52 protein-coding genes and 1 pseudogene (1 of these 53 running past the window's edge) are annotated in these 56672 nt (G+C 56.2%); 24 read left to right on the top strand and 29 right to left on the bottom strand.

What is annotated here, in order from left to right; all coding sequences use genetic code 11:
- Positions 1-870: the 5' portion of a patatin family protein gene (locus Q0796_RS14145; protein ID WP_298444324.1), read on the bottom strand. The gene continues 33 nt to the left of window position 1, outside the view; 870 of the gene's 903 nt are visible here — the first part of the coding sequence; the start codon lies at positions 868-870; its stop codon lies off the left edge, out of view.
- A gap of 236 nt (positions 871-1106) precedes the next feature.
- Between Q0796_RS14145 and Q0796_RS14140 the strand changes: the two genes are divergently transcribed.
- On the top strand, positions 1107-3476 hold the full coding sequence (locus Q0796_RS14140) for a YgiQ family radical SAM protein (protein ID WP_298444322.1): 2370 nt from the start codon (positions 1107-1109) through the stop codon (positions 3474-3476).
- Between the two features lie 94 nt (positions 3477-3570).
- Here the strand turns inward: Q0796_RS14140 and Q0796_RS14135 are convergent, their stop codons facing one another.
- Both Q0796_RS14135 and phaC read right to left on the bottom strand, forming a co-directional pair.
- Positions 3571-3966, bottom strand: a complete 396-nt coding sequence (locus Q0796_RS14135) for a MaoC family dehydratase (RefSeq protein ID WP_298444321.1) — start codon at positions 3964-3966, stop codon at positions 3571-3573.
- Entirely contained in the window at positions 3963-5732 is a 1770-nt protein-coding gene (gene phaC / locus Q0796_RS14130; protein WP_298444319.1) for a class I poly(R)-hydroxyalkanoic acid synthase, read from the bottom strand. Before phaC ends, Q0796_RS14135 begins: the two co-directional genes overlap by 4 nt.
- A 396-nt stretch (positions 5733-6128) precedes the next feature.
- Between phaC and arsB the strand changes: the two genes are divergently transcribed.
- The 3 genes from arsB to arsJ all read left to right on the top strand — a co-directional run bounded on the left by arsB (position 6129) and on the right by arsJ (position 9705).
- Positions 6129-7157 (top strand): ACR3 family arsenite efflux transporter, encoded by a 1029-nt coding sequence (gene arsB, locus Q0796_RS14125; RefSeq protein WP_298444334.1) that lies wholly within the window; start codon positions 6129-6131, stop codon positions 7155-7157.
- Between the two features lie 12 nt (positions 7158-7169).
- Positions 7170-8177, top strand: a complete 1008-nt coding sequence (locus Q0796_RS14120) for an ArsJ-associated glyceraldehyde-3-phosphate dehydrogenase (protein WP_298444317.1) — start codon at positions 7170-7172, stop codon at positions 8175-8177.
- Between the two features lie 322 nt (positions 8178-8499).
- Entirely contained in the window at positions 8500-9705 is a 1206-nt protein-coding gene (arsJ, locus tag Q0796_RS14115) for an organoarsenical effux MFS transporter ArsJ (RefSeq protein ID WP_298444316.1), read from the top strand.
- A gap of 53 nt (positions 9706-9758) precedes the next feature.
- Here the strand turns inward: arsJ and Q0796_RS14110 are convergent, their stop codons facing one another.
- The 4 genes from Q0796_RS14110 to Q0796_RS14095 all read right to left on the bottom strand — a co-directional run bounded on the left by Q0796_RS14110 (position 9759) and on the right by Q0796_RS14095 (position 14650).
- Positions 9759-12146, bottom strand: coding sequence for an EAL domain-containing protein (locus tag Q0796_RS14110; protein WP_298444314.1), 2388 nt, complete (start codon positions 12144-12146; stop codon positions 9759-9761).
- Positions 12147-12149: 3 nt separating this feature from the next.
- Positions 12150-13181 carry a spermidine/putrescine ABC transporter substrate-binding protein gene (locus Q0796_RS14105; RefSeq protein ID WP_298444312.1) on the bottom strand — a complete coding sequence of 344 codons (1032 nt, stop codon included), beginning with the start codon at positions 13179-13181 and terminating at the stop codon, positions 12150-12152.
- A gap of 118 nt (positions 13182-13299) precedes the next feature.
- Complete coding sequence (locus tag Q0796_RS14100; protein ID WP_298444310.1) at positions 13300-14397, bottom strand: HAD hydrolase-like protein; 1098 nt, start codon at positions 14395-14397, stop codon at positions 13300-13302.
- Between the two features lie 34 nt (positions 14398-14431).
- Positions 14432-14650, bottom strand: a complete 219-nt coding sequence (locus Q0796_RS14095) for a hypothetical protein (protein ID WP_298444308.1) — start codon at positions 14648-14650, stop codon at positions 14432-14434.
- A gap of 159 nt (positions 14651-14809) precedes the next feature.
- On the opposite strand from Q0796_RS14095, the gene Q0796_RS14090 reads away from it, so the two are divergent.
- Positions 14810-17140 (top strand): helicase-related protein, encoded by a 2331-nt coding sequence (locus Q0796_RS14090; protein WP_298444306.1) that lies wholly within the window; start codon positions 14810-14812, stop codon positions 17138-17140.
- Between the two features lie 66 nt (positions 17141-17206).
- On the top strand, positions 17207-17749 hold the full coding sequence (locus Q0796_RS14085) for a prepilin-type N-terminal cleavage/methylation domain-containing protein (RefSeq protein WP_298444304.1): 543 nt from the start codon (positions 17207-17209) through the stop codon (positions 17747-17749).
- An 8-nt stretch (positions 17750-17757) separates the two neighbouring features.
- On the opposite strand, the gene Q0796_RS14080 is transcribed toward Q0796_RS14085, so the two are convergent.
- Positions 17758-18294, bottom strand: a complete 537-nt coding sequence (locus Q0796_RS14080) for a DUF4136 domain-containing protein (RefSeq protein WP_298444303.1) — start codon at positions 18292-18294, stop codon at positions 17758-17760.
- 199 nt (positions 18295-18493) lie between these two features.
- Between Q0796_RS14080 and Q0796_RS14075 the strand changes: the two genes are divergently transcribed.
- Positions 18494-19369, top strand: a complete 876-nt coding sequence (locus Q0796_RS14075) for a DUF1684 domain-containing protein (RefSeq protein ID WP_298444302.1) — start codon at positions 18494-18496, stop codon at positions 19367-19369.
- Here the strand turns inward: Q0796_RS14075 and Q0796_RS14070 are convergent.
- Positions 19351-19521 (bottom strand): hypothetical protein, encoded by a 171-nt coding sequence (locus Q0796_RS14070; protein WP_298444301.1) that lies wholly within the window; start codon positions 19519-19521, stop codon positions 19351-19353. The genes Q0796_RS14075 and Q0796_RS14070 overlap by 19 nt on opposite strands.
- Here Q0796_RS14070 and Q0796_RS14065 point away from each other — a divergent pair.
- Positions 19520-19669 carry a hypothetical protein gene (locus Q0796_RS14065; protein WP_298444300.1) on the top strand — a complete coding sequence of 50 codons (150 nt, stop codon included), beginning with the start codon at positions 19520-19522 and terminating at the stop codon, positions 19667-19669. The two genes, Q0796_RS14070 and Q0796_RS14065, sit on opposite strands and share 2 nt — an antisense overlap.
- A gap of 2 nt (positions 19670-19671) precedes the next feature.
- On the opposite strand, the gene Q0796_RS14060 is transcribed toward Q0796_RS14065, so the two are convergent.
- A complete protein-coding gene (locus tag Q0796_RS14060) occupies positions 19672-19938 on the bottom strand; it encodes a DUF2960 family protein (protein ID WP_298444298.1) in 267 nt (88 codons plus the stop codon).
- Positions 19939-20079: 141 nt separating this feature from the next.
- Here Q0796_RS14060 and Q0796_RS14055 point away from each other — a divergent pair, with 141 nt between their 5' ends.
- Both Q0796_RS14055 and Q0796_RS14050 read left to right on the top strand, forming a co-directional pair.
- Positions 20080-20370, top strand: a complete 291-nt coding sequence (locus Q0796_RS14055; protein WP_298444297.1) for a hypothetical protein — start codon at positions 20080-20082, stop codon at positions 20368-20370.
- A 477-nt stretch (positions 20371-20847) separates the two neighbouring features.
- Positions 20848-21351, top strand: coding sequence for a DUF308 domain-containing protein (locus tag Q0796_RS14050; RefSeq protein WP_298444295.1), 504 nt, complete (start codon positions 20848-20850; stop codon positions 21349-21351).
- 78 nt (positions 21352-21429) lie between these two features.
- Here Q0796_RS14050 and purD read toward each other — a convergent pair whose 3' ends face one another.
- Positions 21430-22707 carry a phosphoribosylamine--glycine ligase gene (purD, locus tag Q0796_RS14045; RefSeq protein WP_298444293.1) on the bottom strand — a complete coding sequence of 426 codons (1278 nt, stop codon included), beginning with the start codon at positions 22705-22707 and terminating at the stop codon, positions 21430-21432.
- Positions 22708-22922: 215 nt separating this feature from the next.
- Positions 22923-24515, bottom strand: coding sequence for a bifunctional phosphoribosylaminoimidazolecarboxamide formyltransferase/IMP cyclohydrolase (purH, locus tag Q0796_RS14040; RefSeq protein ID WP_298444292.1), 1593 nt, complete (start codon positions 24513-24515; stop codon positions 22923-22925).
- Positions 24516-24811: 296 nt separating this feature from the next.
- Here purH and zntR point away from each other — a divergent pair, with 296 nt between their 5' ends.
- The 3 genes from zntR to Q0796_RS14025 all read left to right on the top strand — a co-directional run bounded on the left by zntR (position 24812) and on the right by Q0796_RS14025 (position 26861).
- On the top strand, positions 24812-25216 hold the full coding sequence (zntR, locus tag Q0796_RS14035; protein WP_298444291.1) for a Zn(2+)-responsive transcriptional regulator: 405 nt from the start codon (positions 24812-24814) through the stop codon (positions 25214-25216).
- Positions 25213-26457: an SO_0444 family Cu/Zn efflux transporter gene (locus Q0796_RS14030; RefSeq protein ID WP_298444289.1), complete on the top strand. Its 1245-nt coding sequence runs from the start codon at positions 25213-25215 to the stop codon at positions 26455-26457. Before zntR ends, Q0796_RS14030 begins: the two co-directional genes overlap by 4 nt.
- Before the next feature lie 65 nt (positions 26458-26522).
- Positions 26523-26861, top strand: a complete 339-nt coding sequence (locus tag Q0796_RS14025; RefSeq protein ID WP_298444288.1) for a hypothetical protein — start codon at positions 26523-26525, stop codon at positions 26859-26861.
- Positions 26862-26882: 21 nt separating this feature from the next.
- Here Q0796_RS14025 and Q0796_RS14020 read toward each other — a convergent pair whose 3' ends face one another.
- Positions 26883-27779 carry a lysine exporter LysO family protein gene (locus Q0796_RS14020; protein WP_298444286.1) on the bottom strand — a complete coding sequence of 299 codons (897 nt, stop codon included), beginning with the start codon at positions 27777-27779 and terminating at the stop codon, positions 26883-26885.
- A 105-nt stretch (positions 27780-27884) separates the two neighbouring features.
- Here Q0796_RS14020 and Q0796_RS14015 point away from each other — a divergent pair, with 105 nt between their 5' ends.
- Positions 27885-28220, top strand: coding sequence for a glutaredoxin domain-containing protein (locus Q0796_RS14015; protein WP_298444284.1), 336 nt, complete (start codon positions 27885-27887; stop codon positions 28218-28220).
- On the opposite strand, the gene Q0796_RS14010 is transcribed toward Q0796_RS14015, so the two are convergent.
- Complete coding sequence (locus tag Q0796_RS14010; protein WP_298444282.1) at positions 28217-28414, bottom strand: TIGR02922 family protein; 198 nt, start codon at positions 28412-28414, stop codon at positions 28217-28219. The genes Q0796_RS14015 and Q0796_RS14010 overlap by 4 nt on opposite strands.
- Before the next feature lie 351 nt (positions 28415-28765).
- On the opposite strand from Q0796_RS14010, the gene Q0796_RS14005 reads away from it, so the two are divergent.
- Entirely contained in the window at positions 28766-30106 is a 1341-nt protein-coding gene (locus Q0796_RS14005; RefSeq protein WP_298444280.1) for a DEAD/DEAH box helicase, read from the top strand.
- Between the two features lie 138 nt (positions 30107-30244).
- On the opposite strand, the gene Q0796_RS14000 is transcribed toward Q0796_RS14005, so the two are convergent.
- The 3 genes and pseudogenes from Q0796_RS14000 to Q0796_RS13990 form a co-directional block, all read right to left on the bottom strand.
- Positions 30245-30901, bottom strand: coding sequence for an OmpA family protein (locus Q0796_RS14000; RefSeq protein WP_298444279.1), 657 nt, complete (start codon positions 30899-30901; stop codon positions 30245-30247).
- A 303-nt stretch (positions 30902-31204) separates the two neighbouring features.
- Positions 31205-31552, bottom strand: a complete 348-nt coding sequence (locus tag Q0796_RS13995) for a ribonuclease E inhibitor RraB (RefSeq protein WP_298444277.1) — start codon at positions 31550-31552, stop codon at positions 31205-31207.
- 99 nt (positions 31553-31651) lie between these two features.
- Positions 31652-31909, bottom strand: a pseudogene (locus Q0796_RS13990) (RNA-binding S4 domain-containing protein); the annotation flags it as partial.
- 154 nt (positions 31910-32063) lie between these two features.
- On the opposite strand from Q0796_RS13990, the gene Q0796_RS13985 reads away from it, so the two are divergent.
- Both Q0796_RS13985 and Q0796_RS13980 read left to right on the top strand, forming a co-directional pair.
- On the top strand, positions 32064-32396 hold the full coding sequence (locus Q0796_RS13985) for a hypothetical protein (protein ID WP_298444275.1): 333 nt from the start codon (positions 32064-32066) through the stop codon (positions 32394-32396).
- Between the two features lie 92 nt (positions 32397-32488).
- Entirely contained in the window at positions 32489-33085 is a 597-nt protein-coding gene (locus tag Q0796_RS13980) for a GNAT family N-acetyltransferase (protein WP_298444274.1), read from the top strand.
- A gap of 9 nt (positions 33086-33094) precedes the next feature.
- Here the strand turns inward: Q0796_RS13980 and Q0796_RS13975 are convergent, their stop codons facing one another.
- From Q0796_RS13975 to Q0796_RS13945, 7 genes are all read right to left on the bottom strand, one after another.
- Positions 33095-33562 (bottom strand): hypothetical protein, encoded by a 468-nt coding sequence (locus Q0796_RS13975; RefSeq protein ID WP_298444272.1) that lies wholly within the window; start codon positions 33560-33562, stop codon positions 33095-33097.
- 157 nt (positions 33563-33719) lie between these two features.
- Positions 33720-34436, bottom strand: a complete 717-nt coding sequence (locus Q0796_RS13970; RefSeq protein WP_298444270.1) for a YebC/PmpR family DNA-binding transcriptional regulator — start codon at positions 34434-34436, stop codon at positions 33720-33722.
- 76 nt (positions 34437-34512) lie between these two features.
- Entirely contained in the window at positions 34513-35037 is a 525-nt protein-coding gene (locus Q0796_RS13965) for a hypothetical protein (RefSeq protein WP_298444268.1), read from the bottom strand.
- The gene (locus tag Q0796_RS13960) at positions 35021-35500 is read right to left on the bottom strand and encodes a hypothetical protein (RefSeq protein ID WP_298444266.1); all 480 of its coding nucleotides are present in this window, start codon (positions 35498-35500) and stop codon (positions 35021-35023) included. The genes Q0796_RS13965 and Q0796_RS13960 overlap by 17 nt, the downstream gene beginning before the upstream one ends.
- Entirely contained in the window at positions 35497-36090 is a 594-nt protein-coding gene (locus Q0796_RS13955) for a hypothetical protein (RefSeq protein WP_298444265.1), read from the bottom strand. Before Q0796_RS13955 ends, Q0796_RS13960 begins: the two co-directional genes overlap by 4 nt.
- 46 nt (positions 36091-36136) lie before the next feature.
- Positions 36137-37855, bottom strand: coding sequence for a class I SAM-dependent methyltransferase (locus tag Q0796_RS13950; protein ID WP_298444264.1), 1719 nt, complete (start codon positions 37853-37855; stop codon positions 36137-36139).
- Positions 37856-37947: 92 nt separating this feature from the next.
- Positions 37948-38529, bottom strand: a complete 582-nt coding sequence (locus Q0796_RS13945) for a hypothetical protein (RefSeq protein ID WP_298444263.1) — start codon at positions 38527-38529, stop codon at positions 37948-37950.
- 250 nt (positions 38530-38779) lie between these two features.
- Here Q0796_RS13945 and Q0796_RS13940 point away from each other — a divergent pair, with 250 nt between their 5' ends.
- The gene (locus Q0796_RS13940) at positions 38780-41971 is read left to right on the top strand and encodes a DEAD/DEAH box helicase (protein WP_298444262.1); all 3192 of its coding nucleotides are present in this window, start codon (positions 38780-38782) and stop codon (positions 41969-41971) included.
- 86 nt (positions 41972-42057) lie between these two features.
- Here Q0796_RS13940 and Q0796_RS13935 read toward each other — a convergent pair whose 3' ends face one another.
- From Q0796_RS13935 to Q0796_RS13925, 3 genes are all read right to left on the bottom strand, one after another.
- Positions 42058-43353 carry an amidohydrolase gene (locus Q0796_RS13935; protein WP_298444261.1) on the bottom strand — a complete coding sequence of 432 codons (1296 nt, stop codon included), beginning with the start codon at positions 43351-43353 and terminating at the stop codon, positions 42058-42060.
- A 102-nt stretch (positions 43354-43455) separates the two neighbouring features.
- Complete coding sequence (locus Q0796_RS13930; RefSeq protein ID WP_298444259.1) at positions 43456-43974, bottom strand: hypothetical protein; 519 nt, start codon at positions 43972-43974, stop codon at positions 43456-43458.
- Positions 43967-44734 carry a winged helix-turn-helix domain-containing protein gene (locus Q0796_RS13925; RefSeq protein WP_298444257.1) on the bottom strand — a complete coding sequence of 256 codons (768 nt, stop codon included), beginning with the start codon at positions 44732-44734 and terminating at the stop codon, positions 43967-43969. Before Q0796_RS13925 ends, Q0796_RS13930 begins: the two co-directional genes overlap by 8 nt.
- Positions 44735-45148: 414 nt before the next feature.
- Between Q0796_RS13925 and Q0796_RS13920 the strand changes: the two genes are divergently transcribed.
- The 3 genes from Q0796_RS13920 (at position 45149) to Q0796_RS13910 (ending at position 48451) form a co-directional block, all read left to right on the top strand.
- Positions 45149-45979, top strand: a complete 831-nt coding sequence (locus tag Q0796_RS13920; protein ID WP_298444255.1) for a cytochrome C — start codon at positions 45149-45151, stop codon at positions 45977-45979.
- 15 nt (positions 45980-45994) lie between these two features.
- Positions 45995-46504 (top strand): hypothetical protein, encoded by a 510-nt coding sequence (locus tag Q0796_RS13915; RefSeq protein ID WP_298444253.1) that lies wholly within the window; start codon positions 45995-45997, stop codon positions 46502-46504.
- A gap of 411 nt (positions 46505-46915) precedes the next feature.
- The gene (locus tag Q0796_RS13910) at positions 46916-48451 is read left to right on the top strand and encodes a DUF4145 domain-containing protein (protein ID WP_298444252.1); all 1536 of its coding nucleotides are present in this window, start codon (positions 46916-46918) and stop codon (positions 48449-48451) included.
- Here Q0796_RS13910 and Q0796_RS13905 read toward each other — a convergent pair.
- Positions 48448-48672, bottom strand: a complete 225-nt coding sequence (locus tag Q0796_RS13905; RefSeq protein ID WP_298444250.1) for a hypothetical protein — start codon at positions 48670-48672, stop codon at positions 48448-48450. The two genes, Q0796_RS13910 and Q0796_RS13905, sit on opposite strands and share 4 nt — an antisense overlap.
- A 177-nt stretch (positions 48673-48849) precedes the next feature.
- On the opposite strand from Q0796_RS13905, the gene Q0796_RS13900 reads away from it, so the two are divergent.
- Positions 48850-50607: an aryl-sulfate sulfotransferase gene (locus Q0796_RS13900; RefSeq protein ID WP_298444248.1), complete on the top strand. Its 1758-nt coding sequence runs from the start codon at positions 48850-48852 to the stop codon at positions 50605-50607.
- 70 nt (positions 50608-50677) lie between these two features.
- On the opposite strand, the gene Q0796_RS13895 is transcribed toward Q0796_RS13900, so the two are convergent.
- Complete coding sequence (locus Q0796_RS13895) at positions 50678-51700, bottom strand: alpha/beta hydrolase (RefSeq protein ID WP_298444246.1); 1023 nt, start codon at positions 51698-51700, stop codon at positions 50678-50680.
- A 265-nt stretch (positions 51701-51965) separates the two neighbouring features.
- Here Q0796_RS13895 and Q0796_RS13890 point away from each other — a divergent pair, with 265 nt between their 5' ends.
- Positions 51966-52121 (top strand): hypothetical protein, encoded by a 156-nt coding sequence (locus Q0796_RS13890; RefSeq protein WP_298444243.1) that lies wholly within the window; start codon positions 51966-51968, stop codon positions 52119-52121.
- Between the two features lie 1159 nt (positions 52122-53280).
- Positions 53281-54510 (top strand): site-specific integrase, encoded by a 1230-nt coding sequence (locus tag Q0796_RS13885; protein ID WP_298444241.1) that lies wholly within the window; start codon positions 53281-53283, stop codon positions 54508-54510.
- The last annotated feature ends 2162 nt before the right edge of the window (positions 54511-56672 follow it).

The raw sequence follows: 56672 nt of genomic DNA, 5'->3' as shown, positions 1-56672 counted from the left end.
AGCCTGCCAGCGTTGCATCGCTGCTACTGCAGCTTCCAATCCCAATTGATAACCGGCGAGCATTAACGGCGCTTGGCGGCTAAAGCGGCTGGGCTGGAACGAGGTCGGAGGGCAGATCTCGATGATCTCTACCCCCGCGGGTGGGTTTCGCAGCAGCGCCACGCTGCGGTTGTAATGCGCGGCGCGGTTCAACATCGGCGCAATGATCCCAGGGGTGTTACGCAACAGGTAGCGCAGCAATTGCGGTGCCTTAGGGGTCGTTTTTTGGTAATCGGCACTGCGGCTACGCAGCACCATAATTTTAGTGGCACCGGCCGCAATCGCCGCCTGCACCGGGATCGAATCCGCCACCCCGCCATCCACATAACGGTTGCCGTTCAACGCCACCCCAGGGCGATAGAGGAGCGGCAAGGCGCTGGAGGCTTTAATTAGCTCAATGATGTTGTCGCCACTGGCCTGAATGTATTCGGCTTGGCCGCTGCGTTGGTTGGTTACCCCGACGTACAGCGGCGCGGTTTGGGCGTCAAAGGTGGCTCGATCAAAGCCTAACTCGGCCATACTCACTTGCCATAACCAGTCTAAATCCATCATCTCTTGGCCACGCAGCAGCGCCAGTGGCCGAATAAACTGCGGCCGTTGGGCGATGTCGGTGTAGATTTTCAGGTTCCGGCCGGGCATCCGCGCCTGATAGGCCGCGACATTGGTGGCGCCAGCAGAAACGCCCCAGAGGGAATCAAACGGGTGAAAGTTGGCTTGCAAGAAGCCGTCTAAGATCCCGCAAGAGAACACCGCCCGCAAAGCGCCCCCTTCCACCACGAGGGCGGTAGAGCCCAGCTTAGACGGCGGCGTTGTAGCTTGAACTGATCGCATCGAAATTCCATTTAGAAAAGCGTTAATCAATTGTAAGTACAAGCGAAATGCGCCTCAACAGAATTGTGGTCAGGGCAGCGAACCGCGCAATAGGCGGATCCGGCGCAGGCCGTGGCTTAACCTTGCTATGGTTATGGTTAAAAGTTAACCGTCGCACCCTCGCCACGGCTTTGCTACAATCCCGCGTCCATTCGCCCCAGCCCCCGCTGCGAGCGAACCGCGCTTGAGGAAAACCGATGATCCAAACCCCAGACAATAAGCTGTTCAGTTACCCCAAATATCGGGATGAACAGCCGGCCAAATTTTTGCCAACCAGCCGCAAAGAGATGCACAAACTGGGGTGGGACAGTTGCGACATCATTTTGGTTACGGGCGATGCTTACGTGGACCATCCCTCGTTCGGCATGGGCATTGTTGGGCGCATGTTGGAAGCCCAAGGCTTCCGTGTTGGCATCATCGATCAGCCGGATTGGCACAGCAAAGACGACTTCATGACGTTGGGCAAACCCAACCTGTTTTTTGCCGTGGGTGCCGGCAACATGGATTCGATGATCAACCACTACACTGCGGATCGTCGCTTACGTCACGATGACGCCTACACGCCGGATAACGTGCACGGCAAACGTCCTGATCGGGCGGTGATGGTGTACAGCCAGCGCTGTAAAGAAGCCTTTAAAGGGGTGCCGGTGGTGATTGGTTCGATTGAAGCCAGTTTGCGCCGCATCGCCCATTACGATTACTGGCAGGATAAGGTACGTCGCTCCATTTTGTTTGATGCCAAAGCGGATCTGTTGATCTACGGCAACGCCGAACGGCCGATCATCGAGCTGGCGCACCGCGTTGCTGCCGGTGAAATCGTGAAAGAGATCCGTGATATTCGCGGCACCGGCTTCTTAACCAAAGAAGCGCTGCCGGAGTGGAGTGGCTTAGACTCCACCACCTTAGATACCCCGGGCAAGATTGATCCGATCCCCAACCCTTACGGCGCCGATGACATGGGCTGTGAGCTCGGCAGTAAGTTTGATAATGATCCGGTGGTGCAAACGGTGCAGGTGCAGCCGCCAAAGCCGAAGCCGTGGGACAAACAGTACATCTTGCTGCCGGCCTACGATCAGGTGCGCGCCGACAAGATCCTGTACGCCCACAGTTCGCGGGTGTTCCACCAAGAAACCAATCCCGGCTGTGCTCGCGCCTTGATGCAGCGCCACGGCGATCGTTTTGTGTGGTTAACCCCGCCAGCCATCCCGCTGGAAACCGACGAGATGGATTGGGTGTTTGGGTTGTCGTATGCACGGGTACCCCACCCGAAATACGACGGCAAAAAGATCCCCGCCTATGACATGATCAAAACCTCGATCAACATCATGCGCGGCTGTTACGGCGGCTGTACCTTCTGTTCGATTACCGAACACGAAGGGCGGATCATTCAAAGTCGCTCGCACGATTCGATCATCAACGAAATTGAAGAGATCAAAGATAAGGTGCCGGGTTTCACCGGCGTTATCTCGGATCTGGGCGGGCCCACCGCCAACATGTATCACCTGCGCTGTAAAAGCCCGAAGGCGGAAGCGACCTGCCGCCGTTACAGCTGCATCTACCCCGACATCTGTGGCCACATGGACACCGATCACACCCCCACCATCGATCTGTACCGTAAGGCGCGAGCGGTGCCGGGGATCAAGAAAATCTTGATCGCCTCTGGGGTGCGTTACGATCTGGCGGTGCAGGATCCGCGCTACGTTAAAGAGCTGGCCAGCCACCACGTGGGCGGTTACCTCAAGATCGCCCCTGAGCACACCGAAGAGGGGCCGTTGTCGAAGATGTTCAAGCCGGGCATGGGCAGCTACTACGAATTTAAGAAGCTGTTTGATAAGTACTCGAAAGAGGCGGGCAAAAAGCAGTACTTGATCCCGTACTTTATCTCGGCGCACCCAGGCACCACCATTAAAGACATGACCAACTTGGCGCTGTGGCTGAAAGAGAATGACTTTAAGCTGGATCAGGTGCAGAACTTCTACCCATCGCCGCTGGCGAACGCCACCACCATCTGGCACACCGAGCTGGATTCGCTGCATAAGCTGACCAAAAAATCGGTGCAAGACAAAGTGGCGGTGGCCAAAGGCGGGCGCGAACGTCGCATCCATAAAGCGATTTTGCGTTACCACGATCCAGAAGGCTGGCCGTTGGTGCGCGAAGGCTTGAAAAAAGCCGGTTTGGCCAAGCTGATTGGCAACGGCCCCAATTGCCTAGTGCCAGCCGAAGGGCAGGGCATGGGGCGTCATGGTGCCAAAGCGGGTGGCCGCGGTAAACCGGCCCTGAGCCGCCACACCGGCTTAAAGCAGTTTGATAAGCCCAAGCGCGGCGGTAAGCCAAACGGGAGCGGCGGTCAGGGCTCGGAGCAGGGCAAACCCAGCGGCAAAGGCGGCTGGAACGGCAAGCCGGCGAAGCCAATTCGTCCCGGTGCCAAGCCCGCTGGCCAAGGCGCGAATGGCGGTGCGAACAAAGGCGCAAACAAGGGCAGCAACCAAGCTGGCAAAGCCAACTTCAGTGGTAAGCCAAATGGCAAACCCAGCAAAGGCGGCAAGCCAAAGCGCGCGAACGCGTAACCGCGCCCAGAAATGAGCAGAGAAACGGGAGCCGCAAGGCTCCCGTTTTGTTGGTGCGATTCCGGCCACTCGCGCTCGCCAGCAGCCATTGGCGTTAGCCGTAGCGCACCACCGCTTCCCCCTGCACGCAGGGCAGACCCTCTTTATTCAACACTTCGGTGGTCAGGGTGACGATGGGTTTGTCGCTGCGAATGTCGCTAACGGTCACGCGGGCGGTTACCCCATCGCCCACGTACACCGGCCGCACAAACTTCAGCGTTTGCCCCAAATAGATGGTGCCGTCGCCGGGCAGGTGCTGCCCCAACAGCGCCGAGATCAAGCTCGACAGCAGCATGCCGTGCACGATGGGGCGCTTAAATGGGGTTTGGGCGGCGTAGCCAGCATCCAGATGCACCGGATTGCGATCCTCGGACAGCTCGGCAAAGGCGGCCACCTCGGCGCTTGCAAACACCTTGCTCAGCTGGGCCGTTTGGCCAACGTATAGGCTCATGCCACGTTGTCCATGGTGCTGGCTAAGCGCTTCATTACGTAGCTGCCTGGGGCGTTATCGAGGCTGTCGTCCAAGGTGCGTGCCGCCACCGGATCCAGCACATTCCGTTCCGCCAGCCAGCCCATCCAACTGGGCCACCACGAACCCGCTTGCTGCTGGGTTTGCGCCAGCCACTGCTCGGCATCCAGCTCGTTGCTGCCCGCGCCAAGGTAGTGGTTGTACTTGCCCCCTGGCGGGTTCACGATGCCCGCTACGTGGCCGGATTCGCCCAAGATAAAGGTTTTGTCGCCGCCAAGCTGCTGCATGCCGCTGTAGGTGCCTTGCCACAGCGCGATGTGATCCTCGACGGTGGAGACAAACAGGGTGGGCACTTTAATTCGGCTCAGATCGATGCCAACCCCACGCACGGTAAAGGCATCGGCTTGCATCAGTTCATTGTTCAGGTAGAAGCGGCGCAACATGGTGTTGTGGTTCTTGCCGCTGACGTTGGTGTTGTCGCAATTCCAGTGGAGGATATCGAACGCCACTGGGCTTTTGCCCTTGAGGTAGCCATCGATGTAGTAGTTCCAATAGAGGTTGTTCTCTTTCAGTAGCGAGAACGCCACCGCCAATTGACGGCCATCCATGATCCCCTGCTCCAGATTTTGCTGCTCCAGCGCGCTCACCACGGTGTCGTTGATGAAGGCGCCCAGTTCACCGGGTTGGCTGAAATCTAAGATGGTGGTGAAGAAGGTCGCCGATTTGATCCGCTGCTTCATCCGCTTGGCGCTGGCATAGGCCATGGCACAGGCTAACGCGGTGCCACCGATGCAGTAGCCGACGGCGTTGATCTCGGTTTCGCCGGTCAGTTTTTCGATGGTTTCGGTGGCGCTCAGCACCCCATCCACCACGTAGTCATCGAAATCGAGTGCTTGATGGCGTTCGTCGGGGTTCAGCCACGAGATCATCATCACCGTGTGGCCCTGATCGACCAAGTATTTCACCATCGAATTGCGCTGCTGCAGATCCAAGATGTAGTACTTGTTGACGAACGGCGGCACGATCAGCAGCGGCCGCTTGGCCACTTGTTCGGTGCTGGGGCTGTATTGCAGCAGTTGATACAGCTCGGTTTGATGCACCACCTTGCCGGGGCTCACCGCCAAATCGCGGCCCAATTGGTAGGCGTCGCTGTCGGTCATGCTGACGTTCAATGCGCCAGCGCTTTTCAGCAGATCTTGGCTCAGTTGCTCCATCCCTTTACGCAGGTTGTCGCCGCCGGATTCCAGCGTTAACTGCAGCAGTTCTGGGTTCGAGCCTAAGAAGTTACTGGGGGCCATGGCGTTAACCGCTTGGCGGGTAAAAAATTGCAGCCGCTGGCGGCTGGCTTCGTCCAGATCGTCGATGGCATCAATGCTTTGCTGCATCTGCTGGGCGGTAAGCAGGTAGGATTGCTTGATGTAATCAAACCACGGTAGCTCGCTCCAGCGTTCGTCACCAAAGCGTTTATCGCCGCGCTGGGGCTGCACCAGCGGTTCAACCGGTTGGCCGCCGTGGCGGAGCATGGTGTTTTGAAATAACTGCAGCTGCGATTGCCACCACTGCAGCTGTTGCTCCACCATGGCTTGTGGCTGTGCGCTGGTTTTTTCAATCGCTTGATTGATGTCTTGCACGCTTTGCTGCAGCACCGCTTGGCTGGCGAGTTGACCCTGCCCTTGGGCCAGATCCATAAAATGTTGGTTGCACTGCAACAGACTGTCGAGCAGCTTTTGGTACGATCCATTGTCCATCTTGCGTCCCTTATAAAGTTCCGCCCAGTACTTACGCCGCAGTGGTGCGCGTAGACTCCAACTCGGTTTTCTCAACCGCTTTCGGGGCAAATTGATTCCCAGTGTTCCCGCTCAGGGTAGTCGCCGTTAATGACAGCGCGTTGACGAGTGTATGTAATCATTGTGCATTGCACAATTTGCCACCAGCGCAGCTGCGGTTGGCGCTTATTGTCCGATAACAAGTGGCTGGGTTAGCGCGGTGATGATCATCAAATTGTCATTGAACATATGGAAAATCGAATATATGATTCGTGATATATATTAATTTCCATATATAGCTGTATTGTGGCTGCGGTGGCGCTGGGCGAATCCCACTCCTTGGATAGCGGCCCAAGCCAGCAGATAAGAGAGTATTTCATGGGGCTGTTTGAACGTTATTTGTCGCTGTGGGTGGCGCTTGCCATTGCGGTTGGGGTGGCATTGGGCAGCGTGATGCCAGCAGCAGTAGCACAGTTGGCACAGTGGCAACTGGCGCAGATCAACCTGCCGGTGGCGCTGCTGATCTGGTTAATGATTTTGCCAATGATGATGCAGATCGATTTCGGTTCGCTGCAGCAGGTGCGGCGGCAGCCGCAAGGGTTGTTGCTAACGGTAACCGTTAACTGGTTGATTAAACCCTTTACCATGGCGGCGTTAGCTTGGCTGTTCTTCGAGGGGTTCTTTGCCGATTGGGTTGATCCGGCAGACGCACAGCAGTACATCGCTGGGATGATTTTGTTGGGGGTGGCGCCTTGCACCGCGATGGTGTTTGTTTGGAGTCAACTGACGAAGGGCGATCCGGCCTACACCTTGGTGCAGGTGTCGATCAACGATCTGATCATGATGCTGGCGTTTGCGCCCATTGCGGCGTTATTGCTGGGGGTGTCCGACATCTTGGTGCCGTGGTCAACGTTGATCCTCGCGACCGTGCTGTATGTGGTGCTGCCGCTGGTGGCAGGGGTGTTGCTGCGTCGCTGGCTGCTGGCGCGCAGTGCCGCGGCCTTGGATGGCGCCATTGCACGGTTAAAGCCGTTGTCGATGTTGGCGTTGCTCAGTACAGTGGCGCTGCTGTTTGCCTTTCAAGCGCCAACGTTGTTGGCGCAACCTCAGGTGATGGTGTTGATTGCCATACCGTTGCTGCTGCAAAGTTACGGCATCTTTGCGCTGACTTACTTGGCCGCCAAACGCATGGGCTTGCCCCATCGGGTGGCCGCCCCAGCGAGCATGATTGGCACCTCAAATTTCTTTGAATTGGCGGTGGCGGTGGCCATCGCGTTGTTTGGATTGCACTCCGGCGCGGCCTTGGCCACGGTGGTGGGCGTATTGGTTGAAGTTCCGGTGATGTTGAGTTTGGTGGCCTTTGCCAATCGCACTCGGCACTGGTTTGCCCAACCCGTTACTCAATAAGGAAAGCGACACATGACCATTAAGGTAGGCATTAACGGCTTTGGCCGCATGGGACGGTTGGCACTGCGCGCGGCGTGGGACTGGCCAGAGTTTGAATTTGTGCAGATCAACGATCCGGCGGGCAACGCCGAATCGGCCGCGCACCTGCTGGTATTTGATACCGTGCATGGCCGCTGGCAGCACGACGCCCACGCTGAAGGCAACGCCATTGTTATTAACGGCCACAGCATCGCCGTCAGCAGCAACAGCAGCTTGGAGCAAACCGATTGGTCTGGCTGCGACATTGTGATTGAAGCCTCGGGCAAGTTTAAGCGCAAAGAGGCGCTGCAAGCCTATCTGGATCAGGGCGTTAAGAAGGTGATTGTGACCGCGCCGGTGAAGCAAGAAGGGGTGCTGGATGCGGTGTATGGGGTTAACCACCACTGGTACGACAAAGAGCAGCATGACATCGTGACCGCGGCATCCTGTACCACCAACTGCTTGGCGCCGGCGGTGAAGGTGATCCATGAACAGTTGGGCATTAAGCATGGTTCGATGACCACCATTCACTCGATCACCAACACCCAAACCATTTTGGACGCGCCCCATAAAGATCTGCGCCGGGCCCGCGCCTGCGGCGAGAGCTTGATCCCCACCACCACCGGATCGGCCACCGCCATTACCCACATCTTCCCTGAACTGAAAGGGCGCTTAAATGGCCACGCGGTGCGGGTACCGCTGTGCAACGCCAGCCTCACCGATTGCGTGTTTGAGCTGGAGCGTGCCACCACCGTGGCGGAAGTGAATGCGCTGCTAAGCGACGCCGCCAACGGCGAACTGAAAGGGGTGCTGGGCTTTGAAACGCGGCCGCTGGTGTCGGTGGACTACCGCACCGATCCCCGCAGCTGCATCGTTGATGGGCCGTCAACCATGGTGGTGAACGACACCCAGTTGAAGATGTACCTGTGGTATGACAATGAGTGGGGTTATGTAAACCGTACCATGGAGCTCGCCAAGTACGTCTGTCAGCAAGGGCTTTAATGCTTGCTGTTTGAGCGCGCTCGTTACTTGTGCGGATCGCTTGCCCATTGGGCGCATTGCGGCGTCATGGTTTGCCCTCGAAGCGGTTATTGGCACTCGCCAACGCCCACTTCTGTGGGAACCAATCCTGGCACTGCATCCCAATGGGCTGCGCTTGTTTTGAGGGATCGCTTGCCCATTGAGCGCATTGCGGCGTCATGGTTTGTCCTTGAAGCGGTCATTGGCACTAGCCAACGCCCACTTCTGTGGCAGCCAATCCTAACTGCGCATCTCAAACCGCTGCGCGTGCTGACGCTGACCGTTTATTGATATTGAGAGAACCATGATTCAAACCGTTGCTGGCCTCAGTCGCGAGGTCAAACAGTACCTGTTGGTGACCTTCAACTACTGGAACTTCACCTTAACCGACGGCGCGTTGCGGATGTTGGTGGTGTTGCACTTTCACCAATTGGGTTACTCCCCGTTGGCGATCGCCATGCTGTTTCTGTTTTATGAGATCTTTGGGGTGATCACCAACTTGGTTGGCGGCTATCTGGGGGCACGGCTGGGGCTGAATCGCACCATGAACGTGGGCTTAGGGCTGCAGGTGTTGGCGCTGCTGATGCTGGCGGTGCCGTCTTCGATGCTAAGTGTGCCTTACGTGATGGCGGCGCAGGCGCTGTCGGGCATCGCCAAAGATCTGAATAAGATGAGCGCCAAAAGTGCGATTAAAACGCTGGTGCCAGCAGAACAAAGCGGCGCGTTGTATCGCTGGGTGGCGCTGCTGACCGGCTCGAAAAACGCCCTTAAAGGGGTGGGTTTTTTCTTGGGCGGGCTGCTGTTGGTTACGGTGGGGTTTCAGGGGGCGATGCTGTTGATGGCCTCGCTGTTGCTGCTGGTCTTGTTGCTGAGCCTGCGCTGGCTTGGGCGTGACATCGGCAAAGCCAAAACCAAGCCGAAGTTTCAGCAGATCTTCTCGCAATCTCGCAGCGTTAACATTCTCGCCGCGGCGCGGCTGTTTCTGTTTGGTGCCCGCGATGTGTGGTTTGTGGTGGCGTTGCCGGTCTATCTGGGCAGCACCTTTGGTTGGTCGCATCTGGCGATTGGCGGCTTTTTAGCGTTGTGGGTTATCGGCTACGGCGTGGTGCAAGGGCTGGCGCCGAAGATCACCGGCCAACAACACAGCCCCGATGGCCGCGCGGCGCTGTTGTGGGCGCTGCTGTTGTTGCTGGTAACGGTGGCCGTGGCTGCGGCGGTGCAATTGCAGTGGCAACCTCAAGCCACCATTGTGATCGGCTTGCTGCTGTTTGGTGCTGCCTTTGCCATCAACTCCAGCGTGCACTCCTTCTTGATTGTGCATTACGCCGGTGCCGATGGGGTGTCGCTGAACGTGGGCTTTTATTACATGGCCAATGCGATGGGGCGGCTTATCGGCACGGTGTTGTCGGGGCTGGTGTTCCAGTGGGCGGGGCTGGCGGCCTGCTTGTGGATCTCGGTGCTGTTTCTTGGGGCAACCGCTTTGATCTCGTTGTGGTTGCCACGGCGCTGATCGCTGCCACCTTACCGTCGACAACAAGCCCAGCATTGCTGGGCTTGTTTGCATCAAGATAACGGCAATTCGGCGGGGCGGCAGTCAAACCCTTGCAGCAAGGTGTGCTGCAACTGCGCCAAGGGCATTGGTTTGCCAAGGTAGTAGCCCTGCACTTTGTCGCAGCCACATTGTTGCAGGTAGTGCAGCTGCTCCTCGGTTTCGACCCCTTCGGCCACCACCGACAGTTGGTACAGCCGTGCCAGCGATAAAATGATGTCCAACATCGATTGTTCGTCGGTTTTCTGGCCCGCCAGCTTATTCACAAAGGTGCGGTCAATTTTAAGCACATCAACCGGATAGCTGGCCAGCTGATTAAAGGCGGTGTAGCCGGTGCCAAAGTCATCCAGCGCCAGTCTTACCCCAAGCTGCTTTAACCGCGCCAAAATGGCGTGGCAATCGGCGTCGTCCGCCACCAAGCTGGTTTCGGTGATCTCCAACTCAATCTTGGCGGGATCCAGCTGATAGCGCCGCAGCAGCAGCGCCAGATGTTCTGGAAACTGATGGTTATGCAGTTCGACCGCAGAGATGTTGATGGCAATAAAACCGTTAAATTGTTGCATCAGCTGCAGCTGCAACAGGTGTTGCATCGAATGCTCGAGCACCCACAAATCAATTTGGTGGATCAAGCCGGTGGATTCGGCCACCGGAATAAATTGATCCGGGCCAATCCCTTGCGAGGTTAACTGCGGACAGCGCAGCAGCGCTTCAACCCCTAAGATCTGCAGGCTGTTGGCGTCGCAAATCGGCATATACACCAGCTCAAACGCGTTGCGTTGCAGCGCTTTGGCCAAGGTGGTTTCTATCAGCTGTTTTTGCTGCAGGCTGGCTTCAATATCACTTGAGAAAAACTGGTAGCTGTTTTTCCCTTGGGATTTGGCCTGATACATCGCCGCATCGGCGTGGGCGATTAAGGTGTGGGCATCAAGGCCATCGTCGGGATAGATGGCGATGCCAATGCTGGCCTGCACATTATGGCGGGTGCGATCGACCTTAAAGCCGTTGTTAAAGAGGCGATTGATCCGCTCTGCCACAATCGACACATCGGTGGGGTTGCTGATGTCGGTGAGCAGCACCGCAAACTCATCACCGGCCAGCCGAGCCAAGCTGCGATCGTTATGCCCCAGTGGCGTAACCGTATCGCTGGCGCGCACCACTTGCTGCAGCTGCTGTGAAAAACGCTGCAGCAGCCGATCGCCAATGGTATGGCCGTGCTGATCGTTAACCCGTTTAAAGTTGTCTAAATCGATGTACAGCAGCGCCAAGCGTTGCTCGGGCTGGTGCTGCAACCGTGGCAACACCCGCGATAACCACTCTTGGAAGCTGCGGCGATTGGCTAGGCCGGTCAGGGGATCAAAGGTGGCCAGCTGCTGCATCTGCTCCATCAGGCCAAGGTAGGCATTGTTCAGGTGCGACACTTCGTCGTCGTTGTTCATCGGCGCCAGTTGCACTCCGCCGTTAATGCGGGAGTGATTAAGGCGTTCGGCCAGTTCGTTGATGGGGTTAACGATCTGCGAATGGATAAGCCAGCGCTGGACAAAGAAGCACAGCAGGATCATCACCAACAGCAGCCGAGTGATGTTGGTTTGGATCTGCGCCAATTCCGCCTCTAATACTTCGTAATCGATGCTCAGTCGCAACTGATAGAGGCGGTGGCTCAGCACCAACTGCAGCTGTTCCATCTGTTGCTCGCTGGCGATCCCAGTGCGTAATAAGGGATCGGCGGGCAGCAACTGCAACTGGGCATGTTCCCCCAGCTGCTGCTGAATTGTGCGTTTCAACTTGTTGAAGCTGGCGAGGGTTGCCCGCTGCAAAATTAAGAAGTTGTCGTTGAATTGCGGGTTGCCGATCTCCTGCGGCAACGACGGATTAAACTGCTGTGCCAAGGCGTACTGGGCGTTACCGCGGCCATCGGCGCTGATCGCTTCGATCGGCACCAGTGTGCGTTTCTCCTTAATCGATTGCAGTGCTTGCTGGCTGATGTTGTCCGGCAGCGGCAACAGCTGGCGGGGGCCAAAAGGCGATTGCTGATCCGCCGAAAGCCAAATTTTGCCGTCGGGGCCGATCAACTGAAACGCCTGCACCCCAAAGCCATTTTGTTTATTGATGGCGATGAAGTTAAAGATCTGCTGTTCAATGGTGTAGATGCGATAAGCCGACTGTGGTGCCAGCATAAAATCGACCGCGGTGCTGCTTTTCAACTCCTCAACCAAGCGGCTGCGGATGCCCTTTTGCTCCAACTGGATCTCTTGCTGGGTGTAGCTCAGTTGGCGCTGCCATTTTTCGCCCAAAGACAATTTGGCTTGTTGGACAAAGGCGTAATACACCAACAGGCCAGCAATCAAAAAGACCGCGGCGATCACCGGCAGCAAGATGTAGTTCAAACGATGCACTAAACGCATGGATCACCTCAAGCTGTAAACGATGCGGTTACGCAGGCGCAAGACATCTGCTGGCAGTAACCGAAAGTGATGGCTCTTGGCCAAGACATGCTGCGGTGGGAACAGCTCGGGATCGGTGCGGTAGGCGTGGCTGGCCAGTGGCAATGCGGCTTGATTGGGGGTGGCAAACCACATGGTTTCGGCGTTGTCCGCCGCCACCTTCGGCTGATGAATAAAGCGCAAAAATTGGCGGGCGTTGGCGGCGTGTTTGGCGCCGCGGGGAATGGCTAAGCATTCGGTCCACAAGGTGGTGCCTTGTTCTGGCACCACGTACTGCCAATCGGGCTGTTGTAAGGTTTTTCGCAGCATGTGCGCCTCGCCAGAGTAGCCGACCGCCATGGTCATGCCGCTGTTGGCGCCATACTCAACGGCGTAGCTCAGGCCGACCCCGTAATCCTGCACAAACCGTTGCTGTTGTTGCAGCAACAGGTGCGCTTGTTTCAGCTGGCTTACGTCGCTGCTGTAGGGCGGGTAATTCAGCGCCAACAGCGCCAACGACACCGCATCAATCGGATCGGCGTACATCACGATGCTGCCTTGGTGCTGTGGCGGTGGCGTAAACAGCTGTTGCCATTGGCTGATGCTGTTGCGGTTACCGCGATAGAGGATCCCGATGGTGCCCCACGCATAAGGCAGGCCATAGTCGCCACAGGCCGCCATGGTATGGGGGTGTAGCATTGGCGCCAATTCCGCCCGCAGTTCGGTTAACTCTTGCAAGAACCCCTGCTCGGCCAAGATGTGGATGGAGGCGTCGGCCACCATCACTAAATCGTGGCCACGAGCGCGGCCACTGCTGATCACCCGATCCCGAAACTCTTCTTCGGTAAAGTAGCTTTGCTGCACATGTTGGTTGCTGAATTGCTGATACTGCTCAATCACCTGTGGCGCCATAAAATGCGGCCAGTTATACAGGTGCAGATCCCCCGCGCTGGCGCAGGTGCTAAACCACAGCGCGCACAGGAAACTGACATGGCGTAGAGCAATCGGGCTGTTCAATTTGATCGTGATCTCAACTCGGCATAACGGGCTGAAGAACGTTCAGCCCTATAAGATCGCCACTATAACGTCAATGGTTCATTGGCCGTAGAATGAGCTGAATAGAGTTTGAGCAAGATCACAGAGCACCCCCTGGTTGCTCTTTCGCCAACGACACCGAGTTGAGCTGCCAGCTGGGCAGCACTTGATGGTGCAGGGCGCGGAGCTTGCTGAGCGATTGATGACCGGCCGCCACCAGCAAACAATCGATCCCCAGTGCGGTGGCAACCTCAAGATCGTGATCGGTATCGCCAATTAAGATGGTGTTGCTGGCGGCCACGGTACTGTGCTGCAACAGCGCTTGGCCCCGAGCCAGTTTGCTGTGGGCATGGTGATTGTCTAAGCCGTAGACGTGGTCGAAGTGATGGGCAATGCCGTGATGCTCTAAGCATTGCTCCAAGCTGTGCTGGGCGCTGGCCGATAAAATCGACTGGGTAGCCTGACGTTTCAGTTGGGTAAGCAAAAAGCCACAGCCCGGATGCAGGTGCAACTGATGGCGGCGGGCTTGGTAGCCTTGGCCAAATTGGCTGCAGATCCAATCAAAGCCGGCGTCATCAACGGCAAAGCCAAGGTGCTGATAGTACGCCACGACCGGATGGCAAAACTGATCACGATATTGGTTCAGATCCGTTAACGGCAATTGCCGCTGTTGCAGCATCTGGTTTACCAGCGTTACGGCCAACGGCGCGTCATCCACCAAGGTGCCATTCCAATCCCAAATCACATGCTGATAGCGGCTCAGTTGCTGTTGCAGTTCGACCCATTGGCACACCTGGGCAAACAGCTGAGGTTGGATGCTGGGGTGGGCAAAGTGGCGGGCGGCGGGGGCGTGACTTACGTGTTTCACTGCGGCCATTTCGCTGTGGGCGGGCAGTGGCCCCAGCTCGCTGACTTCAGCGATGCACAACAAGCCGGATTGGCGCTGGCCGTGTTGATCTACATGGTAGAGCTCGATGGGATCCAGGCGGAATTGACGGGCGCCGGTTTCCTCTTGCAGCTCGCGGGCGGCGGCTTGCAGTGGGGTTTCATCGGCTTCGATTTTGCCACCGGGAATGTCCCATGTGTCGCGCTGTTGGTGGCGGCACAATAACCATTGCTGTTGATGGCGTGCCATCACCACCACAAAGTGGATAGGCGCAGTGGCCGCAGTAGGCCAAGAAGAGTAGGACAGGTGCATCGATAACCGACAGGCTGAATAAGCGAGGCGGCTTTTATACCACCGCGAGCAATTTGCGTCCAAGGTAGCTGGCCACGCCGTTAACCGCTTCCTGTTTAAGATCAGGATTGGGCTTATTCGGCGGGGTAACGTCGGCGTTGGCGGATTTTACGTTGCTGTGATCGCGGCCGGTTTGCCCAGGCAGCACGCAGTACTCATCAGGCACCAGCTTGTGGTAGCTGTTGTGGGCAAGATTGAGCAAAGGCGTTGGCATAATAGGATCTGGCTGTCAGCAAATGAAACCGAATCGTAACAGATCCGTGGCTAAAACACAGCCATCGCTGCTGCAAAAAACAGCGCCATAGGCCGCAGAATTTGGCATTGGCGCCGACTCTGCCACAATGGCGTTATTGTTCATTTGGTTGCCGTTGTTATGTCTGTTGCTCTGCCCATCGATCCATTAAAAACTGAATTCTTATCAGCACTTAGCCAGCACCATTTGGTGGTAGAGGCGCCAACCGGATCGGGTAAATCCACCCGCTTGCCGCTGTGGGCAGCCGAACAAGGGCGGGTGCTGGTGGTGGAGCCGCGCCGGATCGCCTGCACCGCCTTGGCGCAGTTTGTGGGGCAGGGGCGCGACGACATCGGCTACGCCATTCGTTTTGATAACAGCGTTACCGACGCCAGCCAAGTGGCCTTTGTTACCCCAGGGGTGGCCTTGCGTTGGTACAGCGAAGATAAGCTGGCGGGCTTTCGCACCATCATCATTGATGAATTTCACGAGCGCCGCTGGGATACCGATCTGCTGCTGGCGCTGTTAAAGCGCGGCAACGAGCATCGATTGGTGCTCACTTCCGCCACCGTAGATGGCGAACGCTTAGCGCAATTTTTAGCGGCCCAACGGCTGCAGGCGGATGGCCGCACGTTTGCGGTCAGCATCAGTTACCACAGCAGCGACAGCTACGCCCTGCCCAACGATCAGCAGCTGCTCAGTCGACTCAAACGTTGCCTCGAGACCGCCTTAGCCAACCACAGCGACAGGGGCGACATCTTGGTGTTTCTGCCCGGTCGCAAAGAGATCAGCCAAGCCCAAGCCAGCTTAGCCGCCCAGTGGCCAGAGTTACTGGTGCTGCCGTTGCACGCCAGCGTCAGCAAAGCCGAGCAACAGTTGGCCCTGCAAGCGCAACCCCAGCGGCGCATTGTCTTGGCCACCAATGTGGCGGAAACCTCGTTAACCATTCCTGGCGTCACCTTGGTGATTGATACGGGCTTGGAACGCCGCACCAGCCAGCGCAATGGCCGCACCGTGCTGGGGTTAACGCGGATCTCGGCCGCCTCGGCGGCGCAACGGGCTGGGCGGGCAGGGCGAGTTGCCCCCGGGCGCTGCATCCGCTTATGGGGGCAACATGCGCCGCTGGAAGCGTTAACGCCACCGGAGCTGCAACGGGAAGAACTGGTGGAACCGATGCTGGCCGCGGCCAGTGCTGGCGCCGTGTTGGCGCAGTTGCCCTTTGTTGATCCGCTGCCCGCCAAATCGCTGCACCTCGCACAGCAGCGGTTGCAGCAGATGGGGGCGATTGACGACAACGGCGCTATTACGCCCCACGGCCAAGCGCTGTTCCCGCTGCCGATTGATACGCAGTTTGCTCACCTGATCAGCGCCATGCCCGATCGCGGTTGCCAAGAGGCGATGGTGGATCTTGCCGCGGCGTTGTCGATTGGCCAACGCTTATGGCAGGCGCCAACATCCGACGTCGGATGGCAAGCGCTGCAACAGTGGCAACCGCTGCCGTGTGATGGGGTGACCTTGGTGCAGCTGCTGCGCCAAACGCCACCGCCAGCATTGAATGTGGACGCCCATGCCCGCGCCGAAGCACGGCAGATGGCCAACCAAATACGGGCGGCGTTGGCGTTACCGCAGTTGCAAGCCGCCTCTTACTTGGATCGAGAACCTTGGCTGCAAGCGATGCTGGCGGCGATGCCCGAGCTGGCGTTTGTGCGCCGAGCCAAACGGCGCGAAGCGCTGGGCAACGGCAGCATCGAGGTGCAGCCGAGCCGCGAAAGCCGCTTTAGTGACGACGCTGAAGCGGCGTTGGTGCTAGACCAGTTTGCGCTGCCCGGCCGTGGGGTGCGGCAAACCTTGATCCTAGCCACCTGCATGATGCCAATTGGCTTGGCGCGCTTATGCCAAGCCGATCTTGGCCAAGAGCAATTAAGCCCACGCCGAGCGGATGAGCAGGGGCAACGTCTGCACGAACGGCTTTATGCGGGGCGGGTGATCGGCACCGACTGGCGTCGCCCCGCCGGAGAGTTGGGGTTCGAGCTGATGGTCGAGCAGATCCTTACCGACAAACTGCTGGCGCCGGCGGGCTCGGTGCTGGCCAATGATGCCCGCGCTTGGGCGCTGTATCTGGGGCTGGGGGAAGCACAGGGCGAGCCCATTGACGTGACGGCGTGGTTAACGGCAAAGCTGCAACAACTTGGGGTGGAAAGTCGTGACGATCTGGCGCTGATCGAGGTGGCGGATCTGAAATTCGAAGGGGTGCCCCAGTGGCAACGGGAGGAGCTGGCACAAGGGTTTCCCCACCAGTTGGCGTTGCCGGATCTGAACCTAAACGTGGAATACGCGCCGCGGGGGAAAGTGGTTACCTTGGTGTACGCCAGTGGCCGCCGCAAAGGCGAGCCGAAACGGTGGGAGCTGCCCAGCTGGCAAGGTTGGCGGATCCGATATCGCAAAGCCAGCCGTGTGGTCGAGGTGCGTTAAGCCCATCATTTACTATACCTTTAGTAACAGAGAAAACGGCGAGAGCGGCCGTAACGGAGTACAGCAATGGCAAAGGAGCCAGCCATGAAGGCGCGCGGTTTTACCTTAATTGAGTTGGTGGTGGTGATCGTTATTTTGGCGATCTTAGCGGTGGTGGCGTTGCCCAAATTCATCAACCTGTCCCAAGATGCCGAAGAAGCGGTGTTTGCCGGCACCTACGGCAGCTTTCGCAGCGCCGTGCAGCAAACCCACCTGTGCTGGCGCTTGCGCGCCGAAGGCGCGGATGTGGAAAACCTAACCTGTGGCAACGATGCGGAGCTGAACTCGGTGGATTACAACGCCCAAGGTTATCCGGTGGGCACGCTGGAAGGCAGCGGCACCAAATCCATTGGCAATCAGCACGATTGCCTGCTGGTGTGGCAAGGGGTTATCGATAGCGACGTTGGGATCTGGTCGGCTTCGGAAACTCGCCCACCGGCCGTACCGAAAGACCAAGCCTTGATCGAATCGGATTACATCGGCAGCCAACGGTGCCGGTTTAGCTTAATTTCCGACAGCAACAGCGCGTTTGAATACGACAGCGTTAACGGTACCGTGTTGCGGTTATAACCGTTAACTCACTTGTTTGCGGTTGGGGGAAACTGCCCCAACAGCTGCTGCACCGCCGCTGAGATCTGCGCGTTACGTTGGCTGGGATCTTGATTGGCGCGCAGGCGCAGTTCATCTTGGCCCCGCCACAGCAGTTGGCCGTTTTGCACCATATCCAGCTGCACCAACAACACTTGCTGTTCATCGTCGCCAATGGGAATGGTGACCCCACCGCTGATCCCGCCACTGCTGCCAAAACTGCCTGCCCCTAAGCCAATCTGCAGCCCCGACTTTGCTGGGCGCGTGGCTATGTGACCTTGGTAAAACAAGGTGATGCCATCGCTGCTTTCGTGTGGTTGCTGTTGCCAGCCTCGATGTTGTAAGTGTTGGCTAGCGGCGGTGCGGATCCGCTGCGCCATCAAAGAGTCGGCCTCAGGGCTGGGGCTGGCCAAGGTAAAAGCGCGGATCTGGCTAAAGTCGGTGCCGGCTTGATAATCCACCTGCGCTGAGGGGCTGGCGCAACCCAGCAGTAAGCTGAGTCCGATCATCATCAATGGCATTTTCATGGTGTGCTCCTTCATGGCCGTTGGGAATGCAGTGATCAACCGTGACACGCTATTGAGTGTGGCACCATTGCCGCCGGTTGGCTGAGAACGGGCGGACGCAGCAACGGCAACCCGTAACGACAATCCGCAAGAGCTGGCTGCTGTGCTAGGGATTACGCTATGGTGGTTGCAGCAACCAAAGATGATGCAAGGAGTGCACATGAAAATCGGGGCTGTGGCGCTAATGGCGTCCGTCACCTTGCTGTTAAGCGGCTGTTTTGGCGGGTTAACCGAAGCCCAGCAGCAAGATCATAAAGCGTGGATGGAGTGGCGCAGCGACAACGACAACGCCGCTCGGGATCCCAACCGTTCCTTTTTGAATATTCGCGATGCCACTTACCTGCAAACGGGTGAATCGGCGTGGTTATTGAGCACCGCAACCGCCGAGCAGATCCGCTGGCGCGAGCGCAGCGAAGGCTTAGATTTTGGCTTAACCCACAGGGGGGAGCGTGCCGACATCGTTTGGCATCACAGCAGCCATCAGCTGGAGGCTGGGCAATCGATTGAATTGAGTGAGCGGTTATTGGTGTCGGTGGGGGATCTGTATAACGGCGGCATGCGCGCCTTTATTCGCGATAAGCGCCATCCGTTGCTGGCGTCTTTTGCAGGCTATCAGTTCTTCCCTTACAACGGCGATGCCAAGGTGCTGGCTCAATTTACCCCGACCGAGGCCACTCCGGTGCTGTTTCAAACGGTGCAGGGGTTAACCAATCGTTTCTATCGAATTGGCTTGCTGAACTTTGATTGGCAGGGGCAGCAGATCACCATGCCGGCTTACCACAGTAAGCCGCAGCCGCCGTTTGATTCGTTGATCCTGTTTTTCAAAGATCACACCAATGGCGAGCAAACCTACGGCGGCGGCCGCGAGCTCTATCTGGAGCTGACGCAGCCTTTAAGTCAGCCGATTGCCATCGACTTTAACTACAGCGTTAACTTCTATTGTGCGCGTTCTACCTTCTGGAACTGCCCGATCCTGCGGGATCCGCCGTTAAGCGTGGCGATCACCGCGGGCGAAACCTACCACAAGACGCCGTAAGCCAAGCCGACCGTTGTGGTGGCCAAGGCCGCCGCCACAACGGCGGCACACTTTGCCGCACAAGCCAGCAAAACTTTGATCTGCATTGGGGATTGGCCGTTACAGCGGTGGCAAGCTAAGGGGGTTGCCACCAAGGCGTAAGGAGCGGCCATGACCACCTCTTCATTCTCGTTCGCACTGCAATTGATCATCGGCATCGCCGTGATCGCCTACCTGCTGATCCCGAAAAAAGCCTCCACCAGCGTGCACGCTAAGCGTAACAGCGGCACTAAGCGTAAGCGCAGCAAGAAGCGCCACTGAGCTCAGTCGGCGTCGCGGATCACTTTCACTTCGCTGAAGCCCAGCTTTTTAAAGTAGTTATCGCGAAAATCCCGATGGGATTTTTTGTCGCGAGTGCTCATCTGCACCTGATGTTCCAGATCTTGGTACTGACGAATATCAAAACCTTCTGCTTTGGCAGCGGCTTCGAACATGCTTTGGTGCTTGTCGTTGGCGTAGCCGACGGTTTTGGTGACGCCGTTAAAGGTGTATTGCAAGGTTAAGGCCACGGGGAACTCCAACTCTGCCATTGGGCAGATCATAACGGTTAAAGGGCAAGTTTATAGCGGGCGCGAATGATGCCACAAAAAGATCACCGGCTCATCACGCAGTTCTGATTTGATGGTCCAGAATAGTAGGCGGAAGGAAGTCAGGGTAAAGGAGGGCATCACATGAAAGTGCAAACACGGCAGTTTGACCTAGTGCAAACAGACTCAGCAATCAGCCACGTCTCGGTGGATCCCAGCGGCTTTGTGTTTGTTGATATTGGTCCTGGTAAGCGGCAACACAGCGCCTGTTTTGAACAGCTTAATTTCAGCCACGATCTGCTGGCACACACCACCACCATCGGCAGCAGCCAAAGCCACGAACCGTGGCAATTAACCTTGTCGGATCAAGACGCAGGCTACCTGCTGCGCTTGATGGGCGATGTGGATAGCCAACTGGCGACCCTGTTGCCATAAGCACAATTAAGGTGGCTGGACGGGGCATGAGTTGGGCTCGTTTAGCCACGTTTTAGTGGGCAGGGGTTAGATCAAACTAATTGATATTTAAGTTAAAGTGATTGGCCAAATTGTGACCATGCACGCTAAGGTCGCATTCCTTCGGCATTGGTCGGGGTGGTATAAACTAGATAAGGCGAGAGTGGTTTGGAGCCAGCTTCTGCGGTGTGACAACAATGTCACAATGGCCAAGGGAACTAGAGCCAAAAAATTCTGGTCGAAAGAGACAGGGAAGCGGAGTGCATGGCGGCGCCAAGGTTGTCGATAAACTGTACAGGCTTGGCCTGTGTCGTAGTCTGGTCGGATTAAATATCAGTAATTTACTGCCGATCTATTGTTCATGCGCCTTCGGACACACTTCTCTAGCAGAGGTACTGTGCCCGCATTTGCCCTGTGGCAAGATGCAATTTTTTACACTGTGGATGGTGGAGTAGTGGTATGAAAAACTCGTCTGGTCGTAGTGATCATACGTTTGATCGTCTGGCAGGGATCGCACTGCTGGTAGTGGGTGGTATTTCAATGTTATCGCCTGATTTCTCAAGCCAAGTGCTTGAGAAGTTGTTCGCGTTGGGGCTGCTTGGTGGCGGCATCTACTTTATGGTGACGTCGGAAGGGGCGCTAAAAATCATTGGCGCCATTATGCTGCTGTTCACTGGCGGAAGCTTATTGGTTAATGGTGGGGCAGGCATTGGCGTGATGACCTTAGCCATCGGCTTGTACTTCTGTTACAGCGGCTGGAACCTGATGAAGCAAAGTGAAGGTGACGAAGAGGGCAAATGGTTGCGCTTAAATGGCACCGTTACCTTGCTGCTGGGAGTCATGGCGTTGTGGCAGTGGGGCGATGCCACCACCACCGCATTAGGCGTGATCGTTGGTCTGAAGCTGCTGATGTTGGGTGTGTATCACAACACCAAAGCGAACTTGCTGGCCAAAGCCGCTTAAACGGTGGTGTCAGCCATAAAAAAACGGGTCAGCATGCTGACCCGTTTTTTGTTGCCCTAAGGGCGGAGGGGACGACGGTTACTGTTCCCGTGCAATCGCGCGGTAGGCGATGTCGCGACGAGTAAACATGCCATCCCAACTGATCTGATCCGCCAACTGGTAGGCGAGTTGCTGCGCTTCCGTTACGCTGTGACCCAAGGCGGTGGCACATAACACGCGGCCACCAACGTTAACTATCTCACCTTGCTGCTCGGCAGTACCGGCGTGGAACACCTTCTCGCCGTCAAGGTAGTCGTTACGCAGGCCAGCAATGGCAAAGCCTTTGCGGTAGCTGGCTGGGTAGCCGCCAGACGCCAACACCACACCCACGGCGGCGCGTTGATCAAACTTGGCTTCTTTGCCGGCCAGTTCGCCTTTGGCGCCGGCCAAACACAACTCAACCAGATCCGATTGCATCCGTAGCATGATTGGCTGGGTTTCGGGATCGCCAAAGCGGCAGTTGTATTCGATCACTTTGGGGGTGCCGTCGGCATCAATCATCAAGCCCGCGTAGAGGAAGCCCTGATACGGGTGGCCTTCGGCCTTCATGCCATCAACGGTTGGGCGGATCACCTCGGCCATGATGCGATTGTGGATTGCGGGGGTAACGACAGGGGCAGGGGAGTACGCGCCCATGCCACCGGTGTTCGGGCCAGTGTCGCCGTCGCCAACCCGCTTGTGATCCTGACTGGTGGCCATTGGCACAATGTTGTCGCCATCCACCATCACAATAAACGAGGCTTCCTCGCCCTCTAAGAACTCTTCAATCACCACCCGATGGCCCGCATCGCCAAAGGCGTTGCCTGCCAGCATGTCTTTGATGGCGGCTTCGGCCTCGGCCAGAGTCATCGCCACGATCACCCCTTTGCCCGCCGCCAGGCCATCGGCTTTAACCACAATCGGCGCGCCCATCTGGCGCACATAGGCCAGAGCGGGGTCAATTTCAGTGAAGTTTTGGTAAGCGCCGGTTGGGATGTGATGACGGGCCAAGAAATCTTTGGTGAAGGCTTTTGAGCCTTCCAGCTGCGCCGCGGCGGCCGTTGGGCCAAAGATGGTGAGATCCGCCGCCACAAAGGCGTCTACTACGCCATCCACCAGCGGCTGCTCGGGGCCAACGATGGTCAGCTCGATCTGATGCTCTTGGGCAAAGGCCACCAGTGCGTCATTGCCGCTAACCGCTACGTTTTGCAGCTTGGGCTCGGTAGCGGTACCGGCGTTACCCGGTGCTACATAGACGGTGGTTACCGCCGGATTCTGTGCCGCTTTCCATGCCAGTGCGTGCTCACGACCGCCGCTGCCAATAACCAGTACGTTCATGTTTCCGTTCCTTGTTAACAAAGCAGAAGTCGGGACAGGTCCCGACTTACGAAAAATTGTTTAGGTTTCTTGTTTCGCTATCCGCTCTTCGAGCATAGCTGTGTGGCTAGCAGTGCTAGGATTGGCTTCCGCAGAGCGCCGAGTTTGCTGGTGCAAATGAGGCGCTCGAGGACAAGCCATGACGCCGCAATACGGCCACACAGCAAGCGACACCCTTAATGCTTGAAGTGGCGCATGCCGGTGAACACCATCACCATGTCATGCTCGTCTGCCGCGGCAATCACCTCTTCATCGCGCATTGAACCGCCGGGCTGGATCACGCAGCTGATCCCCGCCGCGGCGGCAGCATCGATGCCGTCGCGGAACGGGAAGAAAGCGTCGGATGCCATCACCGAACCCGGTACGGTTAAGCCTTCATCGGCGGCTTTAATGCCGGCAATTTTGGCGGAGTAGACGCGGCTCATCTGGCCTGCGCCGACGCCCACGGTCATGCCATCTTTGGCGTAAACGATGGCGTTGGACTTAACGTACTTGGCCACCTTCCAGCAGAACATCAAATCGGTCAGCTGTTCGGCGCTTGGTTGGCGCTTAGACACCACTTTAACGTCGTCGAGGTTGACCATGCCTTGGTCGCGATCTTGCACCAGCAGGCCGCCGTTCACGCGCTTGATGTCGAACTCGGTGGTTTTGTTGTGCCACTGGCCGCATTCCAACAGGCGTACGTTTTTCTTCTCGGCGACGATCGCTTTGGCTTCGTCAGCGATGCTTGGGGCGATGATCACCTCGACAAACTGACGCTCAACAATGGCGCTGGCGGTGGCCGCATCCAGTTCGCGGTTAAAGGCGATGATGCCGCCAAAGGCGGAGGTTGGATCGGTTTTAAAAGCGCGATCGTAGGCTTCCAGCAAGTCGTCGCCCAAGGCCACGCCGCAAGGGTTGGCGTGCTTCACGATGACGCAGGCAGGCACATCGAACTCTTTCACGCATTCGAGCGCCGCATCAGTATCGGCGATGTTGTTGTAAGACAGCGCCTTACCTTGCAGCTGAGTGGCGGTGGCTACCGAGGCTTCCTGCACGTTTTCTTCTACGTAGAAGGCGGCGCGCTGGTGGCTGTTTTCGCCGTAACGCATGTCCTGCTTCTTGGCGAACTGCAAGTTAACCGTGCGTGGGAATACGGACTCTGCGTCGCCTTCTTTGTTGGCGCCGTGGCTTGGCACCATGGTGCCGAAGTAGTTGGCGATCATGCCGTCGTAACCGGCGGTGTGTTCAAAGGCAGCGATGGCTAAGTCGAAACGGGTGTTGTAGCTCAGTGAGCCGGCGTCGGCGTCCATCTCGGCGATCACGCGCTGGTAGTCGTTGGCGTTCACCACAATGGCCACGTCTTTGTGGTTCTTAGCGGCAGAGCGCACCATGGTTGGGCCGCCGATGTCGATGTTTTCGATGGCGTCTTGGCGGCTGCAATCGGGCTTAGCCACGGTTTGAGCGAAGGGATACAGGTTAACCACCACCATGTCGATCGGCTTGATGCCGTGTTCCGCCATGATCGCGTCGTCTTGATCGCGGCGACCAAGAATGCCGCCATGAACTTTCGGGTGCAGGGTTTTTACGCGGCCATCCATCATCTCTGGGAAGCCGGTGTAGTCGGACACTTCGGTGACGGGCAGGCCAGCCTCAGCCAGCAGGCGGGCGGTGCCACCGGTAGACAGCAGCTCAACGCCACGTTGGGTCAGCGCTTGGGCAAACTCAACGATGCCGGTTTTATCGGACACGCTTAACAGGGCGCGGCGGATCGGACGGGGTGCGTTCATAGGGGTACAGAGTCCTTGTGCAAGGTGGTGCTCATACTGACGTTCTTACTGACGTCTGTGATGAGGCAAGGAAGATACTTCGGCAACGGCCGCGGGGGTGGCGTTTGGCGAAATACCCTCGGGTGGTGCTGACTTACCCTAGGTTGATGCGCGCGTATTCTACGCAAAAGTGTGACCGAATTCAGTGTTAAATCATTTATAAAACAGTTCGTTCTTATTTTTGCGGCAATGACGGTTGACCTTAGACCCAACCCTAAGGTTTATACTTGAACACAGGTTTGAAGAGGGAGTGGGCTATGTACCGCATTGGGCAGTTAGCCAAGCAATATCAGATTAATGCAGACACCCTGCGTTACTACGAAAAAAACGGCTTGCTGGTGCCGAGCAGTCGCAGCGACAGCGGTTACCGCTTCTACAGTGACGACGACGCCAAACAGCTGCGCTTTATTTTGCGGGCGAAATCGGTGGGGTTCTCGCTGATCGAAATTCAAGAGCTGCTGAACATCGATAACAATCGCGCTCAGTGGGCCTGCAAGGATGTTAAAGGCATGGTGGAAGCCAAGGCCGATGTGATCCAAACCAAAATCAACGAATTGATTCAATTTCGGGATTCGCTGCAAGGGTTGGCGAAAGCCTGCTGTGGCGGGCCGGAAAGTGCCGAACACTGCTCCATCTTAGATGCCCTAGAGGAAAGCGCATGAATACCTTACTGGCGCTGGGCGCCAACTTTCTCGATCTGTTTTTAGACTCGGCACCGTGGTTGCTGCTGGGGTTGTTTATGGCCGGCATGATCAAGATGTTTGTGCCGATGAGCTGGATGGAGAAACAGCTGGGCGGCAACGGCATTAAGCCCACGGTGAAAGCCGCCTTATTTGGGGCGCCCTTGCCGCTGTGTTCCTGTGGGGTGATCCCCGCCGCTGTTGGTTTACGCCGTTCTGGGGCATCGAAAAGTGCCACCACCTCGTTCTTGGTGGCGACCCCGGAAACTGGGGTGGATTCGGTGTCGGTCTCGTATGTGTTGTTGGGCCCCTTTTTGGCCATTGTGCGGCCGATTGCAGCGGTAACCTCGGCCATCGTGGCGGGGTTATTGGTTGGCCGTGATGATGAGCCGCCAAAGCAAGGTCCTGCGCCAACCAGCTGTTGCAGCAGCAAAGCTGAAGCGGCGCCTAAGCCAGCAACCAGCTGTTGCAGCAGCAAAGCCGAAGCGGCGCCAAAGCCAGCAACCAGCAGCGGTTGTTGCAGCAGCAAGAAACCGGCAGCAACCTTTACCCCAATGGCGGCAACAGCGAGCGCCACCATGGCAACGCCGAAGCCGGTGGCCAAGGCGGCCGCGGGCGGTTGCTGTGGCAGTAAGCCAGCCGCGCCGAAAAGCAAAACCGTGGGTCAGAAGCTGCTGGCGGGGATAGCGTATGCCGCCGACGATCTGGTGAAAGACACCATGGTGTGGCTGATGGTTGGCTTGTTCTTTGCCGCGCTGGTGAACACCTTCGTGCCGGCCACCTTCTTGGCCCAGTGGGGCAGTGGGGTGATAGCGATGCTGGTAATGGTGCTGGTGTCGATCCCAATGTACATCTGCGCCACGGCGTCGACGCCGATTGCTGCCGGATTGCTGCTGGCGGGCGTATCGCCGGGATCGGTATTGGTGTTTATGATGGCTGGGCCAGCAACCAACATCGCCACGTTGGGGGTGGTGCGTAACGAACTTGGCAAGCGGGCGCTGTGGGCCTATCTTGGTGGCGTTATTGGTACAGCAATGGTGTTTGGTTTTGCGGTGGATTGGGCCGTGGTTCAGTTTGCCATTGAAGTGATGCCGCTGGTCGGCGACGAGCACCGCATGCTGCCAACCGCCTTGGTGTACGGCAGTGGCCTGCTGCTGGCGGTGTTGATGATGAAAGGGTTGCTCAGCAAGTTGCCAGCGCGACTGGCTACGACCACCCCTTAATCCGTTAGCATGATCCCATAAGGCGGCCATTAGGGCCGCCTTTTTACTGTTAAGGAGAGCAACAGATGGCTTTAGCAAAACTGAGTTTGGTGATGACCGCGACGTTATTAAGCGCCGCCGCATGGGGCCAAAGCCCGATCATTTACGTGTGTGAAAACGGCGCCAGCGAACGTCGGGTGGAGGTGCGCTACCCCAGCGGCCAGCCATTGCCATGCGAAGTGCATTACAGCAAATCGGGCACCACCGAACTGTTGTGGTCGGCGCAGAACACCCCGGGCTACTGCCGTGATAAAGCGCAAACCTTTGTGGCACAACAGCGCCAATGGGGTTGGCAGTGCCAACCGCTGGATCTTGCCCCCAGTGACGCTGCACCGGCTGTCGAGCCCGAGCCGCTGACCGAGTAACAGGCCGCTGGCGCTGCTGCCTTAGCCCCAGCTTAAAAACAGCGGGATCAAAATGGGCCCCGCTAACGACAGCAAAAAGCCACTCACAATGGCCACCGGTACCGTGGCGGCACCGCCACTGCGCTGGATCACCGGTAAGGTGAAATCCATCGCGGTGGCGCCGCCATAGCCAATGGCGCTGGCGGGGCTGCGCGGCATCAGCATTGGGATCAGAATGATCGCCACCAGCTCGCGCGCCAGATCGGTTAAGAAGGCAATGGAGCCCATCATCGGCCCCAGCTCTTGGCTGATCATCGCCCCAGATAACGAATACCAGCCCACCCCAGAAGCCAGCGCCAAGCCATGATGCAGTGGCAGCTCAAACCCCCATGCGGTGGCGGCGCCCGCGGCCAAACTGGTGAGCAACACCACGGCGGCGATGGCCAAACCACGGGGGTTGAGCACAATTTGCCGCAGTGTCATGTTCGCAGCTCGCATCTGAATGCCGATCAGCAACAGCAGCAGCATTAAAATGGCCATCGCCAATTGATCCAGCCAAGAATGGGGCACCTTAATCAACAGCCCCAGTACAAAGCCCGCCAACACCACCAGCGCCAATTGCAAGGATTCCGCCGCCATCGCCAAGGTGTTGCTGTCGCCACGGCGCGCAGTGATCTGCAGCGGCAATAGCCGATCCAGCAGCGGCAACAGCGCCAGGTTGGCGACTAAGGTTAGGCCGACTAACACGGCAACGATGCTGGCGATGGTGCCGATCTCTTGGCCTAGGTTATCCAGCCCTGCCAGCCCCATGCCCATAATGGCGAGGATCAGATAGATCAGTGCGGTAAGGCTGCGATCGATGAGTTGCAGCCCTTTGGGGTTAGTAAGCTTAAATAGGTAGCCTAGCAGCAGCGGCGAAAGGATGATCAGCGTGTCCAAGAGGCACCTTATTGACAGTAATGGGTTGGGACTTAAAGCGATGACCCGCTAGGCTATCAGTCTGCTGGAACACCAACAAGCGCAGAGGTTTAATTGGATAAACGGATGGGATGGGCACTGGCGGCGCTGTTGATGTTGTTGCTGGCATTGGCGCTGCGACAGTTGTCGGCAGGGGATCGCTTGGGGGCGCAGCTGCAGCAGCAACATCAAGCGAAGGTGCTGATGTACGGTGCCAGTTGGTGTGGGGTTTGTGCGCGAGCGCGGCGAGATTTTGCCGCCGCCGGGATTGAATATACCGAGTTAGATGTGGACAGCAGCGCCGAAAACAACCACCAGTTTCGACAACTGGGTGGGGTGGCCGTGCCATTATTTGTGGTGAATGGCCGAGTCTATCGTGGTTACAATCGGCAGCAACTGGTGCGGGCGCTGGCGGCCAACTAAGCGGTGCGCTCGCCCACCAAATTCAGCACTTCCACATTGCCACCAAGAACCGCAATGATCGATTTGCCGACGCGAAACTGGGGTGGGATCACCACGCGACCGGACGGCCCCATCTCTAAATCTTTTAGCAGCGCTTTTTCCATCACTAAAGAGTTTTCATCGTAATAGAGCACGCTAACGTCAATCGCATTCATTGTGGTTGTTCTCCAATCTAGTGGTTGCTGCTGCAAAGCCGTATTGATGGATCCCGCCTTGCAATCAACATAGCAAAGACTGTGGTTGAGTTATGTCGCTTAGATTGCGCCATGGCGGTGAGGGTAACCCCCCACGGCACGGGGCTAACAGGGCACCGGAACAACACAATCTTGCGCCCTGTTTACATTGCTGCGGCGGTGCTGGTGGTTCGCCGCAGGGTTGATCAGAGCATAGACCAGTGTAGACCCTGTTGATGTAGGTCAATGGTTGCCAACGAAAAGTAGGCAATTGCCCCTTGTGACGGCCATTTCGAGGTATAATTGCGGTTTTACCCCGCTGTGGAGCCTGCCTTGCACTTTTCCGAGCTGGCGTTAGACCAACGCCTGTTAACTACCGTTGAACACTTGGGTTTTGCCCAAGCGACTGAAATTCAGCAAAAAGCCATTCCTGCCGCTGTGGCTGGCAAAGATCTTTTGGCCTCGTCTCGTACCGGTTCCGGTAAGACTTTGGCGTACCTGTTGCCTGCGATGCAACGGGTGATCAAATCCAGAGCCCTGTCGAAAAAGGATCCGCGCGTGCTGATCTTGGCGCCAACTCGCGAGTTAGCCAAGCAGGTCTACGGCCAGTTGCGCTTGGTGGTGTCGAACACGCAGTACAAGTCAGAACTGATCCTTGGTGGTGAAGATTTTAACCAGCAAAGCAAAGCGCTGGCGCGGGATCCACACTTTGTGGTGGCGACCCCTGGCCGTTTGGCGGATCACTTAGAACATGGCCACCTGTACCTGAAAGGGTTAGAGCTGCTGATCTTAGATGAAGCGGATCGGATGCTGGATCTGGGTTTTGATAAGCAGCTGACGGCCATCAACAAAGCCGCCGATCACCGCAAACGGCAAACGCTGTTGTTTTCGGCCACCTTGGATCACGCCCAAGTAAACCAGTTTGCTGCTGATATGTTGGATTCGCCGCTGCGTATTCGCATTGACGACGAAGCGCAGGTGCATGCCGACATTAACCATCGGTTCCTGTTCTCTGATCACTTGGGCCACAAAGAAGCGCAGTTGCAAGCCTTGCTGCAGCGCCAAGACTTTACCCAGCTGATTGTGTTTACCGCCACCCGTGGTGACACCGATCGCTTGGCCAAGTTGATTGCCGATTGGGGCCACACCACCTTGGCGCTGTCTGGCGATCTAAACCAAGGCCAGCGTAACGGCATCATGCAGGACTTTGCCGCCGGTAAGGCGCAAATTTTGATTACCACCGATGTCGCCAGCCGTGGTTTGGACATCGCCCGCGTGTCCCACGTCATCAACTTCGATTTGCCAAAGCACTGCGAAGAGTACGTACACCGCGTTGGCCGTACGGGCCGTGCGGGCGCCAAAGGCGACGCCTTATCGCTGGTTGGGCCAAAAGATTGGGTTAACTTTAAGGCGCTGGAAGCGTTCTTAAACCAAACCTTGGCGTTTGAAGCGATCCCCGATCTGCAGGCCAAGTTCAAAGGCTTTAAGATCAAGAAAGAGAAAGCGGCACCGAAAGCCAAAGGCGCGGTGAAAGCCAAGCCACAGCAGAAGAAAAAGACGGGGCCGAAGAAGGTACTGAAGAAGGTACTGACCGAGGTGGGTGACGCGCCGATGATGGTGCGGAAAAAGCCAATGAAACCAGACATCGACAACAGCGTTGATCTGGAAGATTGAGCGCCGCGTTCGCGCCTTCAGCCTGAACCGCTGACAATGGCAGAGCGATAAAAAAGACGAGCTTGGGCTCGTCTTTTTTGTGCGCGCTGGGCAGGGGGCGTTGGTAGCCGTCCGCTTAGCCTCAGCCCGTGGCCGCCATTACGGGGTTGGGATCAGCAAGATCTCAACTCGGCGGTTTTGGGCACGGCCGGCGGCACTGTCGTTGCTGGCGATAGGGCGCAGCGGGCCGTAACCAGCGGTGCTGATGCGGTAGCTGCTTACCCCTTGGCGAGTCAGTTCAGCCGCCACGGCTTCAGCGCGGGCAATCGACAGGCGCTGGTTTAAGTCGGCGCCACCGGTGCTGTCGGTGTGGCCGGTCACTTCAAGGCGGGTTTTATTGAACTTAGCAACCACCATCGCCACCCCAGACAGGGTGTTGACCGCCGCGTATTGCAGATCGGATTTGCCCGAGGCGAAGGTCAGGGTGTTTGGCAACACCAGCTGAATGTTGTCGCCTTGGCGCACCACGCTTACACCGGTGCCCGCCAGTTGATCGCGCAGCTGCGCTTCTTGCTTATCCATGTAGTGGCCTGCGCCGCCGCCTAAGGCACCACCGGCAACGGCACCAATCAGGGCCCCTTTACCGCGATCGCTTTTTGATGAGCTGGCCAAGCCGATCAGTGCGCCCGCTAATGCGCCGCCTACAGCGCCTTTGGTGGCGTTAGAGGTTTTCTGCTCGCCAGTGTAAGGATCGGTGCTGGCACAGCCAGCTAACATGGCTACACACAACATGGCAGCGGTAGTACGAAATTTCATTGGCAGTTCTCACTGTGTTGACCAAAGAGCGCATTGTGCCACTCGCTCCGTGCGGTGGCAGCGTTCTTTACGTTGTTTATAAAGTTGTTGCTAACGGTGTTATCTAATTGATTGACCGCAACGGCTCGGGAAAGTTTGCATGCCATGATGATAGTTTGCTGCGATGTGGTTACAACCGTTCTGGTGAACAGCATTGATGTTATTGATGGATATGGCTTTTAAATCATACCCGATGCCGCAACTAGGCAGAGGTAAAAACAGTAACGGCGCCCTTAGGGCGCCGTTATGCTTCACTCGATGCGATTATTCGTCGTCGATCTCGTCTTCTGGCTCGAGCATCCCCCAGCCATCAGTTTTGCCTTTAAACTGCTTACAAAGCTTGGACAAAATGAGTTCAATTTCGGTGATTTTGCCGTGCTCTGGCACCATCTCTTGTTGCAGGCGCAGTTCCCACATCTGGGCATCATCCGAGAAGTTAACGAACAAGCCCGCGCCATCAAATTCACGACCAACTCGTTCTGCCGCCGCTTTTGCTTGCTCTTCGGTGGAAAAGACCACGTAAAAATCAAGCATGTAGCTTTGGTCTAGGGCGATCCCTTCGGCTTGCATCAGCTCAAGCAGCTCGCCATTGGCGTCATTTGGAAAAGACATATTCGGTTCCTATTAAAACTTGATAGAAGGGCGGCCCTTGGGCTTAGCCGGTTTCGGTGCTTTTACCGGTTTTACCCGTTCGCTGGCAGGGCGAGTGTTGGCGGCAATCAGTAACGATTCGTCGCCAAAGATAACGTTGTCGCCCACCACCAGTTTGCGTCGTTTGCGGGTTTCCACTTCGTGGTTTACCAGCACATGACCGTCGGCGATCAGCAGTTTGGCTTCGCCACCACCGCCAACCCAGCCTTGGATCTTCAGCACCTTATAAAGCTCGATAAACTCATCGCCAGGATGAAGTTCCAATACCTGTGTGGCCACAACAGCCCTCAAATCAGCAAAAATCAAAGATGGCGGCATTATAGCGACTTTCGCCGGATCACGGGCATTAATCCTCAGCAAAATCCGCTGTCATTGAGTGCCAGTTAACAGAACGTAAAAACGCCGTTGCGATGGTTGGTGCGGCCATGATACTCAAGCCCCAAAGAGACAGGGGAAACCGTAGGGAAAATTGATGCGGCAGATTGAGATTGAACTGACTGAAGGCAATATTAAACACCACCATTTTTACTTGGGGCAGCACCTGCAATTCTTCCCCAGCCAGAGCATTGGCGGCTCCTGTCGCAGCGCCGACATGACGCTGTTGCTACAGTTAGGCAGCAGCGAGGTGCAGCAGATCCACACCGACATCGATGGCAGCAATAACGTTTTTCGTCAGCACAGTTGGATGGCGGATTTTTTCAGCGAACACCGATTGCAAGCGCGGGATCGGATCGTGATAAAACGTTTGGCCAGCGGCCAATATCAGGTGTTGGCGCGCAAAATGACGCCGCCAAGTCGCGGCTAAACCGCCGCTGGCGACCGGCCGAGTTCATGGCCAAAGTCATCGAGTGGAGCGGCGCCATGCTGGGCCACAGGTACAGGGGATCAGGAGCCGCTATGTCACACGCTTTGCCACTGGATCAGATTGTCATTACGCCGTTACAGCCGTCGCATTATGCTGGGGTGGTTCGCTTGGGCAATCAGGTGCACGGCAGTGGCTACTTGACCGTAGAGAGCTTGCAACGGTTGGCGCAAAAAAGCCTCAAGGGCGGCATCAACTGCAGCTTTGTGGCCTGTTTGCATGAGCAAGTGATCGGCTTTCGCCTGACCTACGCCAACGGCAACTGGCAGCCGGATCAGTGGTGCAGCCAAGCGCAGTGGCCAGTGGCGGCGGCTCAGGTGTGTTACTTCAAGTGCAACACCGTTGCCCAGCCCTATCGAGGCCGCGGTTTAGGCAGTGCGTTGTTGAAGCGTTCGGTGGCGGCGGCCAAGCGCCAAGGGGCTCGCGCAGGCTTGGCTCACGTTTGGCGGCAAAGCCCCGGCAACAGCGCCTTTTTGTACTTCAGCCGCTGCGGTGGCGAGCTGATTGCGGATCACCCCAATAAGTGGCTGGCAGACGCAGGCTATCACTGCGTTGTCTGCCAAGGGCCCTGTCGCTGCGTGGCGGCAGAGATGTTGTTGCCGTTTGCTCAGCCCCGTTATCAGGAGCTGTAGCGGGTGGGCTTAATCGCCGTGATAGGGCAGCGGCCACAGTGGGATCAACAACAGCCGGGTGAGCCACAGGCCAAGGGCAAGCACGTCATAAGCCAGCCAACCCAGTAACACCCCCAGCGCAAACCAATGGCCACTGATCAAAGTGGCCGCTAAGCCCAAGGCCGCCAGTACCGCAGTACATAGGGTGGCCACCGAGCGACCGCTGCGTTGCAGCACATTGTGATGCAGGCTGCCCAGCGCGGTGTTAAGCAGATAGCCGCCAATAAACACAAACATCAGCACCGTTTCGTACAGGTGCATCGTCTGTTGCCACTGGGGATCCGCGGGCAGTTGCAGCCAGCGCCCCAGCATTACCGGCACGCCCAACACCATCGCCACAATCAAGAGGTTTAGGCACAATGCCTGCACCGGTTCCAAGGTTCGCAGCGCCGGCGAGTGCGGCGCCAAGAAGCGTCGTAGTACAAGGGAAGTAAGCATAAACAACCGAAAAGAGTAAGGCCTAACCGGCGGATCGTCGCGATTGCCCAGTGGCGGGATCGCGCCAGTTAGGGTAACAAGCGGGTTAGCAACGGTGCGCCTAAAAAAACAGGGGGAAGCATAACGCTTCCCCCTGCATTTTGACGCTCACAACGGCTTACAGCTCGGCGTTGTGGTACACGTTTTGTACGTCGTCGCAATCTTCCAGCGCATTGATGAACTTGTCGAAGGCCGCCAAGTCATCGCCTTCCACCTTGGTGTAGGTTTGTGGCGCAAAGGTGATCTCTTCCATCTCAAATTCCACCCCTGGCAGGGCGTTGCTGAGCGAGGTTTTCACCTTGAAGAATTCGGTGTGGGGGGCGAATACGGTGGTCATGCCGTCTTCCACTTCCACATCGGTTACGTCCACGTCGTCCATCATCAGGATCTCAAGGATGCCGTCTTCGTCATCGCCGGCAAAGGCGAAGATCGCTTGGTGATCGAACATGTGGGCACAGGTGCCTGGGCTACCCAGCTTGGCGTCGTTCTTTACAAACGCTTGGCGTACTTCGGTGAAAGTACGTTTGTTGTTGTCGGTCAGACAGTCAACGATCACCATGGTGTTACCCGGGCCAAAGCCTTCGTAACGCATCGCTTCGTAATCTTCGCCAGCGCCACCTGCTGCTTTGGCAATGGCTTTTTCAATCACGTGGGAAGGAACCTGTTCCTTCTTAGCACGCTCGATCAAGCCGCGCAGTGCGAGGTTGGCTTCTGGATCCGGTGAGCCGTTTTTGGCTACCACGTAGATCTCTTTACTGTACTTGGAGTAGACCTTGGTTTTAGCACCAGCGGTCTTGGCCATTGAGGCCTTACGAACTTCGAAACTGCGTCCCATCGGAAAATCGCTCTTAAGTTGGTTCAAATATGCTGGTGGGCAAGTTTAACAGCTCAGCGGGGAAGGGCAAAACGCCCTACCTCGGCAGGTGCTGGCTAATTTTATAGAAGTACTGCGCCAACGCATTCAGGGTCAGGCATTGGTGGTAATCGCCGATCTGGTGCTCATCAATGCTAAAGGTGGCCTGTTCGCCGTCTGCTGCGGTATGCACGCCGATTGCGTTAGGAAGATCAAAGGTGAGCCAGGTGAACATCACGATGCCGCGGTCAGAGAAGCCGCTCGCCTGCTGTGCTTGTTCGTCACTACCACAGAGGATCCGCCCATCGGTTACCTCAGGCTCTGGTGTGTTGAACCACTTCGCCAGAAAACGACGCTCGATTTGATCGATCAGGTGATCATTAAGCCCAACTTGTGCCAGCGGCAGCTCAAGATAATAGGCCAAGAGCGCTTGCAGGTAGTGCGCGATAGGTTGCGGCGAATCAACCTGGCATAAGTCCAGTTGCGGGCAGTGCTGCATCCGCAATTGCTGCTCCGCTTCGCTCAGCTCATCGTCGTAGGGCGGGATCGGCTGTGGCGGCTGTCTGTTAATGTTTAGGATCATGCTTCTCTTCATTACCTTCTAACCAAGCGGTTCTCATTGCTGAGAAAAACACTCCCTGAGCGTCGGGCGCAATAGGGCAGGATGGATTGGGATCTTGCTTGGCTTGAACTTCGAGTGCGCGCTGGATCCCAGCTTGGTAGACCCCGAAGCTGTAATCGCCGCTGGCGCCACAAATGTATTCTTGTATGAGCCAATCAAAATCGACCCCTTCCACGGGCGGCCGGTGTTCGATGCCGGGGTAGGCCTGTTCAAATTGAGCCAGTAACCGCTGCTGTAACTGTTGTGACGGTGAGCCGGGTTTGTTGTCGCGCCAGCGAATGAGATCTTGATAGCAAGCGGTAACCAATTCCGCGTCGGTGAGCACGCGATCGCAGTGAAACTCATTGTTGTCGGCACTGCCCAGCGGTTGGGAACGAAGGCAGTTCAGCAGCTGCTGCAGCGGTGAGTCGGCAGGGATCGTCATTGCTGTGGCTCCAGATCCCATGGCATCGGTTGCTGAAACCACAGCAGATCCAATTGGCGCAGCGTGCGATCTGAATTTTGCAATTGCTGGTGGCAACGGGTGATCAACGCGGGGTAGTGCTGCTGCATGTTTTTCACTTGCTTGCTGCTGTTGTACGCCACTTTGATGCCGGCGCCGTTAAGAATACGCCGATCCAATATCGGGATCAGATCCAGAAAGTGGGCAGCCAGCAGCGCCGAGCAGTAAGAGGGGCCAAAGCCGCTTATTTCGGTTTCTGGCTTCTGGGTTAACGCCAACATCTCCTCGCACAGGGTGATCAATTGTTGCAGCTCGGCCGCGTGCAGCGATTTCAGGGTTTTGCCCGCAAATCGCTGATGCAATTGGCGCATGATCGATTCGTAGGCGGGCAGCTTTTGTTGTAACGCCTGTTTTGGCTCGGTGATTGAGGCATTGCCGCCTTTGAAGTTGCTGATGTGGATCAGATCTTCAACGCTCAGTTGATGGCGGCTTGCCTTCGCCTTAATGAAATCTTGGTAGTGTTCCATGGCGTTATTGAGGCGCTGCCAGCGCTTGTTCGCGGTATTCGTCATTGTCTGGTTCCATCATTTTGTGGCGCGATGGCGCCGCTGCGCCAAATCACCATTCGCGCACCAGCAAGCGTGATTTGACCCCTTGGCATTGAAAACTCATCGCTTCAAAGACCGCCTCGAATTCGCCACAGCCTAGCGGCAAGTTGGGCAACGATAAGCTGGCTTGCTGGAAGAAGCGGCGCTGCTCTGTTGGCTCGGCAAACGCCAACTGCCACCAATCGAGAATGCGGGTTTTACTGGCATTGAGCCGATATTGGCTGGGTAGGCGTGCGGATTTTTTTAAGTTCTCTTGGGCGCTGCTGGGCAGCAGATTCCAATCGTCGTTATTGGGCCAGTAGGCGAACGGTAAGCAGTGATCCATGTGGCGCTGATGAGCGGCTAAGACGGTGCCACTCCAAACGCTGCGAATGCGATGCCCCTGTTGTTCCAACTGCGCCGCTTTTTGCTGCATCGCTCGGGTATTGTGCTCTGGGTTAAGCCACGCCAGATGGCGGTGGTAGAAATCCAAATTGATGGCAAGGTTGGCTTCGCGGTCGTGATTGCGGGCGTAGCCGCGCATTTCGTTAACCCATTGGTTTACGACCAGCGGCTCAATCCAGCTGTGATAAAGGCGCAAGCAGTCCCATAGGCTTTCGCTTAGGGTGAATTGGCCAAAACGGCTGAAAAAAGGCTGGTCAAGCACCACCGAATCGGCTTTGCGGCGACGTTGGCGCAGGATATTGAAGTAGGGTTGGCTTTTGTCGTTGCCTTGATAGGTGAAGGCGACCGGCCCAACTTTGATGGTGTGGATGATGTCCCCCAGCACCTGTTGCAGCGCTTGCGCTTCCTTGCCCTGAAATAGCGCACCAATTTGCAGATCATCCGCCTTGAGGTGACGCAGTTGCGCCCACGGCGCTTTGATGAAGCCCAATTGAGTGTTGGGGTTGCTGTGCTGTTGTAACTGCCCATCATCCACCAGCCGTTTGAATTGGCGCAGCCAATACAGTGCCACCAGCCCCAGCGGCAGTGCCACTTGACCATCGCTGCGATCGACAACGGCACCGGGGTGGGCATCCGCGATACGCAATAAGGTGCGTAGCAGTGCCAATTTGTAAGTGGCGCTTTTACTGTCATTAACGATGATGTGGCGCACCCGAGTGAGATCGCCGCTGCCATCGTCTGGCAAGGTCAGTACCACGGTTTGCCACTGCACGGCACTGCGGCCGAGTTGGTCGTTGCCCAGTGGGGTTTCCACAACGATTTTCAGTGCCTGATCTTGGGCGAATTGGCTGATCTGGTCGACGCTGACCGGATGGGCGCTGCGGCCATCGGTAAAGTCGCCGTGGCGCAAGGTGATCACCAGTTTGCCGTTGGCTGCTAGCAGCTTTGCCAGTTTTCGGAAGGCACGTTGGCGCTCGCTGGCATTCAGGTGCATCCACACGGCACTGACCAGAATCAGATCAAACTGGATCCCAAGGGCTTGGGCGGCGGTTAATTCTGGTAAGCGATCATCCAGCCACTGCACCGAGCCATCCGTTAACGCAGCGCAGTGTTGTTTGCCTTTATTGCGCAAATTTTTACTGGGCTCGATGGCAATCACACTGCATTGCCGCTGCGCCATAAAGCGGGCATCGCGGCCATTGCCAGCGCCCACATCCAGCACGCGCATGCCCGCTTGCGGCCAGTGGGCTTGCCAATCTTGGTGAACGCTTTCAAAGCTGACGCGGCCATATTCGGCATCAAGCCGATCGGCGTGCTGGTGATAAAAGTGGATGTTTGACGACACGGGTTAATTAACCAATACAACAATCGGTTAATTGTACTCGAATGGGGGTGTCAGAAAATAGGGCGGCTCAGTTAAGAGCCGCAGGAGCGGGGTTAACGGGCGTTCAAACTGGCCGCCAATTGCTGCAGCATTTTTAGCTCGGCAGGGGTAGGCAGGTATTTTTCTTCGCAGCGGGGATCGGTTTTTTGCAGCACCTGCTTTACCTGCAGCGACAGCGGGATCGGATCGCAGCCGTGATCGCTTTCGCAGATAAAGTCGAATTTCTGCTCGGCCTTAATGTGGCACGCAAAGCAGTTGCCGCCGAAACGGTTTACCACATCAACAAAACCGCGTTTATCGATCTTAGTGCCCTGAGGCGACACACTCAGTTCGAAAAATTCCCAATCATTAGTGGCGGCGTTAAAGCCCTTGGGGTGCTTCACCATCACTTCGGTCGGCACCAACTGCACCACCGAACCCGGCGGGTATTGGCCTTGTTCGGCTGTTGCCACTGCCACGGTGTCGGCCAGTTTGCCCGCAATCAAGTTGTCGACGTAGAAGCCGCGCACTGGGGTCATGTCGGTAACGCATTGAAAGCTGTCGCTGCTGATCGACAGGGGTTCATTGGCATGGGCACTGCCAAGGACGAAGGCCAGTAGCAGGCCGCTTAGGTGACGCAAAGGGCGAAGGGTCATGTTGGCGATTCCGGTTGTTAAGTTGCCACAAATTTAATTGTGCGCAATTCAAATTGCAAGGGCCAACGCCAATAACCCTGTATTTAATAAGGTTAGTGTGTGGTTCGCGGCGCTTGAGCATCAACAAGCAACGGCCGCTGGCAAATTCAACGTTTGCATTAAGCGGTGCTGGTTTTTTCTAGCTGGCGCAAACGAGGAGGGATCTGAGGGTGATACACTGGACAGATCTGTGCTTAATTGATTGCTCACTGTGACTCTGATTTTTGATGCGGCAAGGCTAGGCCGTTTATTTGAAGCCAATACTTTTGCCCGTGGCGAAGCCTACTTCGAGCGGGGCAAGGTGCTGTATTGCGAAGTAGAACCGCAAGGGCGGCGCGTATTTGGCGAAGTGTCGGGCAACTACAGCCGCGATTACGAAGTGTCGGTGGCGTTCAGCAAAACCGGCTTTACCAGCGAATGCAGCTGCCCCGTAGGCAGCCGTTGCAAGCACGCCGTGGCGCTGTTGCTGGCGGCGCTGGAACAAGACGGCGGTACCGATACCCTTTATCAACGCTGGCTGGGTCGGGTCGATAAAATCCTCAATCCGCCCAAATGGGCCGCGGGCGAGCAGCCACAGCTGGATAAGCATCTAGCGGTAAAGCTGCAGCATCAAGACAGTGAGCGCAGCAACCAATCCATCGTCATTAAAACCGGCTATCGGCGTGAGCTGAAAAAGGGCGGCTTAAGCAAGGTGGTGGCGCGATCCCCCCGGGAGCTGCTGGCCAATTTCCATAACGACATCGCCCTGAATGCCTTCGACCGTGAAACCCTGCAGCTGCTGGAAACCGGCACCGAACCCTACAGTCATGGCCCCCGCCATCTGCACTCGGGCCTGCACCAATTGGCGTTGCTGCGTCTGGCCGAGCGGAAGCAGCTGTACTGGGACAATTCCGCGGTTGCCCTCAGCCAAGACAAGCCACGGCGGTTGCAGTGGCACTGGCAGCAAGAGGGGGCCAACAAGGTGCTGGAGTTGCAACTGGAAGGCTGCCACAGCTGGCAGTTACTGCCGTTTCTGCAGCCGTGGTATCTGGACGTAGACAACCATCAATTTGGCCCGCTTGAGACCCCGCTGGCCACCGAACTGCTGCACCAACTGGCCAGCTTACCGGGCTTGTCAGAGGAATCCGCGCAGCACTTTTCCAGCACCGTGTTGGGGCAATACAGCAGCACCGACATCGTGTTGCCGGGCAAACGGGCAGAGCAAGAGCTGATCGCTCCGCTGAAACCGCAACTGCAGCTGTGGCGCCGCCAAGGGCAGTATGTGGCGGCGTTTTCCTTTGGTTATGACGACGTGCGCCTGAGCCCGCGGCTGTTGCCCAAGCCCGAACATCGTTTGTTTAACAGCGACCGTGGGGCGTTGTGGGTGCAGCGCGATCACCACAACGAGCAAGAAGCGTTTTGGCAGCTGGAGCAGTTTCCGCTGGAGGTGTGCAGCGACGCCGATGAACACGTGCCGCTGTTGCTGCAAACCACCGAAGCCAACCCCCGCGCCTTCTGGCAACAATGGCTGGGGCAGTGGCGCGAGGTGTTAGAACAGCAAGGGTGGGAGATCACCTTAGCTGAGGATCTGGATCTGGAACCGGTGAAACTGACCGGCTTTGCCCTGAACATCGAACAACACGACAGCTGGTTTGATCTGGGGCTGAGTGTCGAACTGGAAGGGCAATCGGTGTCGCTGGTGCCGCTGCTGTTGAAGTGGCTGGCCAGCAACCGCGACTGGCGTGAACCACGGCAAGATCTGTTACTGGAACGCGATCATGGCGCGCCGCTGCAGATCGGTTACCAAGCGTTAAAACCGATTTTATCGGTGTTGGCCGAGCTGGCTGATGGCAAACCCCGTGACACGGTGCAGCTGAAACAACACCAATTGGCGCTGCTGCCGGAAGACGGCCCCAACAGCCAATGGCACAGCGACGAAGGTTTAAAACAGCTGGCGCAATGTCTGCACGATTTTGATGGCATTGCCGCCGTGGCGCCGCCGGTAGGGTTGCAAGCCGAGCTGCGGGAATATCAGCAGCAAGGGCTTAACTGGTTGAGCTTCTTACACCAGTTTGGCTTTGGTGGGGTGCTGGCGGATGACATGGGGCTAGGCAAAACCATCCAAACCTTGGCGCACCTGCTGCGATTAAAAGAGCAGGGGCAGCTGGCCAAGCCCAGCTTGGTGATCTGCCCAACCAGTTTGGTGGGTAACTGGCGCCGTGAAGCCGCCAAGTTCACCCCAGATCTGAACGTGCTGGTGATCCACGGCAGCCGCCGCGCCGAGGATTTCTCGCGCATTGAGCAGGCGGATCTGGTGATCACCACCTACCCGTTGATCCACCGCGATATCGACACCATGGTGCTGCACGACTTCTCGGTGATTGTGTTGGACGAAGCGCAATCGATTAAAAACCCCAGCGCCAAAGCCACCGTGGCGATTAAAGATCTGCACGCCCAGCAGTGCATCGGTTTAAGTGGTACGCCAATGGAAAACCACCTAGGGGAGCTGTGGTCGCTGTACGATTTTGTGCTGCCGGGGTTCTTGGGCAGCTTGGCGCATTTTAACCGCCACTACCGCAAGCCGATTGAACAGTTTGCCGATGAAGACGTACAGCAATGGCTGCTGCGGAAGATCAGCCCGTTTATGTTGCGGCGGATTAAGGATCAGGTGGCCACCGAGTTGCCGCCGAAAACCGAGATCATCAAGCGGGTGACCATGCCAGCAGGGCAGCGCACCTTGTACGAATCGGTGCGGGTTACCATGGAAGCCAAGGTGCGCAAGCTGATAGAGCAAAAAGGCTTGGCCAAAAGCCGCATTGAGTTTTTGGATGCGCTGCTGAAGTTGCGCCAGATCTGCTGCGATCCCAAGCTGACCAAGCTGGAACAAGCCGAACAAGTGGACGAAGCCGCGAAGCTGGATTACCTGATGGCGCAACTGCCACAGATGTTGGCCGACGGACGGCGGGTGTTGCTGTTTTCCCAGTTCACCCAAATGCTCAGCCGCATTGAACAGCGTTTGTTAGAGGCGGGCATCGATTACAGCATCCTGACCGGCCAGACTCGAGACCGAGACAGCGCGGTGGCGGCGTTCCAATCCGGCAAGGTGCCGCTGTTCTTGGTGTCGTTGAAAGCCGGCGGGGTTGGCCTGAACCTGACCCAAGCCGATACGGTGATCCACTTTGATCCTTGGTGGAACCCAGCGGCAGAGCAACAAGCCACCGATCGCGCCTACCGCATTGGTCAAGATAAGCCGGTGTTTGTGTATAAGCTGATCTGCGAACACACGGTAGAGGAGCGGGTGCTGGAGCTGCAGCAAAGCAAGCAAGCCTTGGCCGACAGCATGTATGGTCAAGATGTTGAGCTGGGCACCTTAGACGATGGCGAACAGCTGTTGTCGCTGTTCCGTGATGGGCCGCTGGATTAACCGCAGCGGCTGAGGTTCAGCGCCAGGGCAACCACATGGCTGCTCTGGCGCTGCTGCGGCGATTGCAGTGCCAGCTTCGGTTTCAGCTACAGCTTGGGGTTGTTCATCTGCGCCAAGGTCAGCTGGGTTAACGCATTCACCCCAACCGGCAAGGCCGCTTCATCAATGTAAAACTTTGGCGAATGGTTGCTGGGGGCGTGGCGTGGATCCTGCCCTTGCGGGGTCACCCCTAAGAAGAAATACACCCCCGGCACCTGCTGGGCGAAGAAGGAAAAATCCTCAGCGCCGGTGATCAAGCCGGTGTTAACCACCGCTTCACTGCTGCTGTGCTGCGCCAAATAGGGCATGGCCCACTGCGACAGCTGCGGATCATTAACGGTAACGGGGTAGCCCACTTCTACCGTGGTGGCGGCCGTTGCCCCTAGGGAAGCGGCGCTGTTGGCGGCAATCTCTGGCAGGTGCTGATGGATCTGCGCCCGCATCCCCTCATCGAAGGTGCGAATGGTGCCAACCAATTCCACTTGGTCGGGAATGATGTTGCTGCGTACCCCGCCGTGGATCGATCCGAAACTGACGACCGCCGGGGCCTTGGTTATGTCTAGCTGGCGGCTCACCAAGGTTTGTACCGCGTTAATGATGTTGGCGCTGGCAACGATGGGATCGGCGCCATTCCAAGGGCGCGAGCCGTGGGTTTGCTCGCCACTGACGTTAATCACAAACCGATCGGCGCTGGCCATGGCGGGGCCCGATTTCATCCCAATTACGCCCACCGGCAAGGCCGAGGTAACGTGCAAGCCAAAGGCAACGTCGGGCTGATAACGTTGAAATAGCCCCTCTTTCAGCATCAACTCGGCGCCACCTTCTTCACCTTCTGGTGCGCCCTCTTCGGCGGGCTGGAAGACAAACAACACCTTGCCGTTAAGTTGCTGCTTCATCTGCGTCAGCGATTGCGCCACGCCCATTAAGATCGCCACATGGGCGTCGTGGCCACAGGCGTGCATCACCCCCACCTCTTGGCCGCGAAAGGTGGTTTTAGTGGTGGAGGCAAACGGCAGATCCACTTGTTCGGTGACCGGCAGGGCATCCATGTCAGCGCGCAGCATCACCGTGGGCCCCGGTTTGCCGCTGTCCAGCAGTGCCACCACGCCGGTGTGGGCAACGCCGGTGGTGAGCTGCAACCCGAGCTGGCGCAGATGTTCCGCCACGTAAGCGGCGGTGGCGGTTTCGCGGTTAGACAGCTCTGGGTGTTGGTGCAGGTGGCGGCGCCATTCAACAACTTGCGCGGTGAGGCTGGCGTTGTGTTTGGCCAGTGCGTCGCTCTCGCTGGCGTGCGCCGCAGGCAGCAGCGCCAACAGTGCCGTTGCTAACATTCCCTTGTTCATAGTGCATCCCTAGGTGATTGATCCTGTGGCTAACCTAGGGCACTGCGCCGAGATTAACAATGCGGCGCGGGTCGTAAGGGGCGCATCCGCCCCACTGCCCTCTTAAAACTGCACGTTACTGGCCATCGAGCAGCTGCACACCGCATTGGCGGGGGTAAAGTACACCGCCGCATAGCTTTTCTGTTCGTCCACTTCCAGCAAGGTGATGCTGAGATTGTGGCTGCCTTGCTCGGAGATCCGCATGCCACTGGTGTAGGCCAGATACTTTAGGTGCTCTGGCGGTGGCAGCGATTCATCCTCAAGCTTCACTTTGCGCTTATCAATGGCGATGCGGTACACCTGCGGCTCGCCGCCACTGGACAGCACCTTGCCGGTCATGGCGATGTGGCCAACGGGTTCGCCGGCACGGGTAAAGTAGCGGTAGTAGATGCGGGCGTCGGGCTGCAGCACAAAATCGGCCTGCATGTAGTATTTGTCGCTGAGGGCATCGCGGTTGTCGTACAGCTCGTTGCGGCAACTGAGGATCCGATTTACCGGCTCCGGTTGCAGCCAGCGCAGTGCCGCGCCGGTGGCCAGCAACAGCAGCATCAGGCTTGCTGCAATCCATTGAGTTTTAGTCACAAAGATTGGCCTCTTTGATCCACCGGTTGCTGAGAAAATCGGTATTGATGCGAAAATCGCTGATCTTAATGTTGCGCAGCTGCACCGAATTGAGCAGATCGGCAATCAGGGTGATGTTCAGCATCATGCCATCGTGAGACAGCGCCATGTAAGCGCGATCCCAGCGGCTGCTGAGGCAGCGTTCTAAGGTGGTGGCTAAGCGTTGTCGATTGCTGGCCAGCAGTTGGCTATTGGCCAGTGAGTTCGCCATCGAATAGATGGTGATGGCATCGCCATTGGCGGTGTGGATCTGGCTTATCTGTTGCTGGGCGTTGCTGTGGCTGGGGTTGATGGCCCAACGCTGCAGCGTTGGCCAGGCCAGCACAACGGCCAGCAGCGCCGCCAGTGTCAGCCCCGCCCATGGCTGCCAAGAACCGCTGCGGATCGGCAGCAGCGGATCGGCGTGGTTGGATTGTGGCAAGGGCGCCAAACAGTAGCCTTGGCCGGTCACCGTTTGCAGCAACTGGTGGCTGTCGGTGCCGATGTAGTGGCGCAGGGTAAAGATCCCTTTCACAACCGCGGAATTGCTGAAGGCCAGTTGCTGCTGTTGATCCAGCCGCAACTGCTGTTTGCTCAGCACCTGCCCCCGCTGCTGTACCAAGTGCCGTAACAGTTGCTGTTCAACCCGTGGCAGATGCCACGGTTTGGCTTTATCCGGATGGCGAAGCTCGCCGCGTTCTAGATCGTAACGGCAGCAGCCGATTGCGTGAAGTTGTCCCATGCTGGCAGTCGCTAAATTGGCGGTGGCGCTGATGGTAAACCCTCACCTAGGCAAAAAACGTGAGGGATCCGATGAGGCCGATTCATTCATTAGCAAAAAGCAATATAGCCAATCAAGATGCACCGCAAAGGGATCAGACTGTGAGTGCGGTCACTTTTGGTAATTGCCATTACTTCTGTGTGGATTTTAGTAATTGGTGATTACCTTCAGGATTTGCTGTTTTGCTGGAGGATCGCACTGCCTGATTGAGTTGGAGCTGTTTGACCGCAGGATTGAGCCGCATGAGCCTGGCTTTGGGTTGATGGCGGCATTACTTCGGTGGGAATCACGTAATTACGGCATCGGCCGCCGTACTGTGAATGGCAAGTGGCGTTGGCCACTCCATTAGATAACAACCCAGTGCAGGTGAGCATTATGAGCATCAATCGTCGTCAAGCCTTAGGCCAGATCATCAAACTAACTGGCGCAGCCGCAGCCGGTAGCATGACCGTAAACAGCAGCGTATTTGCGGCCGATGCCGCCCCCGTCGCCCCGTGGGATGGCACCGCGTTAGAGTATGTGCAGTTGGATCCTGCCGCCGTTGCCCGTAAGGCATTCTTGGCTGGCAAAGGCTGCATGAATGAAGTGTTCTCTTCGATTGTGGAGTCACTGGCCGAAACCGCCGGTAACGATCAACAGCAGTGGGCCAACATCCCAACCGCGATGGCGCGTTATGGCTGGGCGGGGATCTTGGGGGAAGGCACCACCTGCGGCAACATCAACGCCACCGGCATGTTCTTAAACATGGTTAAGGTGCCCGGCTTCAATGGCGACAAAGCGGTCTCCACTTCGTTAATGAGCAAAATTGGCAATTACTACGAGCAAACGCCGCTGCCAAACAACGACGAAGCCTTCCTGAAGGCGGCGCTGGGCGACGATTACAGCGACACCTGGTTTGCCGAGAACGTGGGCGAGCAAACCGTGGCGGAATCGATGCTGTGTCACGCCTCGCTAACCACTTGGGCCAAGCACAACGGCAAAGTGATGAGCGAAAAAGGCCCCCGCTGTACTTTGCTGTCGGCCTCAATCGCTTACTTTATTGTGCAAACCCTGAACCAGGCGCTGGCCGGTGAACTGGATCCGGATACCTTGCCGCAAGCCACCAGCAATACCGCCACTTGCCAAAGCTGTCACAGCACCAGCTTCCGTCCTGCCATGGTGAAAACCAACATGGAATGTGACACCTGCCACGGCTCACACTTTTAAGGTAAGGAGCAGATCATGAAAGCATGGAAAGTGGCGCTGGTTGCGCTAAGTGTGGCCTTAGCGGGCTGTAACGACGATGACAACGACAACAGTACGCCGCCTCCGCCGCCAGAGCCGCCAGTTGAAACTTCGGTGCCTGCCGATGAAGCAACGTCGATGGCCGTTACGGTAACGGCGGTGGATGCCACAACAGGGGCGATCAGCTTTACTTTAGCCACGGCAGACGCCAAGCCCATCGCCAAGCTGGTGAACATCAGCGTGCAGTACATGGGCTACCCTGCGGCCGATTGGCAAGCGCCGCGCAGCGAAAGCAACTTTAAGCTGCGCTGGCACCAATCTCACCAGATCAGCTGTGATCTTGACGGGTGTGACGGCGCCTTGGTGGAAGTTCAGCCCGGCAGCTACACCTTTACCCCAGATCAATACGACTGGAATAACGACGTAGCCAACTACAAGTACAGCATGGCGTTAGCCGGTGCTCTGGCTCAAACCAGCGTGGATCTTACGGCCATCGCCACCCAGTAATCGCGGTGCCATTGCAGGGAGCCCAGATTTAATGCCGATCGTTTTAGCCAATTGAACGATCCTGACCGGGCGTCATCATCGGCCGCAACCTCAGTTGCGGCCGATTTTTTATGTCTGAGTGTTGTCACGGGCAACCGATGAGCGTGTTTAGCAAACGCATTCCGCTTGATTGAGTTAGGCAAGCTTGGCACCCGATGGGGCGCGTACCGTTAAGAATACGTCGCTGACCATCAGCATTTGCTCGGCTTTTTTTGGTTAATGCCGCGCCATGGAACCGCCGAGTGCGTGGGGCGCTTTAGTGGGCAACATGGTTAAAAAATACCACCGTAACCAAGGCGGTATTTTGCTGCTCAAGCTCGTACAATGGGGCGACATCACCCGCGCCGCTACTGCCAAAATCAGAGACTGAGTTTGAAACTGACCACCAACTTCGAATTTATCGCCCGCGCCTTTGCGCCGCTGTATCACACCGCCAGCCTAAGCGAGCATTACTACCATCTGGATCGCAATGGTTGCGTCGCCAAGTTGCGGATGTTCGCCGAGCAGTGCGTGTCGTTGTTGATGGCGCATTATCAGTGCACGCCAACCGAGCACGATGAAAACCTGAATGAGCGGTTGAATCGACTCAGTTTTGAAACCACGGTGCCAACCTTTTTAGTGGAGCTGCTGCACCAACTGCGCAGCGCCGGTAACTTTGCTGTGCACGCGCAAACCGATGGCAGTTATCGCAGCAGCCCCATCGCCAAAAATCAGGCTCGGGAGCACCTAAAAGCCGCGCATGAATTGGCGGAGTACCTGTACGTAACCGTGGCGGGCGGCAGCGGCAGCGACATTGCGCCGTGGCAAGAGCCGCGGGATCCCGGTGAAAGCTACCTGTACCAGTTGGCGTTTGATGGCGACGCCGAGGCCTGTTACGCCTTGGCCGAGCAGATGAACACCAAGCTGCAATTGGCCTTTGCCCCGAAGCTGGGGCAGCGCAGCCAGCAAGAGTTGAAAAACCAACAGCAGCTGCTGGATGACACCGAATATTGGCTGCGTAAATCGATCCGCCAAGATCATTGGCCATCGCAGCTGCTGGCGGCGCGGATCTGCTCGGGGTTGCTGAACAGCCCGGAAGATCCAGCCCGCGCGCAAACCCTTTTTGAACAAGCACAGCGCAGCCAAGAAGCCTTGGTTACCTTTCATTACGCCGAGTTTGTGCGCCACCATGAAAGCGGCACCAAGTGGCTGAAGCTGATGCACCGAGCCGCGGCGGGAGGCTTGGTGGTGGCGATCCACGCGCTGCTGAAACACTACGCCGAAGTGAACGACGGCGACGCCTATCAAGAGTGTGTTGAGCTGGGCATGGCGCAAAACGACGGATTGTCGTTTGCGTTGCAGCTGTTGATGTTGGATCCAGAGCAAGATCATAAACAGGGGCGCAGCTTGATGATCCGCGGCCGAGCCACCGGCGATAAACCGATGGCCTTTGCCCGAGGCTTCTGCTTGTATGCGGGGCTGTATGGCTACAGCCAAGATCAGGCCGAAGGCTATCAGCTGATGCGCGATAACTACCTTGAGATCCCAGCCACCCGCCACTTTAACCCCGCCTATTCCACCTTTGTGTTTGGCAGCGGCATCGAGCCAGACAGCGCCCAGCGGTTGCCAATGGCAGAGCAAGCGGTGAAAGACAGCATCGGCAGCGACCGTGAAGGCGAAGTGGCCTTTGAAACGGCGCTGTTTTTGATGAAGCACATTAACGACAAAGGCAGCTACAAAGGCAATTTGGTGCCTAAGGTGTTGCTCAATCGTGCCTGCGAATTGAAGCACATCGCCGCGATCGACTTTGTTCGCTCCAGCGAAGGCAAGTCGCAGCTGTCGGGGATGATCAGCGTCGGGCGTCCCAAAGTGGATCGCAAGAAAAGCGCAGCCAAACGCAAAGCGGCCAAGAAAGCCCGCAAACGTTAATTGCTGCCCGCCTGTTGGTCGGCCAGCAGCTGCCGCCGGCTCTGGGTTAACGCTTGGCTGATGGCGCTGATCAATAAGCGGATCTTTTTATGCACGTAATCCCGAGAACGATACACCGCATACAGGTTGCGGCTGCCAACATCGACTCTTACGTAGCCCCCAATCCCGCCACAAAGGCGGGATTTTTTTGTCTTAACGGCGCTGGCTATGATCGCCTTCACCGCAAACAGCGGCAAAGTTTGGCAGGATCTTACCCAGCGCAGCGGTCGGGTTGTGGTTCAGTTCAAACTTTGGCGTGGTGCTGCTCACACTCATTGAACTGTTGGCCATTGGCGCAGACTGATGACGTGACCGCAGCTCGCTGCTGCCGCCCTGTATTTACCGGAAAGAGATGACCCATGTTGAAAAAATCGATCCTTGCTACGTCCCTGCTCTTGGTGGCGATGTCTGCCAGTGCCGGAAAGTTTAATGCCATTAAGCCACCGCCAGCGCAGGGGCAGTTGGGTTCGGTGGTGGTTAATCCATATGGCTACGCGCCGCAAACCGCGGTGGTGGACTTAGGCGGCTATCGCATTGATGGCGCAAAGGTAACGGTGCACGGCAAGGGCGAGCAGGGCGTTGCCATTCGCTACGACGTATCCAAGCGTTCGATCATGGATCATAACGGCGTGCCGATCTTTGGCCTGTACGCCGATTTTGATAACACCGTTACCTTGGAGTACGTCAAAAACGGCATCGAAGTGATCGAGGATTACTCAATCTATACGCTGGCTCAGCGCGGTGGCGCGGTGGTGAACGGGGTGAAAGCCAACTGGCCAGAAGTGGCGGTAACCACCGTGGCCGACGGCTTTGAAGATCGGCTGTATATGATGAACTACCTGCTGCCGGTGGCGGGTTCCTACGATGTGCAGTGGAAAGGCGGCATGGGCGCGGGCGATTGGGATCGGCACACCTTTACCTACGTGGTGGATACCCAAGGGGAAACTCGCTGGGTGCTGGACACCAGTAAGATCCACGACGCCAAGCAGCTGGATAAGCGCGGCATCATCATGGGGGTGCACCAGATGGACAATGGCGACATTGTGTTTGGTCAGGGCAACTACATCTACCGCTTCGACATGTTCGGCAAAAAGGTGTTTGAGTGGCGCTTGCCGCGGGGCTACCAAGATTTCTCGCACGACATGAAGGCGATGCCCAATGGCCACTACCTTGTGCGTGCCGCCAAAACCAATTACCTGCGTGACGATGGCAAGCGGGTGCACACCGTGCGCGATCAGATTGTCGAGCTGGATCAGTTTGGCCGCTTGGTGGAGGCGTGGGATCTCAACACCATTTTGGATCCCCTGCGCGACGATATGCTAAAAGCACTGAACGCCGGAGCGGTATGCTTAAACATCGATAAAGACAAACTGGGCCAAGCCACCAAGATTGAGCCCGATGCCCCCTTTGCCGACATTCCTGGCGTGGGCGCGGGTCGTAACTGGGCACATGTGAACTCGATTGATTACGATGCCGCAGACGACAGCATCATTTTATCGCTGCGCCACCAAGGCAACATCAAGATTGGCCGCGATAAGCAGGTGAAGTGGATCTTGTCGCCTGCGGCGGGCTGGCAGGGCGAGCTGGCCAGCAAGTTGCTGCAGCCGGTAGACAGCCAAGGCCAAGCGTTAACCTGCACCAGCAACGGCGAATGCAACGGCGATTTCGATTTCACCTACACCCAGCACACCACGTGGCTGAACGGCAAAGACTACGGCAACCCAGCCGTGAAAGGGATCACCTCGTTTGATAACGGCGATGGCCGCCATCTGCGCCAGCCCTTCTTCCGCCAAGATAAATACTCCCGTGGGGTGGAATACAAGGTGAACGAAGCGGACATGACCGTGGAGCAAACCTGGCAATACGGCAAAGAGCGCGGCTACAACTGGTATTCGGTTGTAACCTCAAACATGCGTTATCGCAGCGACAAAGACACCATGGAGCTGTTTTCGGCCAACATCAACATGGGCACCAAGGGCAAGCGTTCTGGCGGGATACTGAGTGAAATCGATTACCGCAGCAAAGAGGTTAAGGTTGAGATGGCGTTTACCTGGCTGATGCCGCGCAACGCCGCCTATCGGGCGATGGCGATTGACGTGAACAAACTGGGGCAGTAGCCGCCGTTAACCCGAAGTTAGCCTAGATCCGAAGCCGCCCCCACGGGGGCGGCTTTTTTGTGGGCCAAGGTTACAACTGTTGCTGCAATTGCGTGGCAATTTGGCGGTTGGCTTGGGCCGCAGCGTCAATGGCGCCGGCCATGGCGGTAAAGCCGTGGGCAAGGCTGTCCATCTGCAACTGCACCACCGAGACACCGGCCTGAGCCAATTGCTGGCCATAGGCGATCCCCTGATCCCGCAGTGGATCAAAGCCTGCGGTCACCACAATCGCTGGAGCCAGCTCGGCCAGATCGGTGCTGTTCATCGGCGCGACGGTTTCATCGCTCAAATCGGTGTGATCGCCCAAAAAGTGCTGATGGAACCAGATCATCTCGTTCATGGTCAGTGGGTAGCAATCCTGACAGCTTTGCCATGATTGGCCGTAGCCTTCGCTGTTGGTGCCCGGGTACACCAGCAGCTGCACTTTGGGCTGCGGTTGTTGCAGTCGCTTTAAGCGTTGGCACAGCAGCGCACTCATGGCACCACCGGCGCTGTCGCCCGCCACGGCGATCCGCTGCGGATCGACGCCTTGGCGCTGGGCATTGCGGCTGAGCCAAGTAAAGGCAGCAAAGGCATCGTCGTGCGCGGCCGGAAACGGATGCTCTGGGGCTTTACGGTACTGCAGCGAATACACCTTGGCGTTGCAGATCTTGGCCAAGGTGATGCAGAAGTCGTGGTTGGTGTCTAAATCGCCCACCACAAAGCCACCCATATGAAAGTACAAAATGGCGGGGGCATCGGCAGGCAGGTTGCGGGGCTGATACACCCGCAGCAACAGCGGCGACTGCGGCCCAGCAATGCACAGCTGATGGTGGCTGATCTGTGGATTCGGGCGAGACGCCATCATCGCCACGCCTTGGCGCACCGCAGTGCGGGCATGATCCAAACTTAATTGGTCTAAGCGCGGCTTCGATTGCGCCAATTTACTCAGCAGCTGCATCTGCAGATCCATAATGCGGCCATCAATTTGCAGCGGCGGCTGCCCCAGTACTAACTGTTGTATGGATTTGGGGGACGCAAGCAAACCGCGGACGATCCATTTCTCGATGTTCATGACACTCCCTGTGTTGACGATATTTGTTCAATATCTTGCCGTTAGCGACTGTAGTCAAATCGAGGTGGATCCCGCATCGTGCTAAAAACGTGATCCTTGACAGATGAAATAGGATGAAGCAGGGGCAAAGAATAATGTGATGTTTCACAATTCAAGCTGTTAACAGAGTGTAAAAGTTGGCTGAAAAATAACATCGGCACTTGAGTTGTGGTGTGCTTTGGGTCACATTAGCCGCCGCAGTGTGACCCTAGCTAAGAAGATGTGAATGACCAAGCGAGCCCAACAACAGTTTCAGCAACAACGCCAAAGCTTGCAGGCGCGCAGCCAGCGTTGCGAACGCCCGTGCAGCTGGCGCACCAGCGACTGTGTGGCCATTGGGGTAATGAGCATGGCGATGGCCTCGGTGTTCTACTTTATTTGATCCTCAGGCGCTCATTCTACCTACGCGCAAGGCGCCGATTGCGCGCCAACGGATAGCCGTTATGCATCCCGCTTCACCCTTTCCAGCAGCCACCTTGGCGCTCTCAGCCTCTCAGCCCTTAGGCACGCAAACACTGACTCCTGTTGCCGTTGATTGCTTCCCGATTTACGTGCCGATGCCCCTGCCATCCCGTTGCGATTAACCATCACGCGGCGTTGTACGCCGAAGGCGCTGCTGGCGGCGGCAGCCAAAAAACGGCCATAAAAAAGGGCTGTGTACCAATTAGCTGTTGAACTTATTGTGCATGACGAGCTGCGGCATAAAGGTCATTGCCGGGACCGCCCGGCGGCGGGCAAGGGACTCGTCCCTTTGCAATCCCGAGCGCCTCCGAGGTGACGACTGCCCCTCGTTTTCGCAGCATTGCGTTGCAGCAACGGCCAGATGCGCCATCCATGGCTTAACTGGCCTCTGCGGCATCCTGCCTTCGGCTTTACTTCATCACTGCTGCACTCGGCGTCACCAAGTCGGCAGAAAGCTATCACCGCCAGATGATGACTTAGCCGTGACAGATACGCCGCACCGGCTTTACTGCCGCATCACAGCGTTGAGCGGTGTACTGCAAAATGAGGTTGAGCAACAGGATGTTGCGAGTGCATCGCTAAGCCATGGATGGCGCATCGATGCCGTGCCGAATGGCGCAGTGCAAGGAGCGAAAGTTGAGCTGTGCTAAGGCAATGGGATCCCAAAGGGAGAATCCCTTTGGGTGCCGTCGCCACTGCGACATAACCACTTGAAAGCAGTGCCATCGAAGCTCGCCGCAGGCGACAATAGCTACTGCGCAGCAACGCCAACAGTTAACTAATACACAGCCTAAAAAAGCCCCCAGCTCATAGAGCTGGGGGCTAAAAGTTAGAATCTAATAAGGCAGATGCCTTGTTAGTTCATGCCGTATGAACCAATATTATGATATTGAGGGCGGAGTTGGCGTTTTGTTTTTTTAGTTAAGTGGCTGTATTGGCTGTAACTAATATCTATTTTGGTTTCTTTTTATCTCATTGGGTTAAAACTGATTTTAATCTATTTTGGGTGTTTTTCTGGGTTGAGATAAGCCAAATGCGCTGCTATCTTGTTTAATAAATGGACAGGGTAAAGGCGTGAGATGGGAGTAACTGAAACTAAGCTCAAGAAGTTGAATGGAACTGTTCACGATCGGAAGGTCATTAAGATCAGTGATCGGGATGGGCTATACATCTTCCATCTTGCTAGCGGGAAATTGACCTTTACCTTCCGCTATCAATGGAATGGAAAGTCTCGCGACTTACGAATAGGTGGGTACCCCGCATTGTCTCTCACTCAAGCCCGTGAGAAGGCGCTTGAATTTAGAAAAATGCTCGCTTTAGGTCAGGAGCCTTCAATCCAGCAGCGATTACAAAAAAATGCCGTTGTTGAAGCTGTAACGGTTCAGCAGGCGTTAGAGCACTGGCTTCAAGGCTATGCTCTGAATAATCGAACCAATCATGATAAACACCGAGCGCAGTTTATTCGTCACATCTATCCCAGAATTGGCGATCTACCACTTGAGCAAGTTGATACACATCAGTGGGTTGCGGTGTTTGATGCGATTTCTAGTGGTACCTACTATAAGCCTGCCCCCAAAGCGTCGGGGTACATACTGATGAACTGTAAACAGGCGTTGAAGTATTGCCGAGTGCGCCAGTTTGCGGCCTCTCGCGCTTTGGATGACCTTAATATTGCAGATATTGGTGAAGGCCAAGATAAAGGGGATCGGGTTCTGTCTCGCGATGAACTGATGGATCTATTGGGGTGGTGCGGTGAACGGGTGAAAAAAGCATATTATCGGAATTTGGTTTATCTACTTGTTCATTTTGGCTGTCGTACTGGTGAGTTACGCCTATCCAAAGTTGGCGAGTGGGATCTTGATAGCATGATTTGGACTATTCCAAAGCAGCACTCTAAATCAAACGTTGAAATAAAAAGGCCCATTCCAGAGGCGTTGAAGAACTTTCTTTCGAATCTAATCAATGCTTCTGAAAATGGCTATCTGTTGGGGGATTTGAAGCAATCTGAGGCTGTTTCCCAGTACGGGAGGTTGATTTATAGGTCACTTGATCACGATAAGTGGACGCTTCACGATCTAAGAAGAACATTTGCAACAGCTTTGGGAGATCTGAGGGTGGAGCCCTATATCGTGGAGCAATTGCTGGGGCACTCATTGGGCGGAGTGTTAGCGATCTATAACCGCTCTCATCACATCAAGGCAAAACGGCAGGCAATGGACGTTTGGACTCAGTGGTTAACTGACTCTTTTAAGACACTCGATCCTAGCGGACAACCAAAGGAGCATGTTTGCGATGCCCTCTGGCATTGATGTCGGAAGAACTCATCGTTTTAGCTCCTATGAACGGGGCATATTTCTGTGGCGCGCAAAACTAACAACTGGATGTAACATTTCAGTCGGCTATCGAAATGAATTTAGAGCTATGACGGCGTCAAAGCTTCAAAGGTTAGGCTTTGCGTTGATTTTTGATGCTGTCGCTCGTTGGGCACCAAGCTACGATGTGGCTAACATAGCTTTGTATCCTACAATCTTCACTCCTGTAATGTAGTGGTGACTTTGCTTAAATCGGAGGGTAACAGGAGGGAGTTCCTTCCCAAGCTTGGTTCTATGAGTGGCTTGCTCGTTGCCAGATGTTCACGTCAACTAAGCCCAAAATCCGATTCGGATCTTCATGTCAATTAAGCCCAAATCGGCCTGTCGGATCTTCATGTCAATTAAGCCAATTCGGCCTGTCGGATCTTCATGCCAATTAAGCCCAAATCGGCCTGTCGGATCTTCATGTCAATTAAGCCCAAATCGGCCTGTCGGATCTTCATGTCAATTAAGCCCAAATCGGCCTGTCAGATCTTCATGTCAATTAAGCCAATTCGGCCTGTCGGATCTTCATGTCAATTAAGCCCAAATCGGCCTGTCGGATCTTCATGTCAATTAAGCCAATTTGGCCTGTCGGATCTTCATGTCAATTAAGCCAATTTGGCCTGTCGGATCTTCATGTCAATTAAGCCCAAATCGGCCTGTCGGATCTTCATGTCAATTAAGCCCAAAACGGCAGCTGAGACCCACGCCTCATCAATTGGCCACGTCGTATGGGGTGGTTACTCGAATAGCGTGCACAGCCTCTCAGGTGCCGTATAGAGCCATTCGCTTTGCTGTAAACGCTTAAGCTCATATCGTGCCTTGTGCCCGTACACAGTGTTCTTGCTGGTTAATGATTTTGTGGGAGTGTTTTCGGTAAGCCCGCTATATTCCATGTTTATTTAGGCCGATTCCGACCTCTACACGCATTGGCCGTTACTTTGTTATGTTGCAATACTGGTTGTAAACCCAGCCCTCTGAGACTCACGCAATCTGAATGCGTCCGTACACATGATTGTGTGACTGGCTGTGCCTTCTCCGTTATTGGGTTGGTTAGAATCAGAGCTTTAAGCTGGTGTTTCGTGGACAAAATACGGTGTAATTTGCCCTTTTAGGGGCTGGGGCACCATCCAAACACCAAAATCTTAGACGCAGACCCCTAAAAACCCTTTAATTACAGAAAGTTCATGAACTGCATCGAGCGTGTTTTCGTGTCAATTAAGGAATTTGCACGCCGATTTCGTCGTGCTTGAATGAGGGCGATTTTAGCGCCTCTGAACGGTCACAATAACGACTTGGATCGGGTGTTTTATGCCCGTTTTGGGAGGGTATTTGCCCTTTTTGGGGTTTGGGCACCATCCAAACACCAAAATCTTAGACGCAGCCCCCTAAAAACCCTTTAATTACAGAAAGTTCATGAACTGCATCGGGCGCATTTTCGTGTCAATTAAGGAATTTTTGCGCCGATTTCGTCGTGCTCGAACGGGGGCGATTTTAGCGCTTCAGAACGGTCATAATCGCGGCTTGGATCGGGTGTTTTATACCCGTTTGGGGAGGGAATTTGCCCTTTTTGGGGTTTGGGCACCATCCAAACACCAAAATCTTAGACGCAGATCCCTAAAAACCCTTTAATTACAGAAAGTTCATGAACTGCATCGGGCGCATTTTCGTGTCAATTAAGGACTTTTTACCCCGATTTCACCGTGCTCGAACGGGGGCGATTTTAGCGCCTCAGAACGGTCATAATAGCGGCTGCGATCGGGTGTTTTATGCCCGTTTTGGGAGGGGATTTGTCCTTTTTGGGTTTTGGGCACCATCCAAACACCAAAATCTTAGACGCAGACCCCTAAAAACCCTTTAATTACAGAAAGTTCATGAACTGCATCGGGCATATTTTTGTGTCAATTAAGGAATTTGAACGCCGATTTCGCCATGCTCGAACGGGGGGGATTTTAGCGCCTCAGAACGGTCATAATAGCGGCTTGGAACGGGTGTTTTATGCCCGCTTGGGGAGGGGATTTGACCTTTTGGGATTTTGGGCACCATCCAAACACCAAAATCTTAGACGCAGACCCCTAAAAACCCTTTAATTACAGAAAGTTCATGAACTGCATCGG

It is taken from the genome of uncultured Ferrimonas sp. (assembly GCF_947489035.1).
Taxonomy (GTDB): Bacteria; Pseudomonadota; Gammaproteobacteria; order Enterobacterales; family Shewanellaceae; genus Ferrimonas.
The sequence above is the reverse complement of the archived record's forward strand: the minus strand, read 5'-3'. Positions and strand labels throughout refer to the sequence as shown.

What these genes read in the sequence shown, in the direction of transcription:
- Q0796_RS14055 (WP_298444297.1), top strand. Translation starts at nt 20,080, where the DNA reads ATGAAAGTGCAAACACGGCAGTTTGACCTAGTGCAAACAGACTCAGCA.
- Q0796_RS13975 (WP_298444272.1), bottom strand. Translation starts at nt 33,562, where the DNA reads ATGCTTACTTCCCTTGTACTACGACGCTTCTTGGCGCCGCACTCGCCG.
- Q0796_RS14135 (WP_298444321.1), bottom strand. Translation starts at nt 3,966, where the DNA reads ATGAGCCTATACGTTGGCCAAACGGCCCAGCTGAGCAAGGTGTTTGCA.
- Q0796_RS14060 (WP_298444298.1), bottom strand. Translation starts at nt 19,938, where the DNA reads ATGGCAGAGTTGGAGTTCCCCGTGGCCTTAACCTTGCAATACACCTTT.
- Q0796_RS14090 (WP_298444306.1), top strand. Translation starts at nt 14,810, where the DNA reads ATGTCTGTTGCTCTGCCCATCGATCCATTAAAAACTGAATTCTTATCA.
- Q0796_RS13885 (WP_298444241.1), top strand. Translation starts at nt 53,281, where the DNA reads ATGGGAGTAACTGAAACTAAGCTCAAGAAGTTGAATGGAACTGTTCAC.
- arsJ (WP_298444316.1), top strand. Translation starts at nt 8,500, where the DNA reads ATGATTCAAACCGTTGCTGGCCTCAGTCGCGAGGTCAAACAGTACCTG.
- Q0796_RS13925 (WP_298444257.1), bottom strand. Translation starts at nt 44,734, where the DNA reads ATGGGACAACTTCACGCAATCGGCTGCTGCCGTTACGATCTAGAACGC.
- Q0796_RS13900 (WP_298444248.1), top strand. Translation starts at nt 48,850, where the DNA reads ATGTTGAAAAAATCGATCCTTGCTACGTCCCTGCTCTTGGTGGCGATG.
- Q0796_RS14100 (WP_298444310.1), bottom strand. Translation starts at nt 14,397, where the DNA reads ATGCACCTGTCCTACTCTTCTTGGCCTACTGCGGCCACTGCGCCTATC.
- Q0796_RS13980 (WP_298444274.1), top strand. Translation starts at nt 32,489, where the DNA reads ATGTCACACGCTTTGCCACTGGATCAGATTGTCATTACGCCGTTACAG.
- Q0796_RS13935 (WP_298444261.1), bottom strand. Translation starts at nt 43,353, where the DNA reads ATGAACAAGGGAATGTTAGCAACGGCACTGTTGGCGCTGCTGCCTGCG.
- Q0796_RS13965 (WP_298444268.1), bottom strand. Translation starts at nt 35,037, where the DNA reads ATGATCCTAAACATTAACAGACAGCCGCCACAGCCGATCCCGCCCTAC.
- Q0796_RS14050 (WP_298444295.1), top strand. Translation starts at nt 20,848, where the DNA reads ATGAAAAACTCGTCTGGTCGTAGTGATCATACGTTTGATCGTCTGGCA.
- Q0796_RS14120 (WP_298444317.1), top strand. Translation starts at nt 7,170, where the DNA reads ATGACCATTAAGGTAGGCATTAACGGCTTTGGCCGCATGGGACGGTTG.
- Q0796_RS14065 (WP_298444300.1), top strand. Translation starts at nt 19,520, where the DNA reads ATGACCACCTCTTCATTCTCGTTCGCACTGCAATTGATCATCGGCATC.
- Q0796_RS14140 (WP_298444322.1), top strand. Translation starts at nt 1,107, where the DNA reads ATGATCCAAACCCCAGACAATAAGCTGTTCAGTTACCCCAAATATCGG.
- Q0796_RS13995 (WP_298444277.1), bottom strand. Translation starts at nt 31,552, where the DNA reads ATGTCTTTTCCAAATGACGCCAATGGCGAGCTGCTTGAGCTGATGCAA.
- zntR (WP_298444291.1), top strand. Translation starts at nt 24,812, where the DNA reads ATGTACCGCATTGGGCAGTTAGCCAAGCAATATCAGATTAATGCAGAC.
- Q0796_RS14015 (WP_298444284.1), top strand. Translation starts at nt 27,885, where the DNA reads ATGGGATGGGCACTGGCGGCGCTGTTGATGTTGTTGCTGGCATTGGCG.
- purH (WP_298444292.1), bottom strand. Translation starts at nt 24,515, where the DNA reads ATGAACGCACCCCGTCCGATCCGCCGCGCCCTGTTAAGCGTGTCCGAT.
- Q0796_RS13985 (WP_298444275.1), top strand. Translation starts at nt 32,064, where the DNA reads ATGCGGCAGATTGAGATTGAACTGACTGAAGGCAATATTAAACACCAC.
- Q0796_RS14075 (WP_298444302.1), top strand. Translation starts at nt 18,494, where the DNA reads ATGAAAATCGGGGCTGTGGCGCTAATGGCGTCCGTCACCTTGCTGTTA.
- Q0796_RS14080 (WP_298444303.1), bottom strand. Translation starts at nt 18,294, where the DNA reads ATGAAAATGCCATTGATGATGATCGGACTCAGCTTACTGCTGGGTTGC.
- Q0796_RS14085 (WP_298444304.1), top strand. Translation starts at nt 17,207, where the DNA reads ATGGCAAAGGAGCCAGCCATGAAGGCGCGCGGTTTTACCTTAATTGAG.
- Q0796_RS13895 (WP_298444246.1), bottom strand. Translation starts at nt 51,700, where the DNA reads ATGAACATCGAGAAATGGATCGTCCGCGGTTTGCTTGCGTCCCCCAAA.
- Q0796_RS14095 (WP_298444308.1), bottom strand. Translation starts at nt 14,650, where the DNA reads ATGCCAACGCCTTTGCTCAATCTTGCCCACAACAGCTACCACAAGCTG.
- Q0796_RS14110 (WP_298444314.1), bottom strand. Translation starts at nt 12,146, where the DNA reads ATGCGTTTAGTGCATCGTTTGAACTACATCTTGCTGCCGGTGATCGCC.
- Q0796_RS13955 (WP_298444265.1), bottom strand. Translation starts at nt 36,090, where the DNA reads ATGACGAATACCGCGAACAAGCGCTGGCAGCGCCTCAATAACGCCATG.
- Q0796_RS14025 (WP_298444288.1), top strand. Translation starts at nt 26,523, where the DNA reads ATGGCTTTAGCAAAACTGAGTTTGGTGATGACCGCGACGTTATTAAGC.
- arsB (WP_298444334.1), top strand. Translation starts at nt 6,129, where the DNA reads ATGGGGCTGTTTGAACGTTATTTGTCGCTGTGGGTGGCGCTTGCCATT.
- Q0796_RS13915 (WP_298444253.1), top strand. Translation starts at nt 45,995, where the DNA reads ATGAAAGCATGGAAAGTGGCGCTGGTTGCGCTAAGTGTGGCCTTAGCG.
- Q0796_RS14030 (WP_298444289.1), top strand. Translation starts at nt 25,213, where the DNA reads ATGAATACCTTACTGGCGCTGGGCGCCAACTTTCTCGATCTGTTTTTA.
- Q0796_RS14010 (WP_298444282.1), bottom strand. Translation starts at nt 28,414, where the DNA reads ATGAATGCGATTGACGTTAGCGTGCTCTATTACGATGAAAACTCTTTA.
- Q0796_RS13970 (WP_298444270.1), bottom strand. Translation starts at nt 34,436, where the DNA reads ATGGGACGCAGTTTCGAAGTTCGTAAGGCCTCAATGGCCAAGACCGCT.
- Q0796_RS14070 (WP_298444301.1), bottom strand. Translation starts at nt 19,521, where the DNA reads ATGGCCGCTCCTTACGCCTTGGTGGCAACCCCCTTAGCTTGCCACCGC.
- Q0796_RS13920 (WP_298444255.1), top strand. Translation starts at nt 45,149, where the DNA reads ATGAGCATCAATCGTCGTCAAGCCTTAGGCCAGATCATCAAACTAACT.
- phaC (WP_298444319.1), bottom strand. Translation starts at nt 5,732, where the DNA reads ATGGACAATGGATCGTACCAAAAGCTGCTCGACAGTCTGTTGCAGTGC.
- Q0796_RS13945 (WP_298444263.1), bottom strand. Translation starts at nt 38,529, where the DNA reads ATGACCCTTCGCCCTTTGCGTCACCTAAGCGGCCTGCTACTGGCCTTC.
- Q0796_RS14000 (WP_298444279.1), bottom strand. Translation starts at nt 30,901, where the DNA reads ATGAAATTTCGTACTACCGCTGCCATGTTGTGTGTAGCCATGTTAGCT.
- Q0796_RS13960 (WP_298444266.1), bottom strand. Translation starts at nt 35,500, where the DNA reads ATGACGATCCCTGCCGACTCACCGCTGCAGCAGCTGCTGAACTGCCTT.
- Q0796_RS13890 (WP_298444243.1), top strand. Translation starts at nt 51,966, where the DNA reads ATGACCAAGCGAGCCCAACAACAGTTTCAGCAACAACGCCAAAGCTTG.
- purD (WP_298444293.1), bottom strand. Translation starts at nt 22,707, where the DNA reads ATGAACGTACTGGTTATTGGCAGCGGCGGTCGTGAGCACGCACTGGCA.